54 protein-coding genes (1 of these 54 cut by a window edge) are annotated in these 57,034 nt (G+C 58.0%); 24 read left to right on the forward strand and 30 right to left on the reverse strand.

From position 1 onward, the window contains the following. The 6 genes from R1T46_RS09555 to R1T46_RS09580 form a co-directional block, all read left to right on the forward strand. A protein-coding gene (locus R1T46_RS09555; protein ID WP_317308076.1) for a response regulator transcription factor crosses the window boundary here: on the forward strand, positions 1-406 show its 3' portion. 281 nt of this gene lie to the left of the window's left edge; 406 of the gene's 687 nt are visible here — the last part of the coding sequence; its start codon lies off the left edge, out of view; the stop codon is at positions 404-406. Further along, positions 403-1,725 carry a sensor histidine kinase gene (locus R1T46_RS09560; protein ID WP_213479519.1) on the forward strand — a complete coding sequence of 441 codons (1,323 nt, stop codon included), beginning with the start codon at positions 403-405 and terminating at the stop codon, positions 1,723-1,725. The genes R1T46_RS09555 and R1T46_RS09560 overlap by 4 nt, the downstream gene beginning before the upstream one ends. Positions 1,726-1,783: 58 nt before the next feature. After that, positions 1,784-2,389, forward strand: a complete 606-nt coding sequence (locus R1T46_RS09565) for a YigZ family protein (protein ID WP_317308077.1) — start codon at positions 1,784-1,786, stop codon at positions 2,387-2,389. Positions 2,390-2,467: 78 nt separating this feature from the next. After that, positions 2,468-2,992 carry a DUF4136 domain-containing protein gene (locus R1T46_RS09570; RefSeq protein ID WP_075197047.1) on the forward strand — a complete coding sequence of 175 codons (525 nt, stop codon included), beginning with the start codon at positions 2,468-2,470 and terminating at the stop codon, positions 2,990-2,992. A 37-nt stretch (positions 2,993-3,029) separates the two neighbouring features. Continuing rightward, entirely contained in the window at positions 3,030-3,383 is a 354-nt protein-coding gene (locus tag R1T46_RS09575) for a translation initiation factor Sui1 (protein ID WP_036209515.1), read from the forward strand. A 60-nt stretch (positions 3,384-3,443) separates the two neighbouring features. Next, positions 3,444-4,697 carry a D-amino acid dehydrogenase gene (locus R1T46_RS09580; RefSeq protein ID WP_305936668.1) on the forward strand — a complete coding sequence of 418 codons (1,254 nt, stop codon included), beginning with the start codon at positions 3,444-3,446 and terminating at the stop codon, positions 4,695-4,697. Here R1T46_RS09580 and R1T46_RS09585 read toward each other — a convergent pair. The 9 genes from R1T46_RS09585 to R1T46_RS09625 form a co-directional block, all read right to left on the reverse strand. Continuing rightward, positions 4,694-6,343, reverse strand: coding sequence for a fatty acid--CoA ligase (locus R1T46_RS09585; RefSeq protein WP_317308078.1), 1,650 nt, complete (start codon positions 6,341-6,343; stop codon positions 4,694-4,696). The genes R1T46_RS09580 and R1T46_RS09585 overlap by 4 nt on opposite strands. A gap of 185 nt (positions 6,344-6,528) precedes the next feature. Next, positions 6,529-6,810 carry a pyrimidine/purine nucleoside phosphorylase gene (locus tag R1T46_RS09590; RefSeq protein ID WP_317308079.1) on the reverse strand — a complete coding sequence of 94 codons (282 nt, stop codon included), beginning with the start codon at positions 6,808-6,810 and terminating at the stop codon, positions 6,529-6,531. Positions 6,811-6,882: 72 nt separating this feature from the next. Next, the gene (locus R1T46_RS09595; protein ID WP_317308080.1) at positions 6,883-7,215 is read right to left on the reverse strand and encodes a Na+/H+ antiporter subunit G; all 333 of its coding nucleotides are present in this window, start codon (positions 7,213-7,215) and stop codon (positions 6,883-6,885) included. 39 nt (positions 7,216-7,254) lie between these two features. Next, positions 7,255-7,524 (reverse strand): K+/H+ antiporter subunit F, encoded by a 270-nt coding sequence (locus tag R1T46_RS09600; protein WP_317308081.1) that lies wholly within the window; start codon positions 7,522-7,524, stop codon positions 7,255-7,257. Next, complete coding sequence (locus R1T46_RS09605; protein WP_317308082.1) at positions 7,521-8,009, reverse strand: Na+/H+ antiporter subunit E; 489 nt, start codon at positions 8,007-8,009, stop codon at positions 7,521-7,523. The genes R1T46_RS09600 and R1T46_RS09605 overlap by 4 nt, the downstream gene beginning before the upstream one ends. Then, the gene (locus tag R1T46_RS09610; protein WP_317308083.1) at positions 8,009-9,526 is read right to left on the reverse strand and encodes a monovalent cation/H+ antiporter subunit D; all 1,518 of its coding nucleotides are present in this window, start codon (positions 9,524-9,526) and stop codon (positions 8,009-8,011) included. Before R1T46_RS09610 ends, R1T46_RS09605 begins: the two co-directional genes overlap by 1 nt. Beyond that, positions 9,523-9,900 (reverse strand): Na+/H+ antiporter subunit C, encoded by a 378-nt coding sequence (locus tag R1T46_RS09615; RefSeq protein WP_317308084.1) that lies wholly within the window; start codon positions 9,898-9,900, stop codon positions 9,523-9,525. Before R1T46_RS09615 ends, R1T46_RS09610 begins: the two co-directional genes overlap by 4 nt. Next, positions 9,900-12,707, reverse strand: a complete 2,808-nt coding sequence (locus tag R1T46_RS09620; RefSeq protein ID WP_317308085.1) for a monovalent cation/H+ antiporter subunit A — start codon at positions 12,705-12,707, stop codon at positions 9,900-9,902. The genes R1T46_RS09615 and R1T46_RS09620 overlap by 1 nt, the downstream gene beginning before the upstream one ends. 310 nt (positions 12,708-13,017) lie before the next feature. After that, a complete protein-coding gene (locus R1T46_RS09625; RefSeq protein ID WP_317308086.1) occupies positions 13,018-13,830 on the reverse strand; it encodes a crotonase/enoyl-CoA hydratase family protein in 813 nt (270 codons plus the stop codon). Positions 13,831-13,944: 114 nt separating this feature from the next. Between R1T46_RS09625 and R1T46_RS09630 the strand changes: the two genes are divergently transcribed. Next, positions 13,945-15,999 carry an NADPH-dependent 2,4-dienoyl-CoA reductase gene (locus R1T46_RS09630; protein WP_317308087.1) on the forward strand — a complete coding sequence of 685 codons (2,055 nt, stop codon included), beginning with the start codon at positions 13,945-13,947 and terminating at the stop codon, positions 15,997-15,999. 90 nt (positions 16,000-16,089) lie between these two features. On the opposite strand, the gene R1T46_RS09635 is transcribed toward R1T46_RS09630, so the two are convergent. Then, on the reverse strand, positions 16,090-16,254 hold the full coding sequence (locus R1T46_RS09635) for a hypothetical protein (protein WP_317308088.1): 165 nt from the start codon (positions 16,252-16,254) through the stop codon (positions 16,090-16,092). Between the two features lie 77 nt (positions 16,255-16,331). Continuing rightward, entirely contained in the window at positions 16,332-16,889 is a 558-nt protein-coding gene (locus tag R1T46_RS09640; RefSeq protein ID WP_317308089.1) for a hypothetical protein, read from the reverse strand. Between the two features lie 269 nt (positions 16,890-17,158). Here R1T46_RS09640 and R1T46_RS09645 point away from each other — a divergent pair, with 269 nt between their 5' ends. The 6 genes from R1T46_RS09645 to R1T46_RS09670 all read left to right on the forward strand — a co-directional run bounded on the left by R1T46_RS09645 (position 17,159) and on the right by R1T46_RS09670 (position 24,259). Further along, positions 17,159-18,961 carry an acyl-CoA dehydrogenase gene (locus R1T46_RS09645; RefSeq protein WP_317308090.1) on the forward strand — a complete coding sequence of 601 codons (1,803 nt, stop codon included), beginning with the start codon at positions 17,159-17,161 and terminating at the stop codon, positions 18,959-18,961. Positions 18,962-19,072: 111 nt separating this feature from the next. Next, positions 19,073-19,333 (forward strand): hypothetical protein, encoded by a 261-nt coding sequence (locus R1T46_RS09650; RefSeq protein ID WP_036209551.1) that lies wholly within the window; start codon positions 19,073-19,075, stop codon positions 19,331-19,333. 134 nt (positions 19,334-19,467) lie between these two features. Then, on the forward strand, positions 19,468-19,770 hold the full coding sequence (locus tag R1T46_RS09655; RefSeq protein ID WP_036209554.1) for a hypothetical protein: 303 nt from the start codon (positions 19,468-19,470) through the stop codon (positions 19,768-19,770). A 155-nt stretch (positions 19,771-19,925) separates the two neighbouring features. After that, the gene (locus tag R1T46_RS09660; RefSeq protein WP_317308091.1) at positions 19,926-21,956 is read left to right on the forward strand and encodes a PhoX family phosphatase; all 2,031 of its coding nucleotides are present in this window, start codon (positions 19,926-19,928) and stop codon (positions 21,954-21,956) included. 225 nt (positions 21,957-22,181) lie between these two features. Beyond that, positions 22,182-23,822, forward strand: a complete 1,641-nt coding sequence (locus R1T46_RS09665; RefSeq protein ID WP_317308092.1) for a methyl-accepting chemotaxis protein — start codon at positions 22,182-22,184, stop codon at positions 23,820-23,822. Between the two features lie 65 nt (positions 23,823-23,887). After that, positions 23,888-24,259 (forward strand): hypothetical protein, encoded by a 372-nt coding sequence (locus R1T46_RS09670; RefSeq protein ID WP_317308093.1) that lies wholly within the window; start codon positions 23,888-23,890, stop codon positions 24,257-24,259. Here the strand turns inward: R1T46_RS09670 and R1T46_RS09675 are convergent. From R1T46_RS09675 to R1T46_RS09695, 5 genes are all read right to left on the reverse strand, one after another. After that, positions 24,253-25,569, reverse strand: coding sequence for an MFS transporter (locus R1T46_RS09675; protein WP_317308094.1), 1,317 nt, complete (start codon positions 25,567-25,569; stop codon positions 24,253-24,255). The genes R1T46_RS09670 and R1T46_RS09675 overlap by 7 nt on opposite strands. 85 nt (positions 25,570-25,654) lie before the next feature. After that, complete coding sequence (locus R1T46_RS09680) at positions 25,655-26,776, reverse strand: DUF1513 domain-containing protein (protein ID WP_317308095.1); 1,122 nt, start codon at positions 26,774-26,776, stop codon at positions 25,655-25,657. Beyond that, a complete protein-coding gene (locus R1T46_RS09685; protein WP_317308096.1) occupies positions 26,776-27,819 on the reverse strand; it encodes an imelysin family protein in 1,044 nt (347 codons plus the stop codon). Before R1T46_RS09685 ends, R1T46_RS09680 begins: the two co-directional genes overlap by 1 nt. A 9-nt stretch (positions 27,820-27,828) precedes the next feature. Then, the gene (locus R1T46_RS09690; protein WP_317308097.1) at positions 27,829-29,247 is read right to left on the reverse strand and encodes a di-heme oxidoredictase family protein; all 1,419 of its coding nucleotides are present in this window, start codon (positions 29,245-29,247) and stop codon (positions 27,829-27,831) included. A gap of 55 nt (positions 29,248-29,302) precedes the next feature. Continuing rightward, positions 29,303-30,631 (reverse strand): imelysin family protein, encoded by a 1,329-nt coding sequence (locus R1T46_RS09695; RefSeq protein ID WP_317308098.1) that lies wholly within the window; start codon positions 30,629-30,631, stop codon positions 29,303-29,305. Positions 30,632-30,861: 230 nt separating this feature from the next. Here R1T46_RS09695 and R1T46_RS09700 point away from each other — a divergent pair, with 230 nt between their 5' ends. Next, the gene (locus tag R1T46_RS09700; protein ID WP_317308099.1) at positions 30,862-31,704 is read left to right on the forward strand and encodes a 23S rRNA (adenine(2030)-N(6))-methyltransferase RlmJ; all 843 of its coding nucleotides are present in this window, start codon (positions 30,862-30,864) and stop codon (positions 31,702-31,704) included. Positions 31,705-31,706: 2 nt separating this feature from the next. Here the strand turns inward: R1T46_RS09700 and dctP are convergent, their stop codons facing one another. Then, positions 31,707-32,798, reverse strand: coding sequence for a TRAP transporter substrate-binding protein DctP (gene dctP / locus R1T46_RS09705; protein WP_317308100.1), 1,092 nt, complete (start codon positions 32,796-32,798; stop codon positions 31,707-31,709). Positions 32,799-32,939: 141 nt separating this feature from the next. After that, a complete protein-coding gene (locus R1T46_RS09710; protein WP_126811944.1) occupies positions 32,940-33,338 on the reverse strand; it encodes a DUF4168 domain-containing protein in 399 nt (132 codons plus the stop codon). A 241-nt stretch (positions 33,339-33,579) separates the two neighbouring features. Here R1T46_RS09710 and R1T46_RS09715 point away from each other — a divergent pair, with 241 nt between their 5' ends. From R1T46_RS09715 to R1T46_RS09730, 4 genes are read left to right on the forward strand one after another with little or no spacing between them, the layout of a single operon-like run. Beyond that, a complete protein-coding gene (locus R1T46_RS09715) occupies positions 33,580-35,082 on the forward strand; it encodes an ATP-binding protein (protein ID WP_317308101.1) in 1,503 nt (500 codons plus the stop codon). Further along, entirely contained in the window at positions 35,072-36,457 is a 1,386-nt protein-coding gene (locus R1T46_RS09720; protein WP_317308102.1) for a sigma-54 dependent transcriptional regulator, read from the forward strand. The genes R1T46_RS09715 and R1T46_RS09720 overlap by 11 nt, the downstream gene beginning before the upstream one ends. After that, on the forward strand, positions 36,450-37,355 hold the full coding sequence (locus R1T46_RS09725) for a DMT family transporter (protein ID WP_036209597.1): 906 nt from the start codon (positions 36,450-36,452) through the stop codon (positions 37,353-37,355). The genes R1T46_RS09720 and R1T46_RS09725 overlap by 8 nt, the downstream gene beginning before the upstream one ends. Continuing rightward, positions 37,352-37,642, forward strand: coding sequence for a GIY-YIG nuclease family protein (locus R1T46_RS09730; RefSeq protein WP_317308103.1), 291 nt, complete (start codon positions 37,352-37,354; stop codon positions 37,640-37,642). The genes R1T46_RS09725 and R1T46_RS09730 overlap by 4 nt, the downstream gene beginning before the upstream one ends. On the opposite strand, the gene R1T46_RS09735 is transcribed toward R1T46_RS09730, so the two are convergent. Continuing rightward, positions 37,617-38,510 (reverse strand): alpha/beta hydrolase, encoded by an 894-nt coding sequence (locus tag R1T46_RS09735; protein ID WP_317308104.1) that lies wholly within the window; start codon positions 38,508-38,510, stop codon positions 37,617-37,619. The two genes, R1T46_RS09730 and R1T46_RS09735, sit on opposite strands and share 26 nt — an antisense overlap. Positions 38,511-38,608: 98 nt before the next feature. Here R1T46_RS09735 and R1T46_RS09740 point away from each other — a divergent pair, with 98 nt between their 5' ends. Further along, a complete protein-coding gene (locus R1T46_RS09740) occupies positions 38,609-39,628 on the forward strand; it encodes an alpha/beta hydrolase (RefSeq protein ID WP_317308105.1) in 1,020 nt (339 codons plus the stop codon). A 64-nt stretch (positions 39,629-39,692) separates the two neighbouring features. Continuing rightward, entirely contained in the window at positions 39,693-40,349 is a 657-nt protein-coding gene (locus R1T46_RS09745; RefSeq protein WP_278367365.1) for an OmpA family protein, read from the forward strand. A gap of 69 nt (positions 40,350-40,418) precedes the next feature. Here the strand turns inward: R1T46_RS09745 and R1T46_RS09750 are convergent, their stop codons facing one another. Beyond that, on the reverse strand, positions 40,419-40,703 hold the full coding sequence (locus R1T46_RS09750; protein ID WP_278367366.1) for a hypothetical protein: 285 nt from the start codon (positions 40,701-40,703) through the stop codon (positions 40,419-40,421). A 196-nt stretch (positions 40,704-40,899) separates the two neighbouring features. Further along, positions 40,900-42,129, reverse strand: a complete 1,230-nt coding sequence (gene serA, locus R1T46_RS09755) for a phosphoglycerate dehydrogenase (RefSeq protein WP_317308106.1) — start codon at positions 42,127-42,129, stop codon at positions 40,900-40,902. 180 nt (positions 42,130-42,309) lie between these two features. Here serA and R1T46_RS09760 point away from each other — a divergent pair, with 180 nt between their 5' ends. The 3 genes from R1T46_RS09760 to R1T46_RS09770 are packed head-to-tail and all read left to right on the forward strand — an operon-like array spanning position 42,310 to position 44,977. Then, on the forward strand, positions 42,310-43,713 hold the full coding sequence (locus R1T46_RS09760; protein ID WP_317308107.1) for an FAD-binding oxidoreductase: 1,404 nt from the start codon (positions 42,310-42,312) through the stop codon (positions 43,711-43,713). A gap of 44 nt (positions 43,714-43,757) precedes the next feature. Next, complete coding sequence (locus R1T46_RS09765; protein ID WP_317308108.1) at positions 43,758-44,264, forward strand: DUF2244 domain-containing protein; 507 nt, start codon at positions 43,758-43,760, stop codon at positions 44,262-44,264. Between the two features lie 32 nt (positions 44,265-44,296). After that, entirely contained in the window at positions 44,297-44,977 is a 681-nt protein-coding gene (locus R1T46_RS09770; RefSeq protein ID WP_317308109.1) for an SIR2 family NAD-dependent protein deacylase, read from the forward strand. Here R1T46_RS09770 and R1T46_RS09775 read toward each other — a convergent pair. From R1T46_RS09775 to R1T46_RS09795, 5 genes are all read right to left on the reverse strand, one after another. Further along, positions 44,972-46,279 carry an AarF/ABC1/UbiB kinase family protein gene (locus R1T46_RS09775; RefSeq protein WP_317308110.1) on the reverse strand — a complete coding sequence of 436 codons (1,308 nt, stop codon included), beginning with the start codon at positions 46,277-46,279 and terminating at the stop codon, positions 44,972-44,974. The two genes, R1T46_RS09770 and R1T46_RS09775, sit on opposite strands and share 6 nt — an antisense overlap. Positions 46,280-46,341: 62 nt before the next feature. Further along, positions 46,342-47,004: a fumarylacetoacetate hydrolase family protein gene (locus tag R1T46_RS09780; RefSeq protein WP_126811953.1), complete on the reverse strand. Its 663-nt coding sequence runs from the start codon at positions 47,002-47,004 to the stop codon at positions 46,342-46,344. 42 nt (positions 47,005-47,046) lie between these two features. Then, complete coding sequence (locus R1T46_RS09785; protein ID WP_317308111.1) at positions 47,047-47,589, reverse strand: adenine phosphoribosyltransferase; 543 nt, start codon at positions 47,587-47,589, stop codon at positions 47,047-47,049. A 27-nt stretch (positions 47,590-47,616) separates the two neighbouring features. Next, positions 47,617-48,915 carry an NCS2 family permease gene (locus R1T46_RS09790; RefSeq protein WP_036209628.1) on the reverse strand — a complete coding sequence of 433 codons (1,299 nt, stop codon included), beginning with the start codon at positions 48,913-48,915 and terminating at the stop codon, positions 47,617-47,619. 127 nt (positions 48,916-49,042) lie between these two features. Continuing rightward, the gene (locus R1T46_RS09795) at positions 49,043-49,663 is read right to left on the reverse strand and encodes a trimeric intracellular cation channel family protein (protein ID WP_041332388.1); all 621 of its coding nucleotides are present in this window, start codon (positions 49,661-49,663) and stop codon (positions 49,043-49,045) included. A 291-nt stretch (positions 49,664-49,954) separates the two neighbouring features. Here R1T46_RS09795 and R1T46_RS09800 point away from each other — a divergent pair, with 291 nt between their 5' ends. Next, positions 49,955-50,935 (forward strand): NADPH:quinone oxidoreductase family protein, encoded by a 981-nt coding sequence (locus tag R1T46_RS09800; protein ID WP_075196558.1) that lies wholly within the window; start codon positions 49,955-49,957, stop codon positions 50,933-50,935. 179 nt (positions 50,936-51,114) lie between these two features. Here the strand turns inward: R1T46_RS09800 and R1T46_RS09805 are convergent, their stop codons facing one another. The 4 genes from R1T46_RS09805 to R1T46_RS09820 all read right to left on the reverse strand — a co-directional run bounded on the left by R1T46_RS09805 (position 51,115) and on the right by R1T46_RS09820 (position 56,974). Then, positions 51,115-52,944: a long-chain-acyl-CoA synthetase gene (locus tag R1T46_RS09805; RefSeq protein WP_317308112.1), complete on the reverse strand. Its 1,830-nt coding sequence runs from the start codon at positions 52,942-52,944 to the stop codon at positions 51,115-51,117. A 71-nt stretch (positions 52,945-53,015) separates the two neighbouring features. Continuing rightward, positions 53,016-53,843: an SDR family oxidoreductase gene (locus R1T46_RS09810; protein ID WP_075196556.1), complete on the reverse strand. Its 828-nt coding sequence runs from the start codon at positions 53,841-53,843 to the stop codon at positions 53,016-53,018. Next, a complete protein-coding gene (locus R1T46_RS09815; RefSeq protein ID WP_317308113.1) occupies positions 53,840-55,834 on the reverse strand; it encodes an acetyl/propionyl/methylcrotonyl-CoA carboxylase subunit alpha in 1,995 nt (664 codons plus the stop codon). The genes R1T46_RS09810 and R1T46_RS09815 overlap by 4 nt, the downstream gene beginning before the upstream one ends. 321 nt (positions 55,835-56,155) lie before the next feature. After that, a complete protein-coding gene (locus tag R1T46_RS09820) occupies positions 56,156-56,974 on the reverse strand; it encodes an enoyl-CoA hydratase/isomerase family protein (protein ID WP_286810896.1) in 819 nt (272 codons plus the stop codon). Positions 56,975-57,034: the final 60 nt, after the last annotated feature.

The raw sequence follows: 57,034 nt of genomic DNA on the forward strand, positions 1-57,034 counted from the left end.
TGGCGCGGATGATTACATACCCAAACCCTGCAACCCCCGGGAACTGATCGCTCGGCTACAGGCGCTGCTTCGCCGTGTTGCCTGGGATCAGGAAGTGGGAACGGATGAATCAAGGGCCTACGGCGACTTGCGGGTCGAGCCGGTTCATCGTCGAATCTACCACAACAACGTGGCACTGGATCTGACCGCTACGGAATACGAAGTGTTGCAGGTACTGCTGGCCCACGCAGGCAGTGTGGTACGCAAGACGGATCTTATGCAGTGGGCTCTGGGCCGTCGGCTGGAAGCCTATGATCGTACCCTGGATATGCACATCAGCAACCTCCGAAAAAAACTGGGAAATGATGACCCGCCCCGAATCGAAACCGTACGCGGGCTGGGCTATAGCTATCGGGTGCCGGTATGACCCGGCGGCTCAGATTCCCCCTGTTCTGGCGGATCTTCCTGTCGATCTGGCTGGCTATGGCGATCACAGTGCTGATGAGTAATGTGGCAACCCGTGCCCTGATGGAACGGGAGCGAATGGCCATCGAACGACAGGTCGGTCTGCGGGAGCTGGCGCTGGAGGCTCTGGTGGTCAGGGAAAACGAGGGCCGCGGAGCGGCCTGGCGCTTCCTTAAGGAGCAGGGGCGGAGCCTGGACCTTCACCTGTTACTGATAGACGCAGATCGCCACGACGGAGACCTGCCTTCATCCATCCGCGAGCGGATGAAATCGGGTGGTTGGCACCGGCAGAAACCGGCAGTTATTGAGGTCGGTGCGGACCATCGCCTGGTGGCCTGGCCCCGCCTGGATGGCGAGGGCTGGCTTGATCCCAAGTTGTTCCGTCTCCTGGAACTGGGGCTGGCGTTCGTTATCATCACGCTTGCCTGTTGGTGGATTGCGCGTCTGGTTTCCCGCCCCCTTAAACATATGGAATCCACCGCTCGTGCCATTGCTGGAGGGGACAATGCGCTTCGGGTCAGTGATCGCATCGCGAGTCGACGGGACGAGGTGGGTGCTTTGGCGACAGCCTTCAATGCCATGACCCAGCAACTGTGCAGTTTGCTCGATCGCCAGACACACCTGTTGCGTGATATATCTCACGACCTCCGAACCCCCCTGACGCGGCAACGGATTGCCATTGAGCTGGCCAGTGACGGTAGCGTGGATGCGGATCTGCTGGCCTCGATCCTGCGGCAGAACGAACGTCTGGAAGCGATGACCTCCCAGATCCTGACGCTCTACCGGGTCTCGGAGCAAGGAGGCGATATCGAGCGGGAAGCCGTGCAGCCAGTCGTGGTGATCAATGACGTTCTGAGGGATGCGGCGGACTACGCCGAGCACCGGGGAGTGGATTGCCAGCTTATGGTGGATGAGGGCTGCCGCAACACGTCGTTGTTAGGGGATCGCGGGCTCATCCAGCGTGCGCTGGACAATGTCCTTCAGAATGCCCTGGATCATACGCCGCCGGGAAAGAATGTGCATGTCGCGCTGCGCTGTGATCAACGGCACTTGTTGGTGGAAATACGGGATGAAGGCCCAGGTGTGCCTGAAGACGTTCTGCCCCATCTCTTTGAGCCCTTCTACAGGGCTGACAAGTCCCGCGGGGGCAAGGGGTGGGGGCTTGGTCTGGCTATTGCGAGGGACATTGTTGCCATCCATGACGGCCGGATAGAAGCGCTCAATGGCGAGCCGGGCGGTTTGATGGTGGTGTTGAGATTTCCGCTCTTTACCTCTGGGTGAAGAGGATAGAAAGGCTTGCTGTTGGCCTCATGATGGCTGTGTGTCAGGAACTGGTTTTATGTCCAAGGATTACCCGATACCCGCTGGCTTTCTTGAGCGGGAGACAGAGATCAAAAAGAGTCGGTTTATTGCCCGGGTTGCGCCGGTGTCGTCCCGGGATGAGGTCAAGGCCTGGCTTGAACAGGCCCGGAACGACCACCCTGATGCCCGCCATATCTGCTGGGCTTATCAGATAGGCCGGCCCGGCGCGGCCGCTGAAGCCGCCATGAACGACGATGGCGAACCATCAGGAACGGCCGGTAAGCCCATTCTCAGTGTCATTCAGCACAAGGACCTGGGAGACGTGCTGGTGATGGTGATACGGTATTTTGGAGGTATCAAACTCGGCGCTGGCGGCCTCGTCAGGGCCTACGCAGGAGCAACCGAAGCTGTCCTTTCGGGGGTTGAAAGGGTGATTCAGCAACCCATGTCACAAGTAACGGTGACGATGACCTTCGCAGATGAGCAGCCACTCAGGCATTGGTGTGACCAAAACGGTGCCGAGATTGGCAACGTTGGGTACAGCGCCGGTGTAACGGCTGACGTGAGCCTGGTGGAAGAGCGGAATCAGGAATTTATGGCGTTTTGCGAGAGTCGGGGTATGGGTTACCGTTTTGACAGCTAAGGAACCATTTGCGAAACGCTTCGTGTCGACTGTGCGTATACTTTAATAAATGAAGTATGGAAAGAGGCAACCAAGATTATGAAAGCTATCGTTGTGTCCCTGTTTTTGATGGCCCTGACGGGCTGCGCCAGCAACGTAGTCACCGACTACGATTCCAACGCGGTCTTCGGTAACTACAGTTCCTGGGCCTTTGCACCGAAGGGCGAGGACCAGTCTTTCACCTCGCTTGATGGTGGTCGGATAGAGAGTGCGGTTGAGCGAGAGCTGAACCGAAAGGCCATGCGTAAAGTGGGCGAAAGCGAGGCGGATCTGCTTGTCACCTGGCAGGTGGTTGAGGAGGAGCGTCTCGAGCGCAGCGGTGTTGGGCTCGGTTTCGGTTTCGGCAGTGGTAACTTTGGCTGGGGGCTGTCGTCGGCTCCACCAGTGCGTGAAATCCAGGAAGGCAAGCTGGTGGTGGAGCTGGTAGACACGGAGACTGATCGTGTCGTCTGGCGCGCAGCAAGCCGGCGCTATCTGAATGAGAACCAGGCAACCGAGTCGCGGCGGGAGCTGATCGACGAGATTGTCGCGGACATGTTCGAAAAATACCCTCCCGGGGCGTGAGTGTCTCAACAGGGCTCTTAAACAACATGAGGACGTTATGAAGAATCGTTCTGGGGGACTGGTGTTCTCCACGGAACAGGGGCGTATGTGCCCGGACTGTCGCCACCCCGTTGATGAATGTGTTTGCGGGGCACCGGCTCGCCCCTCCGGTGATGGCGTTGTGCGCGTCAGTCGGGAAACCAAGGGGCGCAAAGGAAAGGGCGTTACCTTGATTACCGGTATTCCGATGGACGACAAGGAACTGAAAGCGTTCGCGAAGGTGTTGAAAGCCCGATGCGGAACCGGCGGCACGGTGAAAGAAGGCACCGTGGAGATCCAGGGTGATCAGCGAGACCTGCTGGTGCCCCTTTTGAAGGAGAAAGGTTGGACGGTGAAACGGTCCGGTGGCTGACATTGTATACCCATATGTATACTATGTAGCGTTCTGAACTTGTTCAACCGGAGAAAATGGATGCACGTACTGGTGCTGGGTGCAGGTGTTGTTGGTGTTACAAGCGCATGGTTCCTGAGGCAGCAGGGATATGACGTGACGGTAGTGGACCGGCAAAATCAGGCAGGCACCGAAACCAGTTATGCCAACGGCGGCCAGATATCGGTATCCCACGCCGAGCCCTGGGCCAATCCTTCTGCCCCCTTGAAGCTACTTAAATGGCTGGTCCGGTCCGATGCACCGCTGCTTTTTCGTCCCCGCCTGGACCCGGTCCAGTGGCGCTGGGCGATGGCTTTCCTGAAGCAGTGCACGGCTTCCCGGGCGGCTTACAACCTTCGGCAGATCGTGAATCTGGGGATCTACAGCCGCGCTCATTTACAAGCGTTGCGCCAGGACATCGGCATTGAATACGACCACCTCGAGAGAGGCATCCTGCATTTCTACACCAATCCTGAGGAATTCGAATCGGCCCTGAGGCCGGCCCGCATGATGCGAGAACTGGGGTGTGATCGTCAGGTGATTGACACCAACAGGGCCGTCGAACTGGAACCCGCCCTGGCTCCAGTTAAAGAACGGATTGCCGGCGCCACGTACACCGCGGAAGATGAATCCGGTGATGCCCGTCGATTCACTCAGTCCCTGGCGAAAAAGGCTGAGGAAGCCGGTGTGGAGTTCCTCTACAACAGCGAGATCCTGGGGTTCGAGAACACCCAGGATCGTGTTCTCGGAGTCAATGTTATACGTGAAGGTCGCCACCAGATCCTTCGTGCCGACAACTACGTGCTGTGCCTGGGTAGCTTCAGCGCTATCCTGGCTCGAAAACTGGGCCTGACTCTGAACATTTACCCAGCGAAAGGCTACTCCATTACGGTGCCGGTGAAGAGTGAGGCCGCTGCCTTCAACGTCAGCCTTACCGACGATGAATACAAGCTGGTGTACTCAAGACTGGGCGACCGCATACGGGTCGCAGGCACCGCGGAACTGAGCGGCTACAACCGGGCACTGAACCTGACCCGCTGCCGAACGATCGTCCGGCGCACCGCAGAGTTGATGCCCGATGCGGGGCACTGGGAAAGGGCCGAGTTCTGGGCCGGATTGCGCCCGGCGACCCCCTCCAATGTGCCCTACATCGGAAAGAGCCACTTCGGCAACCTCTACCTGAACACCGGCCACGGCACGTTGGGGTGGACACATTCCTGTGGTTCCGGGGCCGCTTTGGCGGACATTGTGGCTGGTCGCACCCCCGATGTGGATTTTGCGTTTACCGGGCTTTAGTGTTCCTGCAACTGATCCCGAATCAGTTTCTTGTTGATCTTGCCAACGCTGGTTTTCGGTATGTCGTCGACGAAATCAATCTGGTTCGGAATGGCCCACTTATTGATCTCACCGGAATCCACGAACTGCTTCAGGTGGTTCTGGATATCGTCCAATGACGCTTCCTCTCCCGGCTTCAGGGTAACCAGTGCGTGGGGCCGTTCGCCCCATTTCTCGTCGGGCACACCCACCACCGCTGCACCGGCGACGGCTGGATGCTGACTGATCAGGTTTTCCAGATCCAGGGAGGACAGCCATTCACCGCCGGTTTTGATGACATCTTTGATGCGGTCCTTGATCAACAGTGTGTTGTCTGTTTCCAGGCTTGCCACGTCACCCGTGTGCAGCCAGCCACCTTGCCAGAGCTCCTCGCCTTTCTCCGGCTCCTTGAAGTAACTCTGGGTCAGCCACGGTGCCCGGGCAACCACTTCGCCCTTGGCCTCGCCGTCGTGGGGGACCGGTTCGCCCTCCGGATTCACGATTTCCAGTTCCACCATGGGCACGGCAATACCGGTCTTGATGCGCTTGGAGGTCTGCTGCTCCAGGGGCAGTTCCAGATCCTCTGCTGTCAGGTGAGTGGTGCTGAGAAGCGGGCAGGTTTCCGACATGCCATACCCCGTATACATGGATACGCCCAGCTTCGCCCCGGCGTCACATAGGCCGCGCGTAAGGGCGCTGCCACCGATCAGTACGTGCCAGTTGCTGAGGTCGGCCGTCTTGATGGATTCGGTTGCCATCATCATCTGCATGACCGTCGGCACACAGTGGGAGAAGGTCACCTTGTGCTCCTTGAGGAGGTCTACCAGCAGTTCCGGTTCATAGCGTCCGGGGTAGACCTGTTTTATGCCCAACATGGTGGCCGCGTAGGGCACGCCCCAGGCGTGTACATGGAACATGGGGGTCACGGGCATGTAAACGGACGAGGACCTCAGTAGCGGCATCTCATCATACGCAGACAAAGAGCCGGTCATGGCCAGCGTATGGAGAACGAGCTGGCGGTGACTGAAGAAAACACCCTTTGGATTCCCGGTGGTGCCGGTGGTGTAGAAGGTGGTGGCAATGCTGTTTTCGTCGAAGTCCGGGAAGTCGAACGTTGTACCGGCCTTGGCAAGCAGTTGTTCGTATTCGCCGAGTGATGGCAGTGATGTGGTTTTCGCTTGTGCCTCGTCACTCAGTTGGATGTAGTGTTTGACCGTTTTAATCTCGTCCTTCACGCCTTCCAGAATGGGCAGGAAGTCGTCGTGTACCATCACCATGTCGTCTTCAGCGTGATTCATGGTGTAGACGATCTGCTCGGGCGACAGGCGTACGTTCACCGTATGCAGCACGGCGCCAATCATCGGGATGGCGAAGAAGCATTCCAGGTATCGGGGCGTATCCCAGTCCATCACTGCGACAGTATCACCCGGTTTGACACCTGCGTCGGTGAGGGCGTTGGCCAGTCGGTTGATACGTTCAACCAGGTCGGTATAGGTGTACTTGCTGCGGTTGGCGTAAACGATTTCCTGGTCGGGAGAGTACCGGGGACCGGAAAGAAGCAGTTGCTTGATCAGCAGTGGGTACTGGTGGGCGTTGTCTGCCGGCTTCAGGGTACGGGTCTGTGCCATGATTCGGTGCCTCTCTCAATTGTTTAATTTATAACGAGAAGAGGGGTAAATCTGACACAGTTTATGGCCTGCGGAAACCTTTGGGTCATAAAAAAGCGCAGATCAGGCGTGGCGGGGTTCAAATGGCCCGTTGGTCCCGGTCTGCGCTCTCGAGGGGGTGTTCGCGAGAGGTTATTCGCGAGAAATTATTCGTAGGTGCAGAGGTAGGCGGTGTCTACGTCGGTCCGGGCCTTGAAGCTGGCCTGTCCCGCCACTTCAAAAAACTCGCCGGAACCATAGGTCATCCATTCTTCCATGCCGGGCAGGAGAACGGTCAATACGCCGCTGATCACCGTCATGGTTTCCTTCTTGCTGGTGCCAAACTCATACTCGCCCGGGCTGATTACCCCCACGGTAGCCGGCAGGCTGGAGGTCTGGAAGGCAATGGATTTGGCCTTGCCGTCAAAATACTCGTTTACTTTCAGCATGGGATACGCTCCTCGAAATTGTGGGAGCCCACTATACGGGAAATTTGTGCAACTCCAATGACAAATTTTCCGTTACTGATCCCAGGTATTCCCTCGAGTATTTTCAACGGTAGGTACTTTGATATGCATGGCTGCCTTGGCCATTATGTTGGCGCTCACCGGCGCGGTCAGGAAAAGGAACACGGTGATGAGCACTTCGGTAATGCCCACGCCTTCCCCCTTACTGCTGAAGTAGATGACTGAGCTCAGCACGATGGCGCCCACACCCACGGTGGTGGCCTTCGTTGGGCCGTGCAGACGCGTGTAGAAATCAGGTAGCCGCGCCAGGCCAATGGCGCCGACCAGGGTGAAAAAACCACCGATGAGCAGTAATAGTGCAACGGCGTATTCGGCAATGGGATTCATAACAGGAAACCTCTGGTCACTGGGTGCTTACCTTGTTTGTTATTCAATCACGCTGCCGCGCTTCAGATATTTGGCCATCGCCACGGTACCAACGAAGCCCATCACGGCGATCAGCAGTGCGGCTTCAAGGTACAGGCGTGTGCTCAACGTTATTCCGAGCAAGACAATCAGCGCGATAGCGTTGATGTACAGGGTGTCCAGCGCGAGTACCCGATCCGGTGCATCCGGCCCTTTGACCAGTCGATAGACGTTCAGCACCGTTGCCAGGACAACCATGGCAATGGTGATGTACAGCGCGATGGTAATCATTGAAACATCTCCTTCAGGCGTGCCTCGTAGCGGGTACGAATCGCGTTGATCACCTCTTCGTCGCTCTCGGCGTCAAGGGCGTGGATCAGCAGCAACGTTCTGTCGTCACTGACATCGGCGCTGACGGTTCCCGGTGTCAGGGAAATGGTGCTGGCCAGCATGGAAATGGCCAGGGGATGCGTCAGCTCCAGGGGATAGGACACCAGTATCGGTTTGGGTTCACGGCCGCTGAGTATCAGGCGGGCGACGGAAACGCTGGCAACCAGAATATCGTAGAGGACAATGACCAGATACGGCGGCAGCTTCCAGGGACGCGCGAAGAAGGGAGGGTCCGGCCAAAAGCCACGGGTCAATTGCGGGATCATCCAGGCCAGAACCAGCCCCAGGACAACGCTGGCGCCAGAAACGCCGTCACTGAGGAACTGCCAAATGGCAAATAGAATGAGGCTGAGGTATGGCTGCGGAAAGCTCAGGCGGTCAAGCATTACTTCTCCTCCCCAACCATGGGTGTGCCCAGGATCTCGGTGTAGGCGCTGGTGTCATGGAGCTGTGCTGCCGTATCTTCGGCGTAGCGGCTGATTGGACCGGCCAGGATGACGATCACGATACTCAGCGAAATCAACGCGCTCGCCGAAACAGACAGGGATGGGGTCAGTTTTTGAGGTTCTTCAATATGACCTTCCACATTGCGCCAGAACACGATACTACCTGCGCGGCTGTAGGCGATCAGTGTGAAAAAGCTGCCAATCAGCACCACGCTCCAAAGCCAGGCAACATCCGACTCGGTCACCGCTGACTTGAGAATCAGTAGCTTGGCAAAAAAACCACTGAGTGGGGGCAGGCCTGCGGCAGCCACAGCCCCCATCAGGAATAGCACACTCAGGAACGTGCGGTTGGGGATCCGTGGCGCAGTGACAATTTTGTCCTGGGCACTGCCACGTTGACCATCAACGAGATCGGCCACCAGGAATAAGCCACCGACCACCCAGGTCGTGTTGAGCAGGTAGAAAAGTGCGGCGGACGTGCCGGCTACCGTGCCAAACGAGATCGCGGCAAGCAGCGTCCCTACCGAGATAATCACCTGCCAGGCAACCAGCTTCCTCAGGCTCGCGGCACCCAGGGCCCCGATGACGCCCATGGTCAGGGTGATCAGTGCCAATGGGAAAAGCCAATCCATACCCAGGCCCGCCAGCTCACCTGCCTGGTTGCCAAAGATCAGCGTAAAGACGCGGATAATGGCGTAGATACCCACCTTGGTCATGACCGCAAACAAGGCTGCGACCGGCGCTGTGGCGTTGGAATAGGCTCCGGGTAGCCAGAAGCACAGGGGCAGGATGGCAGCCTTCAGGCCGAAAACCACCAGCAACATCATGCCACCAGCTTTCACCAGGGGAAGGTTCTCTTCGGCCACCTGCGGAATCTTGACCGCCAGGTCTGCCATGTTGAGCGTTCCCGTTACGCTGTAAATCATGCCGACGGCGATCAGGAAGACGGCGGAGCCTGCGAGATTCAATACCACATAATGCAGGCCGGGAACGGTCCGGCTGGTGCCTTCACCGTGCATCAGCAAGCCATAGGAGGCAATCAGCAGGACCTCGAACGCAACAAAGAGGTTGAACAGGTCTCCGGTCAGGAAAGCGATGTTCAGGCCAAGTAGCTGGAAAAGGAACAATCCGTGGAACTGACGGCTGCTCTCATCGGTGCCACCGATCGCATAGATGTGACAGAACAGCGCCAGTACGGCCGTCATGACGAGCATCAGTGCCGCAAGCCTGTCCAGCACCAGTACGATACCGAACGGCGGTTGCCAGTTGCCAAACGCATAGAGGCGATAGCTGCCGTCGTCGGCGAGAACAAGAAGGACGATTGCGGCCACCAGCATCAGCACCGTGGTGGCAATGGCGAGCGTCCGCCTCAAAGTGATGGGCGCGTACCCCATAAAAGCCTGCAATATGCCGCCGATCAGCGGAATCAGTATGGGAGCAGTCAGCCAGTGGTTCATGTGTTGATGCCCTCCTGCTCCTGCTCCTGCTCTTGCGGAGTGCGGTCCTGTTCCGGAACACGACCGTTGACATGGTCGTCGTTGTTGTCGGCAAGGCTGCGCAAGGACAGCACAACAACGAAGGCGGTCATGGCGAAACCGATCACAATGGCGGTCAGCACCAGTGCCTGGGGCAGGGGGTCGGAATAGGTTTCCGCGCTGCCGATGATGGGCTGGCCACCGGTCGCCAGCCGTCCCGACGAGAACAGGAACAGGTTAACGCCATACGACAGCATGGTCAGGCCCACCACAACGGGAAAGGTGCGGGCTCTGAGCATCAGGTAAACCCCGGAGGCTGTCAAAGCCCCGATGACCACCGCGAATGCAAGCTCCATTATGAGCCCTCCTTATAGTTGGTACTCTTGATGGCCGAATGGGGTGACAGGCGACCAACGCTGGTCAGCGCCAGCAGTGTGGCGCCGATAACGGTCAGATAAACGCCGAGATCAAAGACCAGCGCCGAGGCTACCTCGAACTTCCCAACCACAGGCCAGTAGACGTAGTCGAACGTGGATGTGAGGAACGGATAGCCGAATGCGAAGCTGCCAGCCCCGGCGATGAGTGCGAACAGCAGCCCCAGGCCGATGACGTTGTGGTAGCGGATTGAAATACGGTCCTGGGTCCAGGACATCCCGCTGGCAATGTATTGCAGGATCAGCGCCACCGCAGTGATCAATCCGGCGATGAAGCCGCCACCCGGCATGTTGTGGCCGCGCAGGAATATATAGGCGGAGATCATCAGGGCCAATGGCAGCATCGGCCTGGCAATCTGCTGCAGCATCATCGGGTACGCATCCCGCGTCCAGGGATGGCCCTGGCCGTCGCCTGGAGGCGGCGTCAGGTCAACATGTCGCAGCATCGCGTAAATGCCCAGTGCCGCAATGCCCAGAACCGTGATCTCACCGAGGGTATCGAAGCCACGGAAGTCCACAAGAATGACGTTGACCACGTTAGTGCCACCGCCGCCGGGTTTGCTGTTCTCGAGGAAAAACTCCGAAATTGACGTAAACGGCTGTGTCAGCATGGCCAGGGTAATGAGTGTCATGCCGATACCGGCCGCGCCAGCGATCAGAATATCCCTGATGCGGCGACCTTTCGGCGTCTCGATCGGCGTCCAGGACGGCATGTAGTACAGCGCCAGCATCAGCAGGACAATCGTTACCACTTCAACCGACAACTGCGTCATCGCCAGATCCGGAGCTGAGAAGCGGGCAAAGCCGAGAGCAACAAGAAGCCCAACGACGCTGAGCAAAACCAGCGCAAAGAACCGGTCACGATGCACAGCCGCTGTACCCAGGGCCGCAACCACCAGGATGGCAACACCGATAAGCGTGGGCCAATCCACCGGGCTGAGCCCATTACTGCCGATGGCAATCCCCAGGTCCCAGAGCGGGAGCACGGCAACAGCAATCACACTGACGATCAGCAACATGGCGTAGCGCTGCAGTGAGCCGTTCTCGATGTAGGCGGTAACGGTATGGGCAGTGTCCGAAATTCGGCTAACGATGGCCTCGAAGACCGCTTTTTCATCAATTTCCTTGAAACGGGCGTGGAAATCGAAAAACCGCTGGCGCTGGGTATACATCAACAGGCCCCCGAAGAAGGCCACGAAACTCATCAGCAGCGGCAGGTTAAAGCCGTGAACAACCGTCAGGTGATACTCGGGAACGTCGCCACCCAGAGTGGCAGACGCTGCAGCATAGAGCAGTGGGCCGACGGAGAACGCCGGGAACATGCCAACCATCAGGCAGGCGAAGACCAGGATCTCAACCGGTATTTTCATGTACCTTGGCGGCTCATGGGGCGGAAAGATAGGCAGGTTGACGGGCCGACCGTTGAAAAACACGTCGTGGATGAATCGCGCCGAGTAGGCAACGGCAAATATGCCGGCCAGTGTTGCAATAAGCGGAGGCAGATAGGCCCACAGGCCGGGAAGATTCAGTTCCAGGGCTTCGGCGAAGAACATCTCCTTGCTCAGGAAACCATTGAGCAGCGGCACACCCGCCATCGACGCTGCCGCCACCATGGCCAGCGTGGCGGTATGAGGCATGTAGCGCCAGAGGCCATTGATCCTGCGCATGTCCCGGGTGCCGGTCTCATGGTCAATAATGCCGGCGGCCATAAACAGGGACGCCTTGAATATTGCGTGGTTGATCACATGAAAGACCGCGGCGACGGCAGCCAGTTGGGTACCCATACCAAACAGCAGGGTGATCAGGCCAAGATGACTGACCGTTGAATGAGCCAGGAGGCCTTTCAGATCATGCTTGAACATGGCGACATAGGCGCCGATCAGCAGCGTGGCCATGCCGGTAAAACTGACCATGTAGAACCACTGTTCGGTGCCGGCGAGGGCCGGGTACAGCCGGGCCATCAGGAAGATGCCCGCTTTCACCATGGTGGCCGAATGCAGGTAGGCTGAAACAGGCGTTGGCGCCTGCATGGCGTGGGGGAGCCAGAAGTGGAACGGGAACTGTGCGGACTTGGTGAACGCACCCAGCAGCACCAGAGTCAGTGCCACCGGGTACATGCTGTGGTTCTTGATCAAGTCCCCGGCGGCGAGAACGTCCTCCAGTTCATAGCTGCCCACGATGTTGCCAATCAACAGGACGCCGGCAAGCAGTGCCAGGCCACCGCCTCCGGTAACTGCAAGTGCCATCCTTGCACCGCGGCGAGCGTCTTTTTTATGGGTCCAGAAGCTGATCAACAGGAACGATGTCAGGCTGGTCAACTCCCAGAAAACCATCATCAGCAATAGGTTGCTCGACAGCACGATGCCAAGCATGGAGCCCTTGAAGCACAGCAGTAGCGCGTAGAACTTACCGACGTTCTCGTGGGGCTTCAGGTAGTAGCGGGCGTACAGGATGATCAATAGCCCGATAATCAGGATCAGCAGCGCAAAAAGCAGCGATAGACCATCCAGGCGAAAGCTGAAAGACAGTCCGAGGGCTGGCAGCCACTCGGTGGTGTGCTGCACGATGCCGCCGTCGGCCAGGGTTGCCCAGTGGGGATATAGTGCCGCCAATCCAATGATGGCGGGGACACAGGAAATTACGGCAATTGCCGTGCGTCCGCCCTGGGCGAACAGTGGAGCCGCCAGGGCTCCCAGAAACGGCAGTAAAACGACCAGCGGTAGCGACATCGCAACCTCTTAATTGGCTTTCTTCTTTATGGATGGAGATGCAAGTGTTGCCTGAGTTTAGCCCCCGGTGTCCGTGCTTGCACGGGCAACCATTTGAATGGTGGCCAGAATATCAGCAGTGATGGGGTGGATCCGGGAAGTAGGGCAAGCTGCCGCGATGCTTCTTTGCATCAGCAGCGACCGGTGAAAAACCGGGATGTGTATTAGCCAGGGACCTCGCGGTCGTCATGGTTGCTCCGATAATCAGTTACCCCGGCTGATGATACGTGGCCGTCTACGCAGGTCAAGTACGCTGACCATTTATCCGCGTTCAGAAATCACGGCGATCCTGGTAGGGTTTATCGGGAGAGCCGGAATTCCTGGCAACGGCAATGCGCTGATTCGCCCGCCCGAGCACCTTTTTCTGCAACTTTGTTTCCCAGTCCAGTGCGGTTTTGTCGGTGGCGTTCCAACTGCGGTTGAACAACAGCTTGCTGGCGGCGACGGCGTCCGGGGAGCGCTCGGCAAGCTCCCGTGCAAAGTTCATCGCTTCTGCCATGGGGTCATCGCTTACGCGGCTGACCAGACCCATGGCTTTTGCTTCCGTACCGTTGAATTGCCGCGCAGTCATGGTCAACTCCTTGGCCAGATCAATGGGAACCAGTTCCCGCAGGGTCACGGTCAGGCTCATGTCTGGGATCAGCCCCCACTTGCTCTCCATGATGGAAAACGTGCAGTCGGTGGTGGAAAACCGAAAATCAGCTCCCAGCGCAATCTGGAAACCACCGCCGAAACAGTAGCCATGGGTAACGGCAATCACTGGGGCCGGTACATCCCGCCATAAATAGCCGACATCCTGGGCGAGATTGCTGATCCTGCGGCCAGGTTTGACCAGCAGCTTGAGGAAGTTCACCGGATTCTTCGACACGGTCTTTACATCCAGCCCGGAACAAAAAGCGTCTCCGGCACCGTTCAGGATGATTGCACGCACACTGCGGTCTTTCTTCAGGGTTTTGGCCGCCCTGGTGATGGCCTCGAACATGGGCATGTCCAGGCCGTTGTATTTCTCCGGGCGGTTCAGGGTCACGATGGCGATGCCATCCTCGATGGTGATCAATACCCGTTCAGATTCGCGTGCGCTCATAGTGTGGATTCCATGTCATACGTTAGTCGTAGGCCGCTATGCTACCATGTTGCCTCCTGATGAAAACGTCCGCGTGAGACGAGACGACCAAACGATCAATCAAAGAGAAACAACATGACCGCAGCCTATCCGAACCTGCTGAAACCCCTCAACCTGGGTTTCACTGAGTTGAAAAACCGCGTGCTTATGGGCTCCATGCATACCGGCCTGGAAGACCGGTTCTGGAACATCCACAAGCTTGCCCGTTATTTTGCCGAGCGTGCCGAAGGCGGCGTGGGGTTGATGGTCACCGGTGGTTTTTCGCCCAACTTCGTGGGGCAGCTTTCACCGCTGGCCTCTACTATGAACCATCGCGGCACGGCCATGCTTCATCGCCATGTGACCTCTGAGGTCCACGACGCCGGGGGCAAGATCTGTCTGCAGTTGCTTCACGCCGGCAGATACGGCTACCAACCCTTCAGTGTATCTGCCTCGGCCACCAAGGCGCCCATTACGCCGTTCAAGGCCCGTGCGCTCTCCACCAAGGGGGTCGATAAGCAGATTGATGACTTCGTCAACGCTGCAAAACTGGCGAAACTGGCCCGTTATGACGGCGTTGAGGTTATGGGATCGGAAGGGTATTTCATTAACCAGTTCCTGTGTGAGCGTACCAATAAACGCACTGACAAATGGGGCGGACCGTTCGAGAACCGCATGCAGTTGCCGGTGGAGATCGTTCGCCGCATGCGGGAGGCGGTCGGCCCCGAGTTCATTATTATTTACCGTCTGTCGATGCTGGACCTTATAGAAGGTGGGCAGACCTGGGATCAGGTGGTGCAATTGGGCAAAGCCATCGAAAAAGCCGGTGCCACCATTATCAATACCGGTATCGGCTGGCACGAAGCCCGGGTGCCAACGATCGTGACGTCGGTGCCGCGGGGCGGCTTTGCAGACGTGACTGCCAAATTTTATGGCGAAGTGGACATTCCGGTGTGCACCACCAACCGCATCAACACCCCGGAGAAAGGGGAGGAAATCCTCGCGGCGGGCAAGGCCGATATGGTGTCCATGGCGCGACCGTTACTGGCGGATTCGGAATTTGTGCGCAAGGCAGAGCAGAACCGTAGTGACGAAATTAACACCTGTATTGCCTGCAACCAGGCCTGTCTGGATCACGTGTTCCAGCTCAAGCGGGCATCCTGCCTGGTGAACCCGCGCGCCTGCCACGAAACCGAGTTGGTCCTGACGGTGGCTCCGGTCAGCCGACGTGTGGCGGTGGTCGGAGCCGGTCCTGCCGGTTTGGCCGCCGCGACCACCGCTGCCAAGCGGGGTCACAAAGTGACGCTGTTTGAAGCGGATGACAAAATTGGCGGCCAGTTCAACTACGCCAAGCGAATCCCCGGGAAGGAAGAGTTCTATGAAACGCTGCGTTATTACCAGCGCCAGATCGAAATCCTGGGTATTGTACTGAAGCTCAATACCCGCGTGGATGCCGATGGATTGGGAGAACTGGGCTTTGACGACGTGATCATCGCCACGGGCGTGAAACCGCGGACGCCTAAAATCGACGGCATCGACCACCCGAAGGTACTCGGTTACCTCGATGTCCTGCGCCACAACAAGCCCGTGGGCCAGTCGGTAGCGGTGATAGGTGCCGGCGGTATTGGCTTCGATGTCAGCGAGTTCCTCACTCACGAATTCGGTCATCACCCCGAGGGAGAGCAGGTCAGCATGGCAGACTGGCAGGCTGAGTGGGGCGTTGATCCGCAATTCGATGGGCCCGGCGGGCTGGCTGAACGCAAGCCGACATCGTCACCTCGCAAAATTTACCTGATGCAGCGCAAAAGCAGCAAAGTCGGCGGTGGTCTGGGCAAGACCTCTGGCTGGGTGCATCGCAACAGCCTCAAGCATCGTGATGTTGAAATGCTGAGGGGGTGTAGCTACGACAAAATTGATGATGACGGACTGCATATCACGCTCTCCGACAAGGACGGCAAGGTCACCGAGAGCAAGGTGCTGGCTGTAGACAACATCATCATATGCGCAGGTCAGGAGTCGTTCCGGGCGTTGTTTGATGATTTGGCCAATCGGGGAATTCAGACTCATTTGATCGGTGGCGCGGATGTGGCGGAAGAGCTGGATGCCAAACGAGCGATTCGTCAGGGGACGGAAGTGGCTGCCCAGCTTTGACCGGATGGACAATTTTGGTCACAAAGTGATCGTTTTGATCATTTTTAGACAGTGGATTATTAGGTCACCGTCAGGGTGGCCGACCACCGTCTACCGCATGGCTTTCAGGGCCTCACTAATGGCGTCAGCCTCGGCCGACAATACCCGATAGCGAAGGCTATCGGCCTGCTGACTGGCCTGAAGTAGCTGTTTCTGCTTCATGTCGTAAAGGCGATTGAGCAGTGCGCATTGCTGGTTTTTTTGCGGTGCGGTCATGGTATTACCCTCCACAGGGAATAGCCTGTGTCAGTTATTTTTACGTTTTGCCTCGGCTTTTGGCCTTGTAGTGAAAACTAAGCATAACCCGGGCCAAAAGCGCTCGGGTTACCTCCCAAATCTCGCCCGATAAATACCGGGTGCCAGTCCTGCAGTTTCAGAACAGCGGCATCGGAATGATAGCGCCGGGCCTGCAGGGCTCCGTAAGGCGCCTGACTGGTCCGCCCCGCATCAATCACAAACGCCTCCGCCAGCAGAAACGCCCCTGTGCAGTTACTGGCTACCCGAACCTGCCCCGAAGGCGCCTCCCGAAAGTTACTGAGCCAGTCAACCAACCCGGGATTGGCCTCCAGAACCTGCGCAATCGGCGCGCCAATCGTGGGTACAATGACCAGGTCTGCCTGCGAATTACCGGTGGGAATGTCCTGCCAGTCCCCATCGGCCATCAATGTTATCCCATTGATACACCGACAGGGCCGACCACCCTCGGTCAGCAATTGAGTGGTGAACTCCTGCTCCGGAGGCGTATCGTTGATGCGTGCCCAGGTCACCCCTGCAAGCCGAAACAGGTCGATAACCCCCGTAATCGCACTGGCAAGCGCCCCATCAAACCCAATAACAGAAACCGTTCGCATACCACCTCCAAATCAGGGCGCCAGCCGGGAAGACCCTCCCGGGACTGTCGGCAGCAAGGATGCTGCCGTCAAGCGTACACGGACGTATTCACAGCGTGTCCCGGGAGGGTCTTCCCGGTTGGTGACCGTCTGCCGAGCACCCCAAGCCGCGCATTCACAAAGGAGGCCTGGAATTAAAGTGGCAATTTTAACCATGATTATGTCATTAACGCCGGTTTCAACAAAAACAACCGTATGAGAGGCTATACGCCATAAACAGGAGACCCGAAATGACCGACACCCTGATTGACCGCCGCGACCTGGCGTTCCAACTCTACGAAGTACTCGACACCGAAAGCCTCAGCGAACGCGAGCGCTTCAGCGAACACAGCCGCGACACCTTCGACGCCGTTATCGAAACCGCCGACAAAATCGCCCGTGACAAATTTGCCACCCACAACAGCGCCGCCGACAAAGACGAGCCCAAATTCGTCGGCGGCAAGGTGGAAATGCTGCCTCAGGTAAAAGAAGCCTTTGACGCCTACGCCGATGCCGGCTTCATTGCCGGGCGCTACGATTATGAACTGGGAGGCATGCAACTCCCCGAATCCGTCATGGCAGCGTGTAACGGCTTCTTCACCGCCGCCAACCCGGGCACCGCAGGTTACCCGTTCCTCACCACCGCTGCCGCCAACCTGATCCGCGTGTTCGGCAACGACCAGCAGAAAAGCACCTTTCTGCCACACATGCTCAGCGGCCGCTTCACCGGCACCATGGCCCTGACTGAGCCCCACGCCGGCTCGTCATTGTCTGATATCCGCACCTCCGCCACGCCGACTGACGACGGTCATTACCTGATCAAAGGTGCCAAGATCTACATCTCCGGCGGAGAACAGTCCCTCACCGAAAACATCGTTCACATGGTGCTGGCGAAGGTTAAAGGCGCCCCGGCAGGCGTAAAAGGCATCTCCCTGTTTATCGTGCCGAAATTCATTGTGGATGAAGAAGGCAACGCGACTGAACGTAACGGCGTGAACCTGGCTGGCCTGATTCACAAGCTGGGCTACCGCGGGACCACTTCAACGGCGCTCAGTTTTGGTGACGACGCACCCTGCCATGGCTACCTGGTGGGTGAGCCCCACCAGGGCCTGAAGTACATGTTCCAGATGATGAACGAAGCCCGGGTTGGCGTTGGCTTCGGCGCTGCAGTGATTGGTTATCGTGGCTACATGCACAGCCTGGAATACGCCAAGGACCGCCTGCAGGGCCGCAAACCGTCAGAAAAGAACCCAGAGGCACCCCAGGTCCCCATCATTGAACATGCCGATGTGCGACGTATGCTGCTGGCCCAGAAAGCCTACAGTGAAGGTGGCCTGGCGCTGTGCCTTTACGGCGCACGCTTGATGGACGACCAGCACACCCATCCGGACGAGCAGAAGCGGATGGAAGCCGGCAAGTTGCTGGATCTGCTAACGCCAGTTATCAAGGCCTGGCCCTCCGAGTTCGGGCCGAAAGCCAACGACCTGGCCATCCAGGTCTATGGCGGTGCCGGTTACACCCGCGAATACCCGGTGGAGCAGTGCTGGCGGGACAACCGCCTGAACCCGATTCACGAAGGCACCAACGGCATCCAGGCGCTGGACCTGCTGGGCCGCAAGATCTGGCAGGACCAGAGCCACGGCCTGCAGTTGCTGATGCAGGAAATGCAGGTGGACCTGGAAGCCGCCACCACCGATCGATGCCAGCAATGGGCGCTGTCCCTCAGTGAAACCCTGCAGCAAGCGGTGAAAGTGACCCAGAGCCTGGGTAAATCCCTGATGTCGGAGGACACCGACCGGGTGTTGGCCAACGCCTCCTGCTACCTGCACCTGTTTGGTCATATCATCGTATCCTGGATGTGGTTGCGTCAGGCCAATGCCGCCGCCAAGGCCCTCGGTTCCGCCAACAGCGACGAAGAAAGGAGCTTCTACCAGGGCAAACTGCAGGCCGCCCAGTACTTCTTCCACTGGGAGTTGCCCACCGTGGCACAGGATCTGGTGCTGCTCCGCAACCAGGACGATACTTGCATGAACATGAAGTCGGAGTGGTTCTGAAACTGGCGGACTGACACAATCTAAACCAGACTGTAGGCAGGCTCTGGAGCGCAGTTTTCGGCGTTTCGGAGCGCTTTCCTATCCTGCTGCACCCACAGGGAAGAAACTGCCATGACGTCGGGACACGCCTCCAACGCCTATCGCCCGGTACGCTGTGAAATTCACAGTTTGCTCCGGGAGTATCTGACCTCTTCAAAACTGGCCGAGATTGTCTATCGCGACGATGCCGGTCAGATCCGTACGACCCACGATGTTATCCGCGATCTCTTCAGTCGTGCTGGCCAGGAGTTTGTTTTCCTGGGGCGAGGGCACATGGTTCGCCTTGATCACGTACTGACACTGGACGGTAAGGTCGTAGCCGGAGCAAATTGATGGCTACAGGTTATTGCTTTTCCTAACTTATTGTCGCTGCTAACAAAAACGTAATTCCCAAGTAATTGTGCCCGCTCAGTCACGGCCGTAGACTTGTCGCTGTTGTATTCACACGCCAAAGAAAGGACACAGTTATGAACAAGCTGACACTGAGCGCACTGGCACTGCTGATGACGCTGGGCCTTGCGGCCTGCAGCCAGGATGACAACGAAGGCGCCGATCTCGAGGAAGCTGGCGACAACGTTGAGGAAATGGCGGATGACGCCGGCGATGCGGTCGAAGAGACCTACGAAGATGCCACCGGCCAGAATGACAGCGCTTGGGACGAGACCAAGGACGCTGCTGGAGATGCTGCCGAAGAAACTGGCGAAGCGATGGAAGAAACCGGTGAAGAGATGGGCGAAGCCGCCGAGGAAGCTGGCGACTCCATGCAATAAGATTGCGTCTGTGGCCTGCCCTTGAGGGGCAGGCTTTTTTATGGGCTGTAAGAAAATGTTAAAGAAACTGTCTTTTTACTGTCTGAAATCTGTCACTTAACCCACCGACACTGTTCTCTCGAAAACCAATAACCCACCCGAGAGAGAGCAGGACCATGGCAAAGCATGACCTGGATCCCAACTACCTGGATCCCAATTACGAGCCCGTCGTTAACCATTCAAGCAACACGCCCTTTCATCAGGTCCTTGCGGCCCGTATGCAGCGCCGTACCGTTATGAAGGGTTCCGTTGGCGCCGCGTTGGCCAGCGTTATGGGGTTGGGCCTGGCCGGCTGTGGCAGCGATGACGACGATGACAACGGTACCTCCACAGGGGGAAGTTCCACCAACACGGATCTTGGTTTCAGTGCGGTTGCCGTATCCACCGCCAACGAAGTGGTTGTTCCTGAGGGCTATTCCTCCATCACTTTCCTGCCCTGGGGGACCCCGATCACCGGCTCCTATCCTGAGTATAAAGCCGATGGCACCAATACCGGTGCCGATCAGGAACAGCAGGTTGGGATGCACCACGACGGTCTTCATTTCTTCCCGATTGACCAGAAGGCCGGTGGCAACAGCTCAACGGAAGGCCTGCTGGTGATGAACCATGAGTACATCAATCAGTCTGCGCTCCATGCCAATGGGCCGACCAACGCCGGTGATAATGGTGGCGTGCGCCCCGCCGATGAGGTTCGCAAGGAAATTGCCGCTCACGGTGTGTCTGTCGTCCATATCAAACGTGACACCAACGGTACCTGGGACGTCGTCTTCGGCAGTCCATTCAATCGTCGCATTACCGGCAGCACGGAGATGGACATCCGTGGTCCGGTACGTGGGTACAGCAAGCTGGTCACAACATACAGCCCCAACGCGACCGAAACTCGCGGTACCCTGAACAATTGCGCGATGGGCCCAACGCCCTGGGGCACCTACCTGGCCGCGGAAGAGAACTGGCACGGCTACTTTGCCAATAGCGATGCGACCCAGCCTCGCGAGCAGACCAGACATGGTGTTGGCAGTTCCAGCCGATACGACTGGGAGTTGGCAGACGGTGCGGCCGACCAGTATGTACGGTTTAATGTGAGCACGACCGGAGCGGCTGCGACCGACGACTATCGCAACGAAGCCAACACCTACGGCTTCATGGTTGAGATTGATCCGTTCACCCCGGAAAGCAAGCCCCAGAAACGCACTGCGTTGGGCCGCTTTGGCCATGAAGGCGTCATCTTCGCGCCGGCGAAAGAAGGTGAGCCGGTGGTGTGCTACTCCGGTGACGATTCCCGTTTCGAATACATCTACAAGTTTGTATCGTCCCAGCCATACTACGCCGCGACGGCCGGTGGCTACCTGCTGGATGGGGGTACCTTGTACGTTGCCCGCTTCAACGGGGATGGCTCTGGTGACTGGCTGGCGCTGGATCTGGACGATGCGGATTTCGCCAGCAAGGTTGCTGCGGCCGAAGGCAACATGGTCGGCGATATCCAGTTCGACGGTTTTGAGAATCAGGCAGACGTTCTGCTGAATACACGCCTCGCAGCCGATATCGCCGGTGCTACGACGATGGACCGCCCGGAATGGGGCGCCGTTGATCCCAATTCTGGCGAGGTCTATTTTACCCTGACAAACAACTCTAACCGGGGCCAGCCAGGGTTCGACGACGTCAACGCCGCCAACCCGAACTCTCCCAATGCTACCGGCCACATCATTCGCTGGACTGAAGAAGGTAACGATCACACGGCGACCAGCTTTGACTGGGATATCTTCGTCTTTGCCGGTGAGCAGGGAACGGAAACCGTTGTCGATGGTGAAGCCGTCGTCTCCCTGAACGACGATAATATTTTCAACAGTCCGGATGGTCTCTGGTTTGACGACAATGGCCGCCTGTGGATCCAGACCGATGGCTCTGATGCTGATCCGTACTTCAACAACATGATGCTGGCCGCTAACCCGGAGACACGCGAAATCAAGCGTTTCTTCGTTGGCCCTCAGGGTTGTGAAGTAACTGGCGTTATAAGCACACCGGACGTGAAAACCATGTTCGTTAACATCCAGCACCCGGACGGCAACTGGCCGAACGCGGCGGAGTCCCGTCCCCGCGACGCCACCGTTATTGTGACCAAAGACGATGGCGGTGTGATCGGCGCCTGATAGGGGCGAGGCAGACACACGCCGACAAGAACAAACCGCAACACCGGATTCGTCCACCAGGACGTCTCCGGTGTTGCGGTTTTTGTGTTTCAGTTTTTCCTCAATCAGCCGTAGAACGAGTATGGGTCAACTAAAGTAGCAGTTATAAGTAAAGATCAATTCTTTACTCTCACGAGTAGTCGTCAAAAAAATGCATTCACTAATAATGAAAACAATGAGGTGGATATGGGGTTGCTCAGCCGGCCTGTTCTGGTTGCGGGGGTGTCAGTCGCTGTTGTTGTCGCCTTTGGGGCTTTCATGGTGGCGCCGTTGATAGGATTGGATAGCGCGTCGCTGGTGGCGGGCGTGGTTATTGGTCTGGTCGTCGCCACCGCGTTTCTGGTTTTACGCGTGCTGGAACCGGTTGAACGTTCCATCAAGCAACTCAACGCAGGTGAGCTGCCAGCGGGTAGTCCCCTGGGCAAACAGTGTGCAAGCCTCCTCGCAGATGCCAAAGCAGGGCGGGCACTGGTGGAAACACTGTCCGGCAGTGCCGACAGGAGTGCCATCTCTGCAGCCCAGGTGTCCTACGCGGCCGATCAACTGAAGATTCGCCTGGACCGGCAGGTCAGCGAAACTGCGCAGATGGCGGAGTACGCGGGGCAGATTACCGAGAGTGTGCGTGAATCTGCCCAGCAGGCCACCGATGCTGCGACCATGGCTCTGCAGAACCGCCAGGTCAGCGTTGAGGGCCGTGACGCATTGTCATCAGCCATCGACAGTGTACGGGCGGTGCATGAACAGTCCAGTGAGAACCTGAGGCTGATCCAGGAACTCAACGAAAAATCCAACAAGATCCAGGGTGTCACCACCACCATTCAGGGTATTGCGGAGCAAACCAACCTGCTGGCCTTGAACGCGGCAATTGAGGCCGCGCGTGCCGGCGATCAGGGGCGGGGCTTTGCGGTGGTTGCCGACGAGGTCAGGCAATTGGCCGGGCGAACCGCCCAGGCAACCGGTGAGGTGGCCGAAACACTGCAGGAAATACGTTCCGATACCTCCCTGATTGTCTCGCGGATTGAGGACCTGGCCAAGAGCGTGGAATCCGGCCTGGAGTCGGTTGAAAGCGTTGGCGAGCGCCTGGATCAGATTCGCGATCAATCTGACCGTGTGCAGCAACAGGTGGCGCGCATTGCCGAGATCGACCAGAACAACGAGCAGAGCCTGGAACAGGTATCGTCGGCCATTGAAACGGTTCGGGATCAGATTACCGAGAGCGATACCAGCGTTGCGTCGCTCGCCCAGCAGGCAGCGACACTGATGGAACTGGCGGAAGAAGCCAACGCGGCGTTTGCATTAAACAGTGATGAAAGCTACCACAGATTCTTCTACGACCAGGCTCGTCAGGGTGCGGAGCGGATTGGTAAGCTTTTCGAGCAGGCGGTTCGAGATGGACAACTGGCGGAAAGTGCTCTGTTTGATAAAAAGAGGACACCCATTCCCAAGACTGATCCGCAGAAGTATTCGAGCAGCTTTGACCGATTCACGGATCAGCAACTGCCAACCGTGCAGGAAGCGGTTAAAGGCGCTCACCCGTCGATGGTTTTCGCGATTGCCGCAGCGCCGGATGGCTATGTGCCGACTCATAACCGCGATTTCGCCCACGCACCAACGGGTGACTCGAAAGTGGATCTGGTCAAGAGTCGCAGCAAGCGGCTGTTCAACGACCGCACCGGTGCCCGGTGTGGTAGTCATACCCAGAATATGCTCCTACAGACCTACCGCCGGGATACTGGCGAAGTCATGCATGACCTGTCAGTGCCGGTCTACGTGAATGGCAATCACTGGGGCGGCTTCCGCCTGGGTTACAAGCCGGATAGCCGCTGAGCCCCAGCGGTTTCCGGCTTCTGTTGCTGTGATACACTGCGGGTGTGGAGCCAGAGGAGAGTGACTTGTCCGAGCACGAATACATCCCCGCCAATGCAGACCCCATAGCACGACGTGAAGAGCCAGGCCGCAACCTGGCGGTGCTGGTTTATATTCTGCAGGCGCTGTCGTTCTTTGTCGGCGGCATCACCGGTCTGGTGGGCGTGATCATCAACTACGTCAAGCTCGATGACGTAAATAGCACCTGGATAGAGCCTCATTTCCGTTGGCAGATACGGACCTTCTGGATCGGGCTGTTATGGACGGTGATTGGCATTGTGACGACGCCACTGATCGTTGGCTGGTTTGTGTTGCTGGGTATCTCCATCTGGATCATCTACCGCATTGTGAAAGGCGCCCTGGCTTTGAATGACGGGAAGCCACCGGAACCTCACTGATCCTCGGTCACTTCCCTTAACCGGGTGGCGCTGATGGCACCGGCCAGCCCCATGGCGCCCAGCGTCAGTATCACCGCTACATCCGATATCATCGATACCAGCGCTGTCAGCCCGCCAGTCGCCAGCAACAGCACCCCAATAACGGTATTGCTCACGGAGGTATAGTCGGTGCGTTTGTTGCCGCCGGCCATATCCACCAGATACGTTTTACGTCCCAGTCGAACCCCCGCATGCGCAATGCTCAGCACGAAGAACCCCGCGGGATAGAACCAGACGCTGGAGGTTGCTTCGCCCGCAAACAAAGCGGTCAGGCCCACCGTCAGGCAGGCGCCACTGGCGACAATGGCACCGCGAATCATTACCCGACGGCTGGACTCGTCCGCCATCCAACCCCACACACTGGCACTGATGGAACTGGCGAGGCTGCTTGCCAGCAGAAAGACGCCCAGAAGCCAGCCGGTGTCCGAGTTTTTCTGGGCGAGCACGACGAAGTAGGGTGACGCCAGCGCCGAGCACAACAGCAGGGCACGGGTAATCACGAAGTGCCGGAAGGGCGCGTCGTCCCTGAGAAGGGACAGGCTTTTGAGCGCGTCACCGAGGGCATTGCCACCACCGCCGGTTTCGCCCTCGTATTCGTCAACGGAGGCGAATAGAAAGCCGGCAATGATCCAGAGGCAGGCAGCCAACAAGAGCAGGAGGGTGTAGAAAAGTACGCCAGGGTCACCCCGGTCCCAGAACAGCAAGGCGGTCAGGATGACCGTTGCGGTCCCACCGATGGTGGAGGCCAGGCCAGACAGCCGCCCCCGGCGTTTCTTCGGGATGCATTTTCCCTGCACGTCCTTCATGGACACCGAGCAAAATCCCCGGGCCAGGGAAAACAGCACCAATGCACCCACCACGCCGGCGCCCGCGGCATAGCCCTCCAGGAACCAGACACTCGCTGCCATGCCCAGAACGCTGGCCGCCTGACCAAAGCTTCCCAGGGTCCAGAACCATTTACGCACAGGCTTGCGCCGGACCCAGGCACCGATCACCATTTGCGGAATCATAGAGCCGGACTCACGGATCGGGACCAGCCAGGCCACCAGGGCAGGTGCCCCAATCGCGCTTAAAAGCCAAGCCAGCACGGTCTTGGGGCTGATCAGCAAGTCACCCAGTTTGGTCAGCACGTTGCTGCCGAGGATCAGGAAGAAGTTGCGTGGCACCTCACGGCAGGCTTCATCGGGGATGTCCGTGCAGACCCGGGCGTCTTCTTCGTTGGCAATCAGGCTGTAAACCTGGTCGAGGGTGTCCGTGTTTCTGGCGGGCAAGTTGCCGTCCTCCTGAACAAATGGCTTATAAGGATACCAGCTAAGGCGAGTTGCCTTAAGGCAGGAGGGCCGCGTTGCGGGTGATTCAGACCAGGTGGTGGTCCCACTGGACCGGCAGATCGGCGATTTGCCGTGATTGATTGTCCTGCCCCAGACGCACCAGTTTTCCGCGTCCGGAGGAGATCAGGAAATCGCCTCCTGCCAAGGCCTGGACGCCAGCGCAGTCGGGTATGGACGCCCTGGCCAGCAGTTCGCCAGTGATGCCATTGAACACCACGGCGGTGCCGCCCACCGGCGACGCGGCAGCGACAAGGTCATTCTCGGGATGGGCAATAACGCTGGCGATGTAGTTGGCCAGTGCTGCCTGGGTATCCTCATCGAATCGGATTTCCTGAAGCTGACCGCCTTCCAGCCGGGCGATGAGGGCGGGGGACTCGTGAAGCGGGCCCTGGTACTGGTAGGCAACGTACACCCGGCTGTTAGAACCGGTACTGACGTGACGGGCGCTTTGCTGGTGATGGGCAGGGTTGAATCGCCCAATAATCCGACCGCTATGGCGGTTCATCAGGATCAGCGCAGGTTCCATGGTGTCGAGGTTCAGCTTGAGGCGATCGTAGTCGGGGTGGGTCAGTATGCCGCCGAGGCCGATCACCAGTGTTTCCCCGTCCGGGTGCAGTGTCAGTTCATGGGGGCCAATGCCCTGAAGCTCAAAGGTATCGACCCGCTGATAATTCTGCTCCGCGTCATAGACGGCAATAATGCCTTGCCCCGGCTCGTAGCGGCTGGCGGTGACATAGAGCCAGCGGCCGTCGGGGGAGAATACTCCATGACCGACAAAGTGTTCCCCGGAGGCTGCCTTGACGCGATGGGTCCTGTTGCCGCTGAGGGCATCGAACGCGTAAAACGCCCAGCCGGGCCGGCGTTCGAAAAAGAGGACCTGTGAGCCCGCGGGTCGTGCACAGCCGCTGTGGCAACGGGTGTCGACCGGCGACTCCCATACGGGTTGACCTTTGCGGTTGATGGCACTAATGCCGAACTTGCCCCCGGGCAGTCCCACGGCGCCGACGTACTGTTCTGGCGCGTAATCCGCTTTCCGAGGCAGCAGGCTGCAGCCGGACAGGGTGGCTGCCAGTCCTCCCGCCATACCCGCTTTCAGTAATTGTCTGCGGTTGATAAGCGCACCTCCGGGTTGTCTGTTGCTGCTCATCAGTCGCCGTCGCTGGAATTGAAGCCGCGAATGACGCCGAGTTCAACCGCTGCCTGATCATTGATCAGCGTGGTTAACTGGGAAACGTCAACGTAGAAGCCCTGGAGCAGGGAAAAGGCGTTGTCATTGGAAAGCAGTTCAGTCATGGGGCGATGGAGTTCCGGGAAGTGCTCCTGAACGTCCTTGAACTGGTTTTCAATTCGTGGACCCAGTTGCGGCTGTTCGCTTTCTTTGAGCAGCTGTGTCAGACCCGGTAGGAAAGACTGCTCCAGGCCGTGGATGGTTGCTTCAATGGTCTTCAGACTGCCTCCGCTACGCCAGGCATCGGCGGCGTAGACGGAGCGCTTGCCGTTCCCACGGAGGCCCATGGGCTGGGCAAGTCGACGATCCTCCAGAATCTCCAGGGCCGCCATGCCGGCACGGATGGTGGTGTCGCGGTATTGTTCCGTGGCCAGGTAATCCTCACGGAACGCCTGCCATTGATCACTGAGTTGCTGGCCATTGGCTTCGATGTGGCTGGCAACCGCCCTCAGCAGGCCGCAGGTCTTTTCCGCAGGTAGGGCATTGTCGCTGGCGTTCAATGGTTCGTCGTACAACAGGTACTCCAGCATTGGAAAGCCCTGAACGGCCACGCCGGACTCGGCAACGACCTCACCCGATATCGGGTCTTCCGAGTTCAGCAGATAGCTGGCTTTGCGGGCAATGAGGTTTTTCGGGTCGGGCCAGAACTGGAACTGCCAGGCAAGGTTGTCGCTCTCGACCGGGCCAAAGTCCACATAACGGACACGTTGCCACGCCAGGAAGGCGTTCAGCCAGGCTTGCTCAAGGGCATCGCGTGACGCCTGTTCCGGCGCACTGCAGTAGTCCGCAGCGGCAATGGACAAGTCGCCTGCTTCGGCGACCAGAGACTGGTAACCCGCGAGAATACCCCGGTGCCATTGCTGTTCCGCGTTGTTGCTCGTTCCAGGCTGGCTGGCAGCCATGCCGGCAATTGGAGCCAGTATCAGCGCGCAAATGCCCACGGTTTTCGTCAATAGTTGCATGGCGTGTCCTCAGAGAGAATGCAGGAAATCCAGGAGTGCCTCCCGGTCTTCGATGGGCATCTGACGGTAACGTTCAGCAGCCGGTCCGGCCTCGCCCCCGTGCCAGAGCACGGCTTCTTCGAGTGTTCGCGCCCGCCCGTCGTGGAGGAACCCGGACTGCGGATTGACTCGTTGAGCCAGGCCGATTCCCCAGAGCGGGGGTGTCCGCCATTCGTTGCCGTTGGCCAGGAATTCATCCCGACCATCGGCAAGCGCCGAACCCATGTCATGCAAGAGCAGATCAGTATAGGGCCATATGGTCTGGTTGCTGAGGTCCGGGCGACCTGGGGCGGTGCCGGTAGTGTGCCTTGGTGTATGGCAGCCGGCGCAGCCGGTTTCATTGAACAGTTCCGCACCTTGTTGAACGGACACATTTTCCAGGTTACGGCGTGCGGGCACTGCCAGGCTTTTGGCATAGAAGGTTACGAAGTTGCTCACCTTGTCACTCACTTCCGGGCTGCCGCCGTTGGTGAAGCGCTTACAGTTCTGCTCGGGCGTACAATCGGTTGCCGGTTTGATGGTGGACGTCAGCCCCATGTCTCCGGCAAACGCCCCCATACTTTGCTGATGAACGTTTGGTTCGGCAGCTTTCCAGCCAAATCGACCCGGCACGGTTTGCTGGCTGTCCAGGTCCCAGACTTGATTGAGTTTGCCGGAGAGGCCGTCGTTGTCCGTATCCTCCGGATCCGCCAGTGCCTGAAGGTCCTCAAGCGGTATGGCTTCCAGAAGACCCATGCCAATCATCTGTGGAGCCACCCGTGGAGACACCAGCAGGTCTTCCGGGAGCGGGCCATAGTTAGGGTTCTCGATCCGGTAGACCGGTTTTCGTAGTTCTATTTCGGTGCCGTCCGAAAGCGTCTCTGTCACCGATTTCCATTCGATCACCAGGTCGGCTTCAGGTTTGGAGGCCGGGAGGGCGGCGGTTTGCAACTGGCTGCCGTACACGGGAGCCGGTTTGAATCCGTGGGTCTTCAGGATATCCGCATCCTGATCGGGATCGGCCGGCACGGCGAGGCGGAGGAACAGGGATACAGGTTTGTCGTCAGCGCCCGGAGGATGTCCGCGGCCATCCTTTATGTGACAGCCCTGGCAGGAGTTTGTGTTGAACAGTGGCCCCAGGCCATCGCGGGCATCCGTGCTGGCAGGGGCTTCGACCCAGGGGTTGCGGAAGAAACTGTTGCCGACACTGAAATCCAGGCGCCTGGTCATGGACAGGTTAGCCTGGGGCAGGGAATAGGCATTGTGATCGAACTGATCCACAGTGCCTTCGCCCCCGGTCTTGACCGTCGCCTGGATCGGATAAGGGTCCTGGGCAGTGGCCATGGCGAAGGCCGCTGCTACGGCCACTCCCGAAGACAAGGTCAGCAGTAGCAGGGGGCGTTGGCGCATGGTTTCTCTACAACGTGTCGTTACTTTTTAGTGGATAAGCTGGTTAGTGGATCAGCTAGAAGGTATGGCCGGCGTCATCAGGCTTGAGCGAGTCGATGCCCAGTTCGCGGGCGGCCTGTTCAATGGAACCGGTTTGTGCCACCAGCGCCATAATCGCGCCGTTTATGATCTTCGCGCCTTTCTCATTGCCTGGCGCGATCATCATATCGAATTTCATCGGCTCTGACTCGGCTTCGGCACTGGATTTCATGGTTTGCAGCGCCCCCATCGACTCTTCGAACTGCTGGCTCAGTGTCTCGTTCAGTTCCGGGTTGAGCTCGGCAACCAGATCGGACAGGGAAGGACCTGTCAGTTCAGAGCCGTCAATCCGGGTGTAGCTGCCGGAGTAGATGTTGGCCACGCCCTGGCCGTTGTAGTAATGGGAGTTGTGGGTGTTGTCGCTAAAGCAGTCGTGCTCATCCTCGTAGGAATTGGCTTCCAGGGCGACTTTCATGCGCTCACCGGCAAGCTCACCCAGGGACAGGGAGCCCATGCCGAAGAACATTTTCTGTACAGCGGCATCCGGTGCTTCGGCGAGCAACTGGGAGCGATAGTTGTCTTCCGGGCCGGGTGCCCACTGTGCAACCATCCACTCCAGATCGGTGATCAACAGATCGGTCGCTGCATCCAGGTAGGCGGCGCGGCGGTCGCAATTGCCGTGGGTGCAGTCCTCGCCCTGGGCGTAGTCCGTAGCAGGGCGCTGTCCGGCGCCGCGATCGAAGCCGTGCAGGTCCTGACCCCACAGCAGGAATTCAATGGCATGGTATCCAGAGGCCACGTTGGCCTCCGAGCCTCCGATTTCGTTCAGCTCCGCCAGCAGGTCCGGGGTCAGGCTGGAAGCATCGACCGTCGTGCCGCCAATATTGATTTCCGTGCTGGCAATAATGTTTGCTGTAGCGCCCTCGTTGCCCAATTCGTACTGGTAGCCATCTTCCTTTACGTAATCAATCAGGCCTTCGTCCAGCGGCCAGGCATTCAGTTGCCCTTCCCAGTCATCAACCACGGCGTTACCAAAGCGGAACACCTCGGTCTGCTGATAGGGCACCCGGGAAGCCAGCCAGGCCTGTTTCGCCTTTTTCAGGTTTTCTTCGGTCGGGCTTTTCAGGAAGGTGTCTATTGTGCTGTCGAGGGACTGCGCGGCGGTCAGCGCGTCTTCGAAATTCGCATGGGCCAGGTCGGCGTAGTGTTCCACGACATCGGATTTGGTGATGGCTTCTGCTGCCGTCGACTCTTTGGTTGCCGAAGAGGTGGATGCGGTTTCGTCGCCGCTACTGCAGGCTGCCAGCAGCGTCGCAGAGATAGCGAGCGCCAGGGGGATGCGTGATGCGTTTGAGGGCAGGGCCATTTCGATATCCTTTCGCTGTTAATTAAATAAAACGTATTATTATTCGCATTATAAAGAGCGGGTGGGAGGTTGCAACGAATGTGAGAATGATTTTCAACTTTGTTGACTTGGCTGGGGATTATTGGGCGGAGGGGGATTATTGGACTGAGAGTGATCCCGGATCGTTGGAAATGTTTGCCAAATCTGCTCCAGCTGTAGCCTAATGGTGCCCCTATCGTCAGGAGTCTGTAATGCTGAGTTACCTCCACGCGTTTCATGCCGGTAATTTTGCCGATGTTCACAAGCACGCTGCCTTAACGCTAGCGGTCAGGATGATGCAGGCCAAATCGTCTGCTATCGCCTGCTTCGATACTCATGCCGGTAGTGCCAGCTACGATCTTGCGGGAGAAAGGGCGCTTAAAACCGGCGAAGCCGCCGCAGGGATCCAGAAGGTCTGGCCGCTTCGAGCCGAGCTGCATTCCGACGACTGGCAGGCTGTCCTGGCTGGGTTGGCCTCGGGGGAGGGGAAGGACGGGCAATTGGCGAGCTATCCGGGGTCGCCGTGCTGGTTCCTCCGTTACCTGCGGGAGCAGGACACCCTGACCGCCTTCGAGTTGCACCCCGCCGAAGGCGAAACCCTGGGGCAGTGGGCTGCCGGGCATTCCCGGGTCAAGGTCTTTCAGGAGGATGGATTAAAGGGGTTGCTTCGCCATCTGCCGCCCAGGCAACCAAGGTTGCTGGTGCTAACGGACCCTTCATACGAGATCAAAAGCGACTATGAAGAAGTGGCGAACACCTTGGCGCGAGCGTGGCAGAAATGCCGTCATGGCGTGTATCTGATCTGGTATCCGATTCTGGCGGGTTTCCCCCACAAGCAATTAAAGGATGCGGTGTCTGAGGGGCCCGTGCGCAAGGTGTTGTGCAGCGAAGTTGCACTTAACCGGGCCCCGCAACGTGGAATGTCCGGGTCCGGAGTGCTGGTGGTGAACCCGCCCTGGGGATTCGACACCCGGCTTGCGGAGATGATGAATACGGTTTCCGGTGATCGCTGTCTGGGCCTGTCATCGAACAGCAGCTGGCTGGTGCCTGAATAGCGCTATTGGGCGGTCGTATCCGTTGCTGGTATTGCGGATTCTGTTGTGCTGACCATTGTCAGGAGTTGGTCCAGGATGGCTGCTCCACGCTCACCAGCCATACGTATATAGGCCTTGCGGGCCGGCCGGCTGGCCTCACGGAAGCGGTCCCGCTCATCCTCGGTCAATTCAACCACACGGATGCTGCTGTTTTCCTTGATGGTATCGAGACGGCTTGCATTGAGTTCAGCCTGTACCTCGTAAGCCAGCGGTGCGATCTCATCCATCGCATCTTCCAGCCAGAGTTTCTGGTCTTCGGGAAGGGCGTCAAACCACGACGTATTGGAAACCACGGAGGTGACAAACTGGGCAGGTCTGGCAAACGTCATCACACCCTGGACTTCGTAGAATCCCATCTCTTCAATGGCGAAAACAGGGTTGGCCTGCCCGTCAATGCGGCGTAACTGAAGGTCGCTGTAGACCTGCGAAAAAGGAACCTGGCTGGTTGTGGCGCCATAGGTTCTATAGGTCTCTTCAGCGATGTCCGAAGTCATGGTGCGGATGGTGAGTCCGTCGAAATCCGCGGGGCTCCGCAAGGGCTTGTTGGCGGTCCAGACCATCCAGCCCTCAGGTACGAAACCATGAAGCTTGAGGCCCTGCTCCTCGTAGGGCTCGTGGAACAGTTGCTTCAAATCATCGCTGGCGAGCACGCCACGATTCACTTCTTCGTCATCAGACAATAGATAATGGAGGGTGAATACGCCCACCTCGGGAATAACGTTGGCCAGGTGGCCGGGGGAGGCGAAAGCGAGATGGACTGAGCCTTCCCGGGCGAGATCCGTCAGTTGGAGTGACGTGCCAATAGAGCCATAGGGAAAAACATCAACGAGGATGTTGCCATCAGAGATACGCTCGATACGGTCCTTGAATTCAAGGGCATAACGGTGTTGTACGCTGCCTTCAATTTCCTCAAGGGCAAAGCGCCAGGTAACGGGGTAGGATGGTTTCTCATCATTGTCGCCGCCGGACGCCGGTGCCGGGCTGTCTGAACATCCTGCCAGGACAAGCATAACCGTCAAGAGCAATGGGGTTAGCCCGCGGCAGAATCTTCGCATGGTTTGTCTCCATTGGTCTCTACAAAATCATGCCGACAAGATACCACAATCAACGTTGATTATGGCCATCGCGACCTCGTTTGCAGAATCAAAAAGGCCCTGTCATAGCAGGGCCTGAAGCAACCAATGTGGGGAGACGGCTTACATCAGTGCATCAACACGATTCCGAACCTGGGGTTCACTGTTGTAAGCGGTTGCGATGGAATTATAAGTGGGGATATCCATGCCGGAATCCTCAATCTCTGTCACCATCTCATCGTTGGCTTCCATCTGTAGTTCCTGAGCTTTTTTCTGGGAATCAGCCGCTTCGATTTTTTCCATATACTCATCACGGATATTGTTGATCCCTTCCTGAGCCTCAACGAATTGCTTCAGTTCCTCGTCGGTAAAGTTGGTTTTCTGAGTGCCGGCTGACGCGGGGTCACTGTATCCGCCGTTGGGATTGGTCGCTTCGGGGCTTTGCTGGTTTTCCTGCGCCAGTGCGGGGCCCGCCGCCAGCAGTGCCAGGGATGCAGTCAGTGAAACGAGAAATTTGTTCATGGCGTTCTCCTTTTGCGTTGAAGGGACTGCACCGTGTCATCGAATGCAGTCTGACGTTGAAAGGAATGCGATTCCTCGAACGTTGGTGTTGCACAATCAAGCTCTGTGCCATCTTTTTAATCTTCAAAAAAATCATTTAAAACAATATCTTGATGGCTATTTGGTGTTACCTTTGAGTAATGTGTGTTGTGGCTAAATGCCACATGTGGCATACCTGTGTGACACTTTGTCGGAGCGCATTATGAAAACGCCTGTATCAAGAGCGCGGGACATGTTTCGCTCGCTGCGCTTGACCTTGGTGCTGAGCATGGTTGTACCGTTGATGATATTCAGCGGGGTTGCCATCTATGTGGGACTCGGTGCCGTTGAACGTAACCTGAATGACCGTTTGCGGGAGGATCTGGAGCTTGTGGCCCGGGCGGTCAGTGGTCCGCTTTCCCAGGCCATGTCCGATGGCGATGAAATTGTTCTGGGGGAATCGCTGAAATCCATCTTCCGTATCGGCCGGGTGTTTGGTGCCTCGGTGTTTGATGAAGACGGGCAGCAGATCGCCAGCCTCGGTGTAGCGGACAGTGATGTTACGCGGAGCGACAGTGCCGAACGCGCGATAGCCAGTGGCAAGCTGGACGGTGCATTTCGCAGGGTCGACGGAGTGTCGGTATTCTCGCAATTTACGCCGCTGGTTGCCCCCGACGGTCGAATCCAAGGGTTGCTTCAGGTGACCCGAAAACGTAGCGACTTCCATGAGTTGGTGGCATCGAGCCGAATCTGGGCCGTCAGTATCTGGTCGGTGGTGTCGTTGATGGTCATTCTGGTGGTTGTTCTGGGGCATTACGGTGCTGTCGGTCGCCATGTCAGCCGGCTGTTGGAATTGATGGAGCGGATGGCACCCGGGCGTTGGCAAATTGATGGGCATCCCGCAGGGCCGAGGGAACTGAGACAGATCCACGAAGGTTTGCAAGACATGGGTGCCCGTATGGCGGTTGCGGAAAATGAAATCCGGGAGAGCGTTGAGCGCGAGCGGGAGCTGTCAGAACAACTGAAGTATCAGGAGAAGGTCGCCATGATTGGCCGGGTTGCCGGTGGTGTTGCTCATGAGCTGGGTGCGCCGCTGAATGTCATCCAGGGCCGCGCCAATATCCTTGGGCGGGGCGACCTGGCAAACAGTGATCGACGACATTTGAGAGATATCGAGCATCAGGTTGAACGGATGACATTGATTATCCAGCAGCTGCTCGATTGTTTTCGCCATGTGCCGGACTCCCGCCGGGAAACCGATCTGGTGGCCACCGTTCGCGAACTGACCGCGCGGGCCTGCGATGAGCCCAAGTGCCATGGCGTTGAGATCTGTACCGATATTCCAGAGGCCAGCGCCGGCGTTCTGGCCGAGCCAACGCGCCTGGAAATGGCCTGTCTGAACCTTGTCCGCAACGCGTGTCAGGCGGCTCAGTCACGGGTGATCGTGTCTGTTATACCCTTCGAAGGATACTGGGAATTGCGGGTGGATGATGATGGCCCGGGTGTCGATGACTCGCTGCGGGAGCAGATTTTCGAGCCTTTCTTCAGTACTCGTGCGGCGGGTGAAGGGACCGGTCTGGGGCTTGCGGTAGTCGGCAGTGTGATCAAGGAGCATGGTGGTCGGATTGAGGTTGGAACGAGCGCGGACGGCGGGTGCCGGATGTCAACGTTCTGGCCGGTGTATGACAAACGCATGGAGTCGACGGAGGCCCATCATGAAAGCTAGACCTGCTTCGATCCTGCTGGTGGAAGACGATGCCAGTTTGCGGACGCTTCTGTCGGAGGAGCTTGAGGTGGATGGTTATGCGGTACGCAGCGCGGCAACCGTTGCGGAGGGCTGCAACGGATTGCGGGAATGGCGGCCGGACCTCATCGTGTCGGACCTCCGGTTGCCGGATGGCGACGGCCTGGCAATATTGCGGCAACTGCAGGCGGAAGGTCACTCGGTTCCTTTTATCATCATCACAGCCTTCGGCACGGTCGATCAGGCGGTAGAGGCGCTTAAGGCCGGTGCCGATGACTTTCTCACCAAGCCGCTGTCGACCGATCATCTTCGCCTGAAGATCAAACGCCTGCTGGCTCATGCGGCGGTGACCAGTGAGCTCGCGCGCTACAAATCACAGAGTGAAAATGACAGTGCGCTGGGGCTGGTGGGGGAAAGCCGGGCGATGGAGCGGTTGAGGAATGAAATACGACAGGTGGCCCGTAGCCAAGCGGCCGTCCTGGTAAGTGGTGAGAGTGGCACTGGCAAGGAGCTTGTCGCCAGAGCCATTCATGATGAGAGTGAGCGCCGGCAGGGACCGTTTATACCGGTCAACTGCGCAGGCATTCCCCATGAACTGATGGAGAGCGAATTCTTCGGCCACGAAGCCGGTGCCTTTACCGGCGCAAAATCTGCCCGCAGGGGGCTGTTTGCCGAAGCGAACGGTGGCACGCTGCTGCTGGACGAAATTGGCGAGATGCCGCTTGCTCTTCAGGCGAAGTTGCTGCGTGTTCTGCAGGAAGGCACGATCAAACCGGTGGGGTCTGACCACGAAGAGGCTGTAAATGTGCGAATTATTGCGGCCACCCATCAGGACCTGGTCAGGGCTGTGGAGCAGGGTGGTTTCCGCGAGGACCTTTACTATCGCCTGGAAACCCTGACCCTGATGGTGCCGCCATTGAGGGACCGGGATGACGATGTCGATCTGCTTGCCATGAATTTCCTGCGGGATTCGGCTCGTCGTCACCAGCGCGGATTCCTCCAGCTGGGTGAAGTGTCCGCTCGAATGTTGGCGGACTACCCGTTTCCCGGCAATGTCAGGGAACTGGCCAGCGCGATTGAGCGGGCAGTGACCTTCTGCGACGGTGATGTGGTGTTGCCGGAACATCTGCCGGCCCGTATTCGCAAGCGCCAGACAGAGTCTGCTGAAGGCCGGCCGGTGCTGCCGTCCGGAAACCTGGCGGATTGGCCCACCTTGGAACAGGTCCAGCAGGACTATGTTGTGCGCGTTATCGATGCTGTGGAGGGCAATAAACGCCGTGCGGCCCAGATACTTGGGGTAAACCGGCGTACGCTCTATCGTTGGCTTGATGCGGAAAAGGACACTGCTCATGACTAACCAGAAACAGGCAATGCTTTACGGCCTTGGAACGGTATTGCTCTGGTCAACGGTGGCCACCGCGTTCAAGTTGTCATTGCGGGAATTGACCCCGGTCCAGATGCTGGTGGTCGCCTGTTCCGCATCGGTAATAGTGATGGCGCTTATTCTGGTCGCGCAACGTCGGTGGCACCTTGTCTTCGAACTGTCGCGCCGCCAATATCTGCAGTCTTTCGGTATGGGGCTTATCAATCCTTGTCTGTACTATTTCCTGCTGTTCGGTGCGTTTGACCGGCTGCCTGCCCAGGAGGCGCAACCCCTGAATTACACCTGGGCGCTGGTGCTGGCCTATCTGTCGGTGCCCTTTCTGGGGCAACGACTGCGACGTGCCGATATCATCGCCGGGTTGATTTGCTACAGCGGAGTCGTCGTTATCGCAACCCGTGGCGATGTGTTGTCGCTAACGTTCTCCGACCCTCTTGGTGTGGGCCTGGCCATTGGCAGTACCCTGGTCTGGGCGTCCTACTGGATCATCGCGACTCGGGATACCCGGGATCCGGTAGTTGGTCTGTTCCTGAATTTTCTCTGCGGTCTTCCGGTGATCGTGGTGATTTGCGGGGTGACGGATGGTTTCGATTTCAACCCCACAACAGGCCTGTTGGCGGCCACATACGTGGGTGTGTTCGAAATGGGAATTGCGTTTGTGCTCTGGTCCTACGCCATGAAGAAGGCGGAAAACACCGCCAGGGTGAGTAACCTCATCTTTATCTCACCGTTCCTGTCGCTGGTGTTCATCTATTTCATTCTTGGCGAGATCATTCTGCCATCCACATACGTTGGTCTGGTGTTGATCGTTGCGGGGCTGTGGATTCAGCAACGTAAAACCCGGGAGACAATGGCGAGGGCTTCATCGGTATGAGCCAGTGGTTCATCTACATGGTACGGACCGCCAAAGGGGCTCTTTACACGGGGATCACAACCGATGTGGCGCGGCGCTTTGCCGAACATCAGGCCGGTGCACCAAAAGGGGCCCGTAGCCTGCGGGGCAAAGGTCCCCTTGAGCTCGCATTTTTCGCAGAGACTACGGACAGGGCGACGGCTTCGAAACTTGAGTGGCAGATCAAACAATGGCCGCGCAGGCAGAAGGAAGCGCTGATTCGTGGGGATTTTGTCCTCCCGGTCAACTCGACAGATGCTGGCGTATAAACGCTCCAGCGGTTTGCAGGGCCTCGGTGGCCCGGTCCAGTTGCCCCGCGTGGACCTGGAAAACGTGCCAGAGACCGTTATAGATTTCCAGACGTGTATCGACACTGTCACGGCTGGCCGCGTCCGCCAGGCGCCGGGCATCGTTCAGCAGGATTTCCTGACTGCCCACCTGTATCAGCAACGGCGGAAGGCCGGAAAGGTCGCCATATACCGGTGAAATGAGAGGCTCGGACGGCGGTGTGTTGCCGCAGTACAGGCGCGCGGACTTGTCGATCCACGGTTTCTGCAGGACCGGCTCACATTCAGGCGAGCAAAGGTGCTGGTGGGAAAGGTCGGTCCAGGGAGAAAGCACCATCAGTGAAGAAGGCAAGGGCAGGCCTTTATCGCGCAGTCGCATGGCCAGGGCTACGGCAAGTCCACCGCCGGCTGAATCGCCCGCCAGGCAAAGGGTTGCTGGCGGATGCCCTTCGTCCAGCAAAGCGCGGTAAACCGTTTCGGCATCGTCCAGTGCCGCGGGGAAGGGGTTTTCCGGTGCCAGTCGGTAGTCGGGAGTAACCACCATCGCGCCACTGAATTTCGAAAGGTGGCCGGTTATTCCACGGTGTGTTCTTGGCGAGCCGATGATGTAACCACCGCCATGAAAATACAGTACGACCCCGTGAGGGTTGTCGCTGTGACAGGCCCGAGTGATCGAAAACCCCTCTGCCTGGATGTCGTCGAACCGGGTACCGCGTGGCGGGATTGACGTCAGGTAGGCCTTGCTGATCAACCGACGTTGCAGGGCAACGGGGATCGCGGGGTGCAGCAGAGGACGAACCAGTCTGTTCATGGTCTGGCGCAAACCGGCTTCCAGGACTGTTTGTATCATCGGCAACTCCGGGGTTGTGGTGTGCTAATCTAAGCGCCAAGCTTAAGGTAGGCACACTGCTATTTTCATACCCATTCATGACAGGCGTGTAACTCTACGTGTACTGGAAAACAGATACCATAGAAATTCCCAACTGGAACAGGGCATCACTGCTGGAGCGGCTGGCGCCATTTGAGCCGGAAAGTCAGGAGCCGCTCAGCGAGGATATGGTCGCGTACTGTCGCTTCTATGGCTTGGACCTCTGGGTGGAGCATCCGGAGGTCAGCTATCGCCAGGGTTATGTGATGGCGGACCGGCACCAGGTGATGGTCCATTATTTCTGTCTTCCGGCGCAGAAAAAGCCCAAGGGCACCGTGTTTATTCTGCACGGGTACTTTGATCATGTTGGGTTGTACAGCCAGTTGATTGACCGGTGCCTGGGCGCCGGCTTTGACGTACTGGCCTATGACCAGCCCGGGCATGGCCTCTCCAGTGGTACGCCGGCGGCAATCGGCAGTTTTCTGGAGTATCAGGCGGTGCTGACGGATGTCATGGCCAATGTGAGAGACAGGCTGCGGGCGCCCTGGTATGCGGTTGGTCAGAGTACAGGTGGGGCCATCCTGATCGACTATCTACTGACGAACCATCACACTCGGGAAACGTCGGACTTTCGTCGGGTGGTACTGCTGGCACCCCTCGTTCGGCCTGCTGGCTGGCTGGGGGCAAAAATTCTGCACAGTCTGGCGAGGCCCTTTATTTCCAGGTGGCGACGGGCGTTTGGTGCCAATAGCGGGAATTCGCGTTTCCTGAAATTTCTCAGGGACTACGATCCGCTACAAGCCAGGGCAGTGCATGTGGATTGGGTGTCGGCACTGAGGCAGTGGGTTCCGCATATAGAGTCCGCCCGGCCCGTTGAATTTCCGATTACCGTGGTTCAGGGCGAGAAGGATTTGACCGTGGACTGGCAGCACAATCTGCGGATAATCCGCAATAAATTTTCCTCCGTGGAGGAACTCAGAATACCGGATGGGCGTCATCACTTAGTGAATGAAGCCCAGGATCTACAGGCAACCGTATTCAATACCATCGTGGATACGTTTGAAAACGACCATGACGGGTCTCTTTCAGAGGCCAGTTAAGGAAAACCCGAAAACGGTAACATGCCGTGAAAAGTCCTCTCTTCTAAAGACTTTGGAGAATGCCGTGAAGAAAACGATTGTTGCTTTTGCCGTCGCCACCGTTGGTTTGGGCGGCTGTATGACATATGACCCGTACACCGGGGAAGAGAAAACCTCGAGTGCCACAAAGGGTAGCATTATCGGCGCCATTGGTGGCGCCGCTGTAGGCGCTGCAACGTCCAGCAGCAGTGATCGCGGTAAAGGTGCGCTGATCGGTGCTGCGTCCGGTGCGGCCATTGGTGGTGGTATCGGCTACTACATGGATAAGCAGGAAGCGCAGTTGCGCCGCAAACTCGAGGGTTCTGGCGTTCGCGTTATAAGGAATGGTGACGAAATTGAATTGGTCATGCCCGGCAACATTACCTTCGACGTCAACCAGTCCACCATCAAACCGTCGTTCAGTAATACACTGGAATCGGTGGCGCTGGTGTTGAAGGAATTCGACAAGACCATTATTCAGATTGAAGGCCATACCGACAGCACTGGCTCCCGGGATTACAATCAGCTGCTGAGTGAGCGCCGTGCCGGTTCAGTGAGGGATTTCCTGTTGAATCAGGGTATTGAACCGAAGCGTACCCGGGCGGTTGGTTATGGTCCGCGTTATCCGATTGCCTCTAACGATACTGCTGGCGGCCGTGAACAGAACCGTCGCGTTGAGCTGACGTTGGTTCCCATGCAGTAACATCAGCCCAGGCTGATTGAGCGGCTCCGGACCATGTCCGTGTCCGGAGTCGCTTTCCTCTATCTGTTCTTAGTTGTTCCCGCCTGGAAGCCATTCGTCAATTCTTGCTTTAAGATCCTTCAACTGGTCTTCCCCCGAATCCCGTATTTCGGAAATCTTGTTCCGTGCTTCCTCCACGCGGTTCTGCAATGCTTCGATCCGCTCGGAGAAGTCTTTCTGTATTTCAGCTTCCGCCTGATCATCTTCAGCTTTTGCCATCTTCTCTTCGGCGTCCGCCTGTAGGGTCTGAATCTGCTTGCTCCAGTATTCAGTCTGGGTTTCGAGCTTTTTCTGCAGTGACTCCTTCAGTGACATGAAATGCTCCTTGGGATAGATGTCTGATGCAATGTAAAAGTGTTCACTTCCATCATGGTTGCATCTGATGACATCTCAAGGTCAAAGCGCCTAAAAGCAGATAAAGAAGCCGTTATATTGGGGGACTTGGCCCAATCAGCCATAAAAAACCGGGACTCGTTGGCCCCGGTTTTTTATGGTCCTGAATTCGTCAGGATCAGAACAGTACGCGACAGCGAATAGTGCCTTTCACTTTCAGCAATTTCTCCAGTGCCAGCTCACCGTATTCCTTGTCGACGTCAATGACCACGTAACCAATGTCTTCCTTGGTTTGCAGGTACTGGCCACAGATGTTGATGCCGTTTTCCGAGAACACCTGGTTGATTTCCGACATCACGCCCGGCACGTTTTCGTGGATGTGCAGCAGGCGGTGCTGGTTCGGATGCGAGGGCAGGGCCACCTCAGGGAAGTTCACGGAGGAGACAGAGGTGCCGTTGTCGCTGTACATGGCCAGCTTTTCCGCCACTTCGCGGCCAATGTTTTCCTGGGCCTCGATGGTGGAGCCACCGACGTGCGGAGTCAGGATCACGTTATCGAACTCGCGCAGTGGGGAGATGAACTCTTCATTGTTGGACTTGGGCTCAACCGGGAAGACATCAATGGCGGCGCCCAGGAGCTTGCCACTGCCCAAGGCATCGGCCAGGGCGTCAATGTCGACCACGGTGCCACGGGAGGCGTTCATCAGGATGCTGCCCGGCTTCATCTGGGCAAACTGCTCGGCCTTGAACATGTACTTGGTGGACGGCGTTTCGGGAACGTGCAGGCTGATCACATCGCAGGTGTTCAGCAGCTCCTGCATTGTCCCTACCTGTGTCGCATTGCCGATGGACAGCTTGGACACCACATCGTAGAAGTACACGTCCATGCCCAGGCCTTCGGCCAGCACACTGAACTGGGTGCCGATGTTGCCATAACCGATGATGCCGAGCTTCTTGCCACGGATTTCGTAGCTGTCCTTGGCGGACTTCAGCCATTCACCACGGTGGGCCTTGGCGTTTTTCTCAGGTACGCCGCGCAGCAACAGAATCGCCTGGGCCAGAACCAGCTCCGCCACACTGCGGGTGTTGGAGAAAGGTGCGTTGAAAACAGCGATACCGCGACGGGTCGCCGCCTGAAGGTCAACCTGGTTGGTGCCAATGCAGAAACAGCCCACCGCTACCAGCTTCTGGGCAGCGTCGAACACCTTCTCGGTCAGCTGGGTGCGTGAGCGGATACCCACGAAATGAGCGTCGGCGATTTTCTCCACCAGCTCGTCTTCGGCCAGCGAATGAGTCAGGAATTCGATGTTGGTATAGCCTGCGGCGTTCAGGGTATCAATGGCGGACTGGTGCACGCCTTCCAGCAGCAGGATGCGGATTTTGCTCTTTTCAAGAGACGTATTTGACATGGGCTTGCTTCCGAACCTTTCGTCACATGAAATGACCCGTGAGGACCGCTGTTGGCGGGCGGGCTCACAGAACAGGGGCGGTATGATACCATAAACGCAGATTTTCACAGCGCGTCGGACCACCTGAATCAACTCTGCCTACCGACGCCCTGATTAACCCTTTGCGAGACCGGACTATCCATGAATCCTGAACAGATCGTTGCCTCCCTCAAAGCCCTGATGGAAGCGGGCCAGACCCCCGGAAAAGTGCTGACTGACGCGGCCGACCTGGAAAATTACGGCAAGGACTGGACGAAGATCTATCCACCCAGGCCCGTGGCCATTGTTTTGCCCAAGACGACGGAACAGGTACAGGCGCTGGTGAGGTTTGCCAACGAGAACCAGGTGGCTCTGGTGCCTTCCGGCGGGCGCACAGGCCTGAGTGCCGGAGCCGTGGCGGCCAATGGCGAGGTTGTGGTGGCGTTTGACAACATGAACCAGGTCCTGGACTTCAGCGCCAGCGATCGCACCGTGAAGTGCCAGGCCGGGGTAGTGACGGAACAACTGCAGACCTACGCCGAGGACAACGGCTTGTATTATCCCGTGGATTTCGCCTCGGCCGGTTCCAGCCAGCTTGGCGGCAACCTCTCCACCAACGCCGGTGGTATCAAGGTAATCCGCTACGGCATGAGCCGGGACTGGGTGGCTGGTCTGAAAGTGGTCACCGGCAAGGGGGATATCCTCGATCTGAACAAAGATCTGGCGAAGAACAACACCGGGTACGACCTGCGCCATCTGTTTATCGGCGCGGAAGGCACTCTCGGATTTATTACCGAGGCCACCATGAAGCTCTCTCGCAAGCCGGATAACCTGACCGTGCTGGTGCTGGGCCTGAACGACCTGACCAACACCATGGACGTGCTGCAGGCGTTCCAGAAGCAGATCGACCTGACCGCCTACGAGTTCTTCTCCCATCAGGCCATGGGGCATGTACTGGCCCATGGCCAGGTGCAGGCGCCGTTCGAAACCGAGGCGCCGTACTACGCGCTGCTGGAATTTGAGGCGGTGTCCGACCAGGTGATGGACGATGCCATGGCGCTGTTCGAGCAGTGCGTGGAAAACGGCTGGGTGCTGGACGGCGTTATCAGCCAGAGCGAAACCCAGGCCCTGAACCTTTGGCAACTGCGGGAGCGCATTTCAGAGTCCATTGCACCGCGTACGCCGTATAAGAACGATATCTCTGTGGTGGTTTCCAAGGTGCCAGGATTCCTGCAGGAAATCGACGCGGTGGTCACCGAGCACTACCCGGATTTCGAGATTATATGGTTCGGCCACATCGGCGACGGCAACCTGCACCTGAACATCCTCAAACCGGAAGACATGGCCAAAGAGGATTTCTTTGAGAAATGCCAGCAGGTGAACAAATGGGTCTTCGAGATTGTCGAACGTTATCAGGGCAGTGTGTCTGCCGAGCATGGTGTCGGCATGACCAAGAAGCCGTATCTGGAGTACACGCGCAGTGCCGCTGAAATTGCCTACCTGAGGGGCATCAAGCAGGTGTTTGACCCCAAGGGTGTGATGAACCCCGGCAAGATTTTTGACTGAAGGCGTCCAGGCGATGCGGGTGGTGGCTCCTGGGAGCGACCTGAATGGTAGAGCAGCTTTCCCAGCGTGAAGGCAACTGTTTTCTCCTGACGCCCAACCGGTCCATGAACTGGCGGGGCAACATTCGCATTTGGCTTGCGGCCGTGTTCCTCTCCCTGATGATTTCCACCGGCATGCTCCTGGCGGGGGCGTGGCCGGTATTACCGTTCGCCGGCCTCGAGTTGACCGCATTGGCGGCGGCGTTTTATTACACCTCCCGCCGGTGCCAGAGGCGCGAGGTGCTGACCTTCGCACCGGAGCTGATCCGCCTGGAGAAAGGCCTGATTCAGAAGGAACAGGAGTGGGAGCTACCCAGGCGCCATACCCGCGTATGGCAGGATATCCCTCGCCATCCCTGGACTCCCCCAAAGCTTCACCTGCAGTTCCGGGGCGAGGAGATTTCACTCGCACCCTTCCTGAATATCGATGACACCGAGGAACTGGTTGCTATCCTGGAGAGGCATGGGCTGAGGGTGGAGAAACGGCGCAGGCCGGAGAAGCTCTGGTTCTGAATACATTCATCTGACAATCAAAGTGTTGCTGTATGAAAAATCACATCGTTGTGCTCACTGGCGCCGGTATGAGCGCCGAAAGCGGACTTTCCACGTTTCGTGACAATGGCGGCCTGTGGGAACAACACAGTGTATATGACGTGGCGACGCCGGAAGCCTTTGCCCGAAATCAGGAACTGGTGTTGCGCTTCTACAACGAACGCCGTTGGCAACTGAAGTCGGCAGAACCGAATGACGCCCACCGCCTGCTGGCTGAACTGGAGCAACATTACCGGGTAACGATCATTACCCAGAATGTGGACAACCTGCACGAACGGGGTGGCTCCAGTAACGTTATCCATTTGCACGGTGAGTTGACCAAGGCCCGCAGTTCGATGTATCCGGAACTGGTTTACGACATCGGATTCAACGACATACAGCCTGGAGACACCTGTGATCGGGGCTCCCAGCTTCGGCCACATATTGTTTGGTTTGGCGAGGAAGTGCCGATGATCGAGGCCGCAGCGGAGATCGTGCCCACCGCAGATCATCTGCTGATTGTGGGCACGTCCCTGCAGGTCTATCCCGCTGCCGGGCTGGTGGATCTGGTGGATGTCGATGTGCCGGTAACAGTCATTGATCCTGGTGAACCGGCCAGCCTTTCGAGGGCGAAGGTTATTCGCAAAGGTGCCAGTGAGGGGGTTGCGGAGTGGATGAAGGGGCTGGGGTTATAACGCCAGATACTCCTCGAGTTCCTCCCGAAATGCCGCCTGCACCCCCAGCCGCTTCATCATCCAGTAGTGCCCGGCGATCATGCGGTCGATAAAGATGCTCTCTACCGGCGGTTTGAAGTAATCCAGGTATTTGAACACGGTGGTGGTCTTGGCGGCGACGTCCTTGTGCAGCTCTGACTCGGCAAAATCGTAGGGCGTATCGCTGTCAAAGGGCTGAATCAGAATGTCCCGCCACATGGCATAGTAGGCTTCGTCCACCGCCGGCTGTGATTCCACGCGAGCGCCAAGGGCAATCAAGTGGCGATCCAGGGCGGCGTAATCCTCTTCCAGGGCGGAGACCAGGGCGTTGCGATAGGCCTCGACGATTTCCGGCTTCAGCTTTTTCACGCAGCCAAAGTCATAAAGGATGATGGTGCCACCCGGCCGATAGGCGAAGTTGCCAGCGTGAGGGTCGCCGTGGATGCACTGGTAGCGGAACAGCTGGTCCGCCATCATGGTGAAGATGCGGTGCCCGATCAGGTTGATGGTGCCCTGATCGTACCTTGCGGGGGTTATCTGGCTGATATGGTCGCCTTCCACCAGTTCCATAGTCAGCACCCGCCGGGACGAATGGCTGGCAAAGACAGTCGGGATCTTGATCCAGTCGTCATTGGCATGGAACGCCTGGAATTCCTTCAGGTTGCGGGCCTCGTTCTCGTAATCCAGTTCCTCTTTGAGCCGCACCCGGATTTCGCCGAACAGCTGGTCGACGTGCTCTTTCGGCATTTTCAGCAGGCCGCCCAGTTTCAGGGCCATTCGTAGCTGTTTCAGGTCGCTGTCGCAGGATTCGTCCACACCGGGGTACTGAACCTTGACGATGACATCGGTGCCGTCGTGCAGACGGGCCCGGTGAACCTGACCGATGGACGCCGCCGCGTAGGGTTTTTCCTGCAGATATTCGAACAGTTCCGACACCGGTTTGCCCAGTTCACTCTCCACCTGGCCGACAATCACCTCGAACGGCATGGGCGGGGCCTCTTTCTGCAGGCGTTCGAGAGCGTCCGAGAATTCCCGGGGCAGAAAGTCCTGGGTCTGGGAGGCAATCTGGCCGACTTTCATGACCGCGCCCTTGAGCTCACCCAGGGTATCGACAATCTGGTCCGCCATGCGGGTATAGCTCTCAGAGCGAGCGCCCTCGTTATCTTCCTCACTGCGGAAGATCCGGCGCGCGCGCTGGCCAGCGTACTGTCCGGCCACGGACGCCGTCATGCCTGCCAGTCTGAAGAATCGTCCGCTGCGTGTGGTAACCGGTTTCTTTGCCATGCCTGTTATACGTCCTGAAAAGCCGATGGACCTGAGGAGGATCGCAATGTCCCATGCCCAGCCTAGAGCACGGTGGTCTCCACAAACAAGGCGTCTTCCAGTTCCAGAGACAATATCTGGCCGGATTCCAGGGGGCCAACGCCTTTTGGTGTACCGGTAAGAACCACATCGCCGGGCATCAGGGTGAATTGGGTGCTCATGTGGGCAATCAATGGCACGATCGGGTTCAGCATATCCCGGGTATCACCGGTTTGCTGGCGTTCGCGGTTGATGTCGAGGGTAAAGGTGAGATGGTCTCGGCGGAGACGGTCGATACACACGAAGGGCGACAGTGGGCAGGCACCATCAAAGGCCTTGGCGCGTTCCCAGGGCTGGCCTTTCTCCTTGAGCCGGGATTGCACGTCCCGCAGCGTCAGATCCAGCGCCAGGCCGTAGCCAAGGATAGCGGCTTCGGCGTCGCTGGCCGACGCATTGGTCAGTGGGCGGCCGATCAGCACGGCCAGCTCGGTTTCAAAATGAACCGCGCCCTGGTTGCGTGGGAAGTCCAGGGGGCGGGTGATGTGCACCGCGGAGGTTGCCGGTTTGATAAACAGCAGGGGCTCATCCGGCACCGGATTGTTCAGCTCCCGCGCATGTTCCGCGTAGTTGCGTCCGATGCAGACAATTTTGCCCAAGGGCAGGTTAACCGGTGTTCCATCTTTCCAGTGGTGCTGATAGTCAGGCATGGCCGCTCCCGTCGTGCGTTATGGAAGGGAGCGAGGCGCTCCCTAATCACCCTCAAAAGAGCAAACAGTATAAACCTTCAGCCCCTCGTCCTGCAGCTTGCGTGAGCCCCCCAGGTCGGGGAGGTCAATCATGGCAGCCACTTCGACGATCTCGGCGCCAATTCTGCGAATGAGCCGTGAGGCGGCCAGCATGGTGCCGCCGGTGGCGATCAGGTCGTCCACCAGCACCACGTTGTCGCCGGGCTTGAAGGCGTCCTTGTGCAGTTCCACCGAGGCGGTGCCGTACTCCAGTTCGTAGTCTTCCACCAGGGTATCGAACGGCAGCTTGCCTTTCTTGCGGATCAGTACCAGCGAGGCGTTCAGCTCATAGGCCAGGGCGGAGCCGATGATAAAACCACGGGCATCTACGGCGGCAACGGCATCAATATCGTGGCCGTGGTAGCGGTGAACGAAGGCATCAATCAGCTTGCGGAACGCGGTGCGGTCCTGGAGCACGGTGGTGATGTCGCGGAAGGCGACGCCTGGCTTGGGCCAGTCTGGCACGGTGCGAATGGCTTTCTTGATGCTTTCTGAAAAATAGTCCATAGCGTGTCCAAGCGCTGAAAGCGCAGCTTAGGCTGCGTCCAGGAAGATGAATTTCAGGATAAAGACCACGGCGATGATGACCACGCTGGGGTTCAGGTCCGACCAGCGGCCGCTCAAGGCCTTGAGGATGGCATAGGTAACGAAGCCCAGGGCAATGCCGTTGGCGATCGAGAAGGTCAGCGGCATCATCAGGGCGGTTACCACTGCCGGTGCGGCTTCGGTGACGTCGTCCCATTCGATCAGCTTCAGGCCGCTGGCCATCAGCACCGCGACATAAAGAAGCGCCGGAGCGGTGGCGTAAGCCGGAATAATACTGGCAATGGGCGAGAGCAGCAGGCACGCCATGAACAGCGCCGCGACGACCACAGCGGTCAGGCCGGTGCGGCCACCGGCGGAGATACCGGCGGTGGATTCGATGTAGCTGGTGGTGGTGGAGGTGCCGAGGGCAGCGCCGGACATGGTGGCTACGGAATCGGACATCAGCGCACGGCCCAGCCGTGGCAGTTTGCCGTCCTTGTCCAGCAGGCCACCGCGCTGGGCGGCGCCGATGAGGGTGCCGGAGGTGTCAAACAGGTCTACAAACAGAAAGGCGAAAATCACGCTGATCATGCCAATGTTCAGCGCCCCTGCGAGGTCCAGCTGCATGAAGGTCGGCGCCAGACTTGGGGGCGCGGACGCAAAACCATCGTACTCCACCATGCCCAGCCCCATGGCTGCTGCTGTCACGGCAATGATCCCGATCATCACCGCACCGGTGATCTTGCGGAAGGACAAAGCACAGATCAGCACGAAACCGCCGAAGAACAACAGGCTCTCGGCCACTTTTACGTCACCCAGACCAACCAGGGTGGCGGGGTTATCAATCACGATGCCGGCATTTTTCAGCGCGATGAGCGCCAGAAAGAAGCCAATGCCGGCGGAGATGCCGAAACGCAGGGACATGGGAATGCTGTTGATGATCCATTCCCGGACTTTGAAGATACTCAGCAGGAAGAAGATAAAGCCGGAAATGAAGACAGCACCCAAGGCCACCTGCCAGCTATAGCCCATGCCGCCAACAACGGTGAACGAGAAGAACGCGTTCAGGCCCATGCCCGGCGCCAGCGCGATCGGGTAGTTGGCCCAGAGCCCCATGATCAGGGTGCCAATGGTGGCCGCCAGGCAGGTCGCCACGAATACCGCGCCGAAGTCCATGCCGGTAGCGGAGAGAATGCTGGGATTGACCACGATGATGTAAGCCATAGTCAGGAAGGTGGTAAAGCCCGCAAGTACCTCTTTGCGAACTGTGGTGCCATTAGCCTGGAGCTTGAATAGTCGTTCTAGCATGACGTATGCCTGCCTTACAGGGTGCTGAATGGGGGTTGAATGAACCGGTTTCAGGAATTGGGTGAAAAAACGGCAATGTTACCGGCTGGAGGCGAGAACGCCAAGGGACGATTGATCATCGGTAGCCTCATTGCACTGTTCGTCTGTCCCGCTGGAGGCGGATGTCGAAGCGCACAGCCAGCAGTCGGGTGATGAAAATAAACAAGAGGCCAATGGTCATGGCCAGGGATTCGCTCTCCAGCAGCCATTGGCAAACAAAGTATAGCCAACAGCCGGCGAAGGATATGGACGCGTAGATCTGGTCTTTGCGGAAAATCAACGGCACCTCATTGCAAAAGGTGTCGCGCAGGGCACCACCAAAAGTACCGGTCATCACGCCCAGTAGTGACGCCACAAACCAGGAGTGGCCCAGGTCCAGAGCCAACTGCGCGCCGAGGATTGTGAAAACACCCAGGCCGAGGGCATCAGGAAGCAGGATGCGCGATTCGCGGATACGCTCGACACGGTGCCAGTAGCTGAACACAACGGCCATGCAGAGGATCAGGATAGGTTGCTCCTGATGCTTGATCCAGTACAACGGGTGATTATCCATCATCAGGTCACGAAGGGTTCCTCCCCCCAGGGCGGTCACGAAGCCGATGGTGAAAACGCCCACCGGGTCCATGTTCTTGGATCGGGCGATCAACATGCCGGAGATCGCAAAGGCAATCACACCGGTCATTTCCAGCACGTAAATTATGTCAAACATCTCTGGCCCTAAGCCGCGTATTGCGAGCGCTGTGATCCGTTCCCGCTTTTTGAAGCGTGTTTGAGGCATATCTTGAAGCTGTTACGCGTATTGAGCAATGACTATGTCTCTGATTCGTCTGGCCTATGCCAGAGAGTCATTTTTCCGATCAGAATAAGTCCAGCTAATCCGGAGAGATTAGATTTCTTTATTTGCTTCATGATCCGACTCTGTTTAGGTTGATAACCATCCATTGATGTTGTCCTCTATCGACCGTCCAAATATCGACTGTCCTACAACGGAGTCACGAATATGAGAGCGATCCTCTGCAAGGAATACGGCCCGGCGGAGACGCTGGTGATTGAAGACGTCACCAGCCCCGTCGTGAAAGGTCACGGGGTCAAGGTGCGCGTTAAGGCTGCCGGCCTGAACTTCCCGGATACCCTGATCATTGAAGGCAAGTACCAGCTCAAGCCCACCATGCCGTTTTCTCCCGGTGGAGAGATGTCTGGCGAGGTAATTGAAATCGGCGAGAAAGTCACTCGCTTCAAGCCGGGTGACCGGGTTGCCGGCCTCACCGGCTACGGTGCCTTTGCCGAAGAGGTGGTCGTCCCGGAGCAGAACATCCTGCCCATTCCCGAGTCCATGTCCGACGAAAAAGCGGCTGCTTTTTCCATGGTCTATGGCACCTCGTATTACGCTCTCAAGCAACGCGCCAATATCCAGCCGGGGGAAACTCTGTTGGTGTTGGGTGCCAGCGGCGGTGTTGGCCTGGCAACGGTGGAACTGGGTAAAGCCATGGGCGCCCATGTGATTGCGGCAGCCAGTACGGCAGAGAAGCTGGCGGTGGCGAAAGAGGCCGGTGCCGACGAGCTGATCAACTACACCGAAGAGCCGTTGAAAGACGCGGTTAAACGCCTGACCAACAGTAAGGGCGTGGATGTGATCTACGATCCGGTCGGCGGTGATTTTACGGAGCAGGCGTTGCGCGCCATGGCCTGGAACGGCCGTCACCTGATCATCGGTTTCGCGGCTGGAGATATCCCCAAGATTCCGGCGAACCTGACGCTGCTGAAAGGCTGTTCCGTTGTTGGTGTCTTCTGGGGCAGCTTCACCCAGCGTGAGCCGCAGAACAGCGCCCAGAACATGATGGAGCTGCTGAAGCTGTTCTCCGAAGGCAAGATTAATCCGCGAATCAGTGAAGTCTATGACTTCGAGGATTACGAGAAGGCCCTTGGGGCGCTGACCGGTCGGACTGCTACCGGGAAGGTTGTCCTTAAGGTCGGTTCTTAAGGCCGGCCCTTAGCCTGTTTGTTTCGGTGGATGCATCGGTGGGGAGCCCCTCCCAAAAAACGCTTCAAGCACATCCATGTGCGCTTGGGCTCCGCCATCCATGGCTCCGCACATTTTTGGGAGGGGCTCCCCACCGATGCAGGCAAGGCATGGGAGGTATGCCTTAGATCCAGAAAATCTCAGAACCGAACTTTTCCGGCATCAATCTCGGTAACCAGCTCGGAGGTCAACCGGGTATAACCATCTGTCCCGGGTAACCAGGCGTAAACCTCCTCCCCCGGTTTGTCGATGGAATAACCGGCTTTCTGGATGTCCACCTTGCGGTACTTGAAGGTCCCCGTTTTCTCGATGGCACCGGTTACCCGAACAAACACCGGAATCGCATAGGGCGGCAGGTTGTCGCTCAGGTACCGGAACAGTCGGTTCACATCAAATGCCTGGCCATTGGCGTGGGGAACCAGCGTTACCATGCCGGCCTTGCCGTTGGTGCCCGGAATCTCCACCCCATAGACAATGGCTTCCTCCACCATATTGGAACCGTCGATGATGTTCTCCACCTCAGTGGTGGATACGTTTTCCCCTTTCCAACGAAAAGTGTTGCCCATACGGTCCACGAACTGCAGGTGGCCGCAGCCGATTTCTTTTAGCACGTCACCGGTGTTGAACCACTGGTCGCCTTTCTTGAAGGCGTCCCGCAGGATCGATTTTTCCGTGGCGTCTTTCTGGGTATAGCCCTCGAAGGACCATTTCTTGGTGATCTCACCGATCAACAGCCCCGGTTCGCCCTTTTCGACTTCCTGCATGAATCCGCTGTCGTTCCGAACCGGGTCGCGGGTGCCGTCGTGGAATTTGACCAGTTTGTAGGGGGCGGTGGAAAAGCCAACGGTGTTGTCCAGGTTGAAGAAATTGCTGAAGCCGATGTTGCCCTCGCTGGAGGCATAGAGTTCCGCCACGGTTTCGATGCCAAAGCGTCCCTTGAACTCCTTCCAGATGGACGGGCGCAGGCCGTTGCCGATCATCTTGGTGAGGTTGTGATTGCGGTCCTGTTCGCTGGGGGGCTGATTCAGCAGGTAACGGCAGAGTTCGCCCACGTAGCCGAAGGTGGTTGCCTGGAAATACCGCACGTCGTCCCAGAACGCGCTGGCGGAGAATTTTCGACGCAGGGCAATGGCAGAGCCACCGGCCATCACGGATCCCCAGCACACCAGCAAGGCGGTGCCGTGGTACAGCGGAAGGGTGCAGTAAAGGACATCGTCCGGTTTCATGTCCAGGGACATCATGCCGAACCCGCCGTAGGCTTTCATGAACTTGCGGTGGCTGCCCGGCGCCGCCTTGGGTAAGCCAGTGGTGCCGGAGGTGAACAGGTAGATGGCGGTGTCACCCATAGTGGGCGGATCGGCCGGCTTGGGGGCCGTATTCCGATGGGCGCTGACCGTTGCCGCCATGTTCACATAGCCCTCCGGTGCATCGCCGAAGATGTTCATGGTGTTGGTATCGGCCAGGAACAGGAATGGGTTGGGGTGGCTGGTCCTGATATCGGCTTTCACGCCGTCAAAGGCTTCCACCAGTTCCTCGCCCACAACGACCATTTTAGGACTGACCAGATTGATGCTGTGTTCCAGTACGCGTCCCTTCTGGGAGGTGTTGAGCATGGCACAGGCCACGCCCACCTTGGCGGCACCGGCGACCACGGCGAGCAGCTCCGGGCGGTTTTCCAGGAATACGGCGATGGTATCGCCCCGGATAAGGCCCTCTGTCTTCAGGAAACCGGCAATGCGGTTGGCCCAACCGTTGAATTCCCGCCAGGTAATGCTGCGGTCTTCGAACAGGATGGCCGGGCGGTGTCCGTATTTTTCGGCGTTGCGGTCCACCAGGGTGCCAAGGGTCAGGTCCTTGTTCTCGTTTTTGACCGAGTAGTAGTAATAGCCCTTGGCAATGGCGGGAAATCGCCGGAGTATGCCCGGCAGGCTGCGAGCAATGTCACGTGGGGATACGTTGTCCTGGGTCATAGGGTCATCCGTCAGGGTCAGTGTGAAACGTTGTTGTTTGTTTTGCCCCCGGACAACGAATGGCTCCGGGGTTAATCCAGAAACAGGTCCGGCAGCAGGGGCTTGTCGCCTGGCTGGTACCGGTAGTGTTCGAAATCCGTTACGCCGTCGGCCCTGAGCACGTCCTCATCGATCAGGGACTGACCGGTCATTGCCCCGGCAGGACGGCTGAGGACGCTCAGTGCGGCGTCCGCCATGATGTCTGGCTTGCGGCCCTGGGCCATCATTTGCGGGCCGCCCACTTCAAACTCAATGGCGGCCGTGGCGATTAACGTTTTAGGCCACAGGGTGTTCACTGAAACCCCGTAACGCCGAAACTCCTCGGCCATACCCATGCTCAGCATGGTCATGGCGTACTTGGTGGTGGTGTAGGGCCCATACTGGGCGAACCACCGGGTATCCAAATTCAAAGGCGGCGACAGGCTCAGGATATGGGCCTGGTCGGACTCCTTCAGCCAGGGCAATGCCGCCTGACTGCAGAGGAATACGGCGCGAGCGTTGACCTGATGCATCAGGTCGTACCGGCTGACCTTCAGGTTCTCGACGCCGGTCAGTTTGATGGCGCCCGCGTTGTTTACCAGCGCATCAATGCCGCCAAAATGGTTCGCAGCTTCATCTATCCGCTGGCGCACCAGTTTTTCGTCTCGCACATCCAGCACCAGTGGCAGGGCCTGGCCACCTGCCTGTCGAATTTCCTCCGCCACGCTGTGTATCGTGCCCGGCAGCTTTGGATGCGGTTCGTCGGATTTTGCGCCGATCACCACATTGGCACCTTCTCGGGCACAGGCAAGGGCGATGGCTCGCCCGATGCCCCGGCTGCCTCCGGTTATAAAAACGGTTCTGTTCTTCATTGTGCTCATTGTCCGGCCTCCTCTGAGGTGGCGTCTGTGGCCGTGATCTCTACCAGTAACTGGCTGCGTTTTACCTGGTCGCCTTTGGTGGCCAGTATCTCGCCGACCGTGCCATCGCGGTCGGCTTTTACCGGATGCTCCATCTTCATGGCCTCCAGGATGACCAGGGTGTCGCCCTGTTTCACCGCCTGGCCGGCCTGAACCAGAACATCAATAATGGCGCCGTCCATGGTGGTCTTGATACGGCCACTGCCGCTGGCGGCGGCACCGCTGGCCGGCTGGTGGGTCACGTCACGCACTGCCAGTGCCTGCCCGAACGCCTGCAAATATAGGTGATCGCCCTGGCGGTGATATTGGCATCGCTGACGAACGCCGTTGTCGATAATGCATAACAGGCCATCGCCCATGCTTTCAAGGTCGAGCTCGTATTGCTCTTCGCCCAGGGTCACGGTGACATGATTGCCGGCGCGGCGGACCAGCAGTTCCAGGGTTTTATCGCCGGTATCCAGTTTCATCGGACTGACGGTCGAGGGTGCGTTGCTCCAGGCATTATTGAGGTCGGCCCGAACGTCAAGACGGCCTGAATTGCCATGGCTGAACACGCAGGCCGCCAACGCGAGCTCGCGGATGCTGATGTCTTTTGGTGCCAGGGATGGATCGTCTCTGAACGCCTGTTGCAGGAAGGCGGTGGTGGCCTCGCCTTCGCCGAAGGTGTCGTCCGCGATGATGCGGCTCAGGAAATAACGGTTGGTGGTCACACCGAATACAGTGGTGTCTTCCAGCGCCCTGAGCAGCCGACGACGGGCTTCGTTGCGATTGGCCCCCCAGGCGATCACCTTGGCCAGCATGGGATCATAGTGAGGCGTAATCGAGTCCCCGGAGCGCACGCCGGTATCAAACCGCAAACCTTCTCCTTCCGCAGGCTGGAACTGGTGCAGCGGCCCGGTTTGCGGGGTGAAGCCGTTGGCTGGGTCTTCTGCGTAAAGGCGCACTTCAATGGCATGGCCGTTCAGCTGGATCTGGTCCTGTGTTAGTGGCAGCGCCAGGCCCTCGGCCACGGAAAGCTGCCAGGCCACCAGATCCTGCCCGGTAATGAGTTCGGTCACCGGGTGCTCCACCTGCAGGCGGGTGTTCATTTCCAGGAAGTAGAAATTGCGGTCCTTGTCGACGAGGAACTCGACCGTGCCAGCACCTTCATAGCCACAGGCCAGCGCCGCCTTCACGGCAGCTTCGCCCATGGCCTGGCGCAGTTCGGGTGTTACAAACGGAGAGGGTGCCTCTTCGACGACTTTCTGATGGCGACGCTGAACTGAACAGTCCCGTTCACCGAGATACACCGCGTTACCGTGTTGGTCTGCAAATATCTGGATTTCGATATGGCGGGGTTCAATAACCGCCTTCTCCAGAATCAGCTCACCATCGCCAAAGGCCTGCTTGGCTTCGGAGCGAGCCCGCTGAATGTTATCGGCCAGTTCCGCTGCCTTTTCCACCAGACGCATACCACGGCCACCCCCGCCGGCAGAGGCCTTGATCATCAATGGGTAGCCGATATTTTCGGCGGCGTTGATGAGTTCTTCGTCGCTGGCATTGTCGCCCTCGAACCCCGGCACCACCGGCACACCGGCTTCCTGCATGGCAATCTTCGATCGCCGCTTACTGCCCATCAGCTCAATAGCCGCCTCCGGTGGCCCGACAAACACCAGGCCGGCGTCTTTGCAGGCCCTGGCAAACCCGGAATTCTCCGACAGGAACCCATACCCCGGATGCACACAATCCGCCCCGGTTTTCCGCGCCGCCTCAATAATCGCCTCTGCGTTCAAATACGACACCGATACCTGAGCCGGTCCGATACACACCGCCTCGTCGGCCAATTCCACGTGCAGGGCCTTGGCGTCTGCCTCGGAATACACTGCCACCGTCCGGTATCCCAGCGACTTCGCGGTTTTGATCACCCGTACGGCGATTTCGCCTCGGTTCGCTATCAGGAGCTTTTTTAGCATTTTTGCTGGTCTCATGGTTGGGTGGTTATCCGCTTTGGTGGGAGGGAGGCCCTGGTTCAGGACACGCCGTGAATACGTCCATGTAGGCTCCTAAAAAACATCCATGTTTTTTAGGGTCCTGAACCAGGGCCTCCCTCCCACCAAAGCTCCTTCCAACTGTTGTAATTGCATGTCTTTTTTTATGAGCGTTTTGCACGGTGTCTGGGGTCGGGGTTGATCCGGCTTTCCGGGACCGTCAAAAACATGGATGTTTTTGTCGAGCGTACAGGGACGTATTCACCGCGTGTCCCGGAAAGCCGGATCAATCCCGACCCTCCACCATCAGTCTGACTTGGCCCAAGAAGCCGGCCGTTTCTGCATAAACGCAAGAGTCCCCTCGGAACCCTCGTCACTGCGAATCGCCTCGGCAAACTTCCCGGCAGCACTGTCCAGAAGCCCACTCATCGATTCGTGACCAACGCGGTGCAACAACGCCTTGGTCTGGGCCGTCGCATTCGGCGCGCACTGCTGTACCCGGTCAACCGCATGGCCGAGCAACTCATCAATCTCAACTTCAGACTCCGCCACCTGATGAACAATCCCCAGCCGGCACGCCTCATTCGCGTCCACTCGCAGCCCCAGCAACGCCAACCGACGCGCTTGCGTCAGCCCGATGCGCTCCACCACAAACGGCGCAATCTGCGCGGGAATCACCCCGAGGGTCGTCTCCGGCATACCAAACCTGGCTGTCGGCCCGGCAATCGCCACATCCGACACACAGGCCAATCCAAAACCGCCGCCCATCACCGCACCCTCGGTGACTGCAATCACCACCTTCGACGACTCGTTCACCTGTTGAATCATCTGACCGAACGCCCGGTTCAACCGGTAGAAAGGATCTTCCTCACCCTCGGCAGGCTTCTGCCCCCGGGCACCGGCCATGTCCTTGATGTCCCCGCCGGCACAAAAGTGGCCACCGGCTCCGCGAATCACCACGGCACGAATGCTGGCGTCGTTCTCAACCTGACTGAATACCGTCGACAGTTCCGCCACCATCTGCAGGCTCATGGCGTTCCGAACGTCTGGCCGGTTGATGGTGACGTGAAGGGCAGGCCCCTGTTTTTCCAAAACTAGCGTTTCGCAGTGAGGTAAATTTTCCATAGACATGACTCCAATACCGTTGTCTGGGGGCTGGTTGGCAGGAAGGTAGGGCCGTTTCGG

Origin of the sequence: Marinobacter salarius (assembly GCF_032922745.1) — a bacterium.
Taxonomy (GTDB): Bacteria; Pseudomonadota; Gammaproteobacteria; order Pseudomonadales; family Oleiphilaceae; genus Marinobacter.

Coding starts and splice junctions, on each gene's coding strand:
- R1T46_RS09560 (WP_213479519.1), top strand. CDS start 403: ATGACCCGGCGGCTCAGATTCCCCCTGTTCTGGCGGATCTTCCTGTCG.
- R1T46_RS09565 (WP_317308077.1), top strand. CDS start 1,784: ATGTCCAAGGATTACCCGATACCCGCTGGCTTTCTTGAGCGGGAGACA.
- R1T46_RS09570 (WP_075197047.1), top strand. CDS start 2,468: ATGAAAGCTATCGTTGTGTCCCTGTTTTTGATGGCCCTGACGGGCTGC.
- R1T46_RS09575 (WP_036209515.1), top strand. CDS start 3,030: ATGAAGAATCGTTCTGGGGGACTGGTGTTCTCCACGGAACAGGGGCGT.
- R1T46_RS09580 (WP_305936668.1), top strand. CDS start 3,444: ATGCACGTACTGGTGCTGGGTGCAGGTGTTGTTGGTGTTACAAGCGCA.
- R1T46_RS09585 (WP_317308078.1), bottom strand. CDS start 6,343: ATGGCACAGACCCGTACCCTGAAGCCGGCAGACAACGCCCACCAGTAC.
- R1T46_RS09590 (WP_317308079.1), bottom strand. CDS start 6,810: ATGCTGAAAGTAAACGAGTATTTTGACGGCAAGGCCAAATCCATTGCC.
- R1T46_RS09595 (WP_317308080.1), bottom strand. CDS start 7,215: ATGAATCCCATTGCCGAATACGCCGTTGCACTATTACTGCTCATCGGT.
- R1T46_RS09600 (WP_317308081.1), bottom strand. CDS start 7,524: ATGATTACCATCGCGCTGTACATCACCATTGCCATGGTTGTCCTGGCA.
- R1T46_RS09605 (WP_317308082.1), bottom strand. CDS start 8,009: ATGCTTGACCGCCTGAGCTTTCCGCAGCCATACCTCAGCCTCATTCTA.
- R1T46_RS09610 (WP_317308083.1), bottom strand. CDS start 9,526: ATGAACCACTGGCTGACTGCTCCCATACTGATTCCGCTGATCGGCGGC.
- R1T46_RS09615 (WP_317308084.1), bottom strand. CDS start 9,900: ATGGAGCTTGCATTCGCGGTGGTCATCGGGGCTTTGACAGCCTCCGGG.
- R1T46_RS09620 (WP_317308085.1), bottom strand. CDS start 12,707: ATGTCGCTACCGCTGGTCGTTTTACTGCCGTTTCTGGGAGCCCTGGCG.
- R1T46_RS09625 (WP_317308086.1), bottom strand. CDS start 13,830: ATGAGCGCACGCGAATCTGAACGGGTATTGATCACCATCGAGGATGGC.
- R1T46_RS09630 (WP_317308087.1), top strand. CDS start 13,945: ATGACCGCAGCCTATCCGAACCTGCTGAAACCCCTCAACCTGGGTTTC.
- R1T46_RS09635 (WP_317308088.1), bottom strand. CDS start 16,254: ATGACCGCACCGCAAAAAAACCAGCAATGCGCACTGCTCAATCGCCTT.
- R1T46_RS09640 (WP_317308089.1), bottom strand. CDS start 16,889: ATGCGAACGGTTTCTGTTATTGGGTTTGATGGGGCGCTTGCCAGTGCG.
- R1T46_RS09645 (WP_317308090.1), top strand. CDS start 17,159: ATGACCGACACCCTGATTGACCGCCGCGACCTGGCGTTCCAACTCTAC.
- R1T46_RS09650 (WP_036209551.1), top strand. CDS start 19,073: ATGACGTCGGGACACGCCTCCAACGCCTATCGCCCGGTACGCTGTGAA.
- R1T46_RS09655 (WP_036209554.1), top strand. CDS start 19,468: ATGAACAAGCTGACACTGAGCGCACTGGCACTGCTGATGACGCTGGGC.
- R1T46_RS09660 (WP_317308091.1), top strand. CDS start 19,926: ATGGCAAAGCATGACCTGGATCCCAACTACCTGGATCCCAATTACGAG.
- R1T46_RS09665 (WP_317308092.1), top strand. CDS start 22,182: ATGGGGTTGCTCAGCCGGCCTGTTCTGGTTGCGGGGGTGTCAGTCGCT.
- R1T46_RS09680 (WP_317308095.1), bottom strand. CDS start 26,776: ATGAGCAGCAACAGACAACCCGGAGGTGCGCTTATCAACCGCAGACAA.
- R1T46_RS09685 (WP_317308096.1), bottom strand. CDS start 27,819: ATGCAACTATTGACGAAAACCGTGGGCATTTGCGCGCTGATACTGGCT.
- R1T46_RS09690 (WP_317308097.1), bottom strand. CDS start 29,247: ATGCGCCAACGCCCCCTGCTACTGCTGACCTTGTCTTCGGGAGTGGCC.
- R1T46_RS09695 (WP_317308098.1), bottom strand. CDS start 30,631: ATGGCCCTGCCCTCAAACGCATCACGCATCCCCCTGGCGCTCGCTATC.
- R1T46_RS09700 (WP_317308099.1), top strand. CDS start 30,862: ATGCTGAGTTACCTCCACGCGTTTCATGCCGGTAATTTTGCCGATGTT.
- dctP (WP_317308100.1), bottom strand. CDS start 32,798: ATGCGAAGATTCTGCCGCGGGCTAACCCCATTGCTCTTGACGGTTATG.
- R1T46_RS09710 (WP_126811944.1), bottom strand. CDS start 33,338: ATGAACAAATTTCTCGTTTCACTGACTGCATCCCTGGCACTGCTGGCG.
- R1T46_RS09715 (WP_317308101.1), top strand. CDS start 33,580: ATGAAAACGCCTGTATCAAGAGCGCGGGACATGTTTCGCTCGCTGCGC.
- R1T46_RS09720 (WP_317308102.1), top strand. CDS start 35,072: ATGAAAGCTAGACCTGCTTCGATCCTGCTGGTGGAAGACGATGCCAGT.
- R1T46_RS09725 (WP_036209597.1), top strand. CDS start 36,450: ATGACTAACCAGAAACAGGCAATGCTTTACGGCCTTGGAACGGTATTG.
- R1T46_RS09730 (WP_317308103.1), top strand. CDS start 37,352: ATGAGCCAGTGGTTCATCTACATGGTACGGACCGCCAAAGGGGCTCTT.
- R1T46_RS09735 (WP_317308104.1), bottom strand. CDS start 38,510: ATGATACAAACAGTCCTGGAAGCCGGTTTGCGCCAGACCATGAACAGA.
- R1T46_RS09750 (WP_278367366.1), bottom strand. CDS start 40,703: ATGTCACTGAAGGAGTCACTGCAGAAAAAGCTCGAAACCCAGACTGAA.
- serA (WP_317308106.1), bottom strand. CDS start 42,129: ATGTCAAATACGTCTCTTGAAAAGAGCAAAATCCGCATCCTGCTGCTG.
- R1T46_RS09760 (WP_317308107.1), top strand. CDS start 42,310: ATGAATCCTGAACAGATCGTTGCCTCCCTCAAAGCCCTGATGGAAGCG.
- R1T46_RS09765 (WP_317308108.1), top strand. CDS start 43,758: ATGGTAGAGCAGCTTTCCCAGCGTGAAGGCAACTGTTTTCTCCTGACG.
- R1T46_RS09770 (WP_317308109.1), top strand. CDS start 44,297: ATGAAAAATCACATCGTTGTGCTCACTGGCGCCGGTATGAGCGCCGAA.
- R1T46_RS09775 (WP_317308110.1), bottom strand. CDS start 46,279: ATGGCAAAGAAACCGGTTACCACACGCAGCGGACGATTCTTCAGACTG.
- R1T46_RS09780 (WP_126811953.1), bottom strand. CDS start 47,004: ATGCCTGACTATCAGCACCACTGGAAAGATGGAACACCGGTTAACCTG.
- R1T46_RS09785 (WP_317308111.1), bottom strand. CDS start 47,589: ATGGACTATTTTTCAGAAAGCATCAAGAAAGCCATTCGCACCGTGCCA.
- R1T46_RS09790 (WP_036209628.1), bottom strand. CDS start 48,915: ATGCTAGAACGACTATTCAAGCTCCAGGCTAATGGCACCACAGTTCGC.
- R1T46_RS09795 (WP_041332388.1), bottom strand. CDS start 49,663: ATGTTTGACATAATTTACGTGCTGGAAATGACCGGTGTGATTGCCTTT.
- R1T46_RS09800 (WP_075196558.1), top strand. CDS start 49,955: ATGAGAGCGATCCTCTGCAAGGAATACGGCCCGGCGGAGACGCTGGTG.
- R1T46_RS09805 (WP_317308112.1), bottom strand. CDS start 52,944: ATGACCCAGGACAACGTATCCCCACGTGACATTGCTCGCAGCCTGCCG.
- R1T46_RS09810 (WP_075196556.1), bottom strand. CDS start 53,843: ATGAGCACAATGAAGAACAGAACCGTTTTTATAACCGGAGGCAGCCGG.
- R1T46_RS09815 (WP_317308113.1), bottom strand. CDS start 55,834: ATGCTAAAAAAGCTCCTGATAGCGAACCGAGGCGAAATCGCCGTACGG.
- R1T46_RS09820 (WP_286810896.1), bottom strand. CDS start 56,974: ATGGAAAATTTACCTCACTGCGAAACGCTAGTTTTGGAAAAACAGGGG.